This is a genomic window from Burkholderia sp. Bp9143, assembly GCF_003853645.1.
In the GTDB taxonomy this organism is placed as follows: domain Bacteria; phylum Pseudomonadota; class Gammaproteobacteria; order Burkholderiales; family Burkholderiaceae; genus Burkholderia.
Genome location: NZ_QTPO01000060.1, coordinates 1 through 47,343, shown reverse-complemented (window position 1 = coordinate 47,343; position 47,343 = coordinate 1). Strand labels below are relative to the sequence as shown.

The 47,343-nt window shown below is 65.7% G+C and carries 45 protein-coding genes and 1 pseudogene; 22 read left to right on the top strand and 24 right to left on the bottom strand.

Going from position 1 to position 47,343, the window contains the following annotated elements; genetic code table 11:
• Positions 1 to 79: 79 nt before the first annotated feature.
• Positions 80 to 1,036: a LysR family transcriptional regulator gene (locus DIE23_RS33350; protein WP_175796441.1), complete on the bottom strand. Its 957-nt coding sequence runs from the start codon at positions 1,034 to 1,036 to the stop codon at positions 80 to 82.
• A gap of 175 nt (positions 1,037 to 1,211) precedes the next feature.
• Between DIE23_RS33350 and DIE23_RS33345 the strand changes: the two genes are divergently transcribed.
• The 8 genes from DIE23_RS33345 (at position 1,212) to DIE23_RS33315 (ending at position 7,503) form a co-directional block, all read left to right on the top strand.
• Entirely contained in the window at positions 1,212 to 1,766 is a 555-nt protein-coding gene (locus DIE23_RS33345; protein ID WP_124616399.1) for a flavodoxin family protein, read from the top strand.
• A gap of 175 nt (positions 1,767 to 1,941) precedes the next feature.
• Entirely contained in the window at positions 1,942 to 2,925 is a 984-nt protein-coding gene (locus DIE23_RS33340; protein WP_175796442.1) for a quinone oxidoreductase, read from the top strand.
• A 108-nt stretch (positions 2,926 to 3,033) separates the two neighbouring features.
• Positions 3,034 to 3,780, top strand: a complete 747-nt coding sequence (locus tag DIE23_RS33335) for an SDR family NAD(P)-dependent oxidoreductase (RefSeq protein WP_124616395.1) — start codon at positions 3,034 to 3,036, stop codon at positions 3,778 to 3,780.
• Between the two features lie 57 nt (positions 3,781 to 3,837).
• A complete protein-coding gene (locus DIE23_RS33330; protein WP_124616393.1) occupies positions 3,838 to 4,539 on the top strand; it encodes a carboxymuconolactone decarboxylase family protein in 702 nt (233 codons plus the stop codon).
• Positions 4,540 to 4,667: 128 nt separating this feature from the next.
• Positions 4,668 to 4,838, top strand: coding sequence for a hypothetical protein (locus DIE23_RS39785; RefSeq protein WP_175796444.1), 171 nt, complete (start codon positions 4,668 to 4,670; stop codon positions 4,836 to 4,838).
• Entirely contained in the window at positions 4,835 to 5,737 is a 903-nt protein-coding gene (locus tag DIE23_RS33325; protein ID WP_124616391.1) for an aldo/keto reductase, read from the top strand. The genes DIE23_RS39785 and DIE23_RS33325 overlap by 4 nt, the downstream gene beginning before the upstream one ends.
• A 24-nt stretch (positions 5,738 to 5,761) precedes the next feature.
• Entirely contained in the window at positions 5,762 to 6,676 is a 915-nt protein-coding gene (locus tag DIE23_RS33320) for an aldo/keto reductase (RefSeq protein ID WP_124616388.1), read from the top strand.
• A gap of 167 nt (positions 6,677 to 6,843) precedes the next feature.
• On the top strand, positions 6,844 to 7,503 hold the full coding sequence (locus tag DIE23_RS33315) for an SDR family NAD(P)-dependent oxidoreductase (RefSeq protein ID WP_124616386.1): 660 nt from the start codon (positions 6,844 to 6,846) through the stop codon (positions 7,501 to 7,503).
• A 43-nt stretch (positions 7,504 to 7,546) separates the two neighbouring features.
• On the opposite strand, the gene istB is transcribed toward DIE23_RS33315, so the two are convergent.
• The 3 genes from istB to DIE23_RS33290 all read right to left on the bottom strand — a co-directional run bounded on the left by istB (position 7,547) and on the right by DIE23_RS33290 (position 10,075).
• A complete protein-coding gene (istB, locus tag DIE23_RS33310; protein WP_124616384.1) occupies positions 7,547 to 8,320 on the bottom strand; it encodes an IS21-like element ISBcen13 family helper ATPase IstB in 774 nt (257 codons plus the stop codon).
• On the bottom strand, positions 8,317 to 9,345 hold the full coding sequence (istA, locus tag DIE23_RS33305; protein WP_124616382.1) for an IS21 family transposase: 1,029 nt from the start codon (positions 9,343 to 9,345) through the stop codon (positions 8,317 to 8,319). The genes istB and istA overlap by 4 nt, the downstream gene beginning before the upstream one ends.
• 469 nt (positions 9,346 to 9,814) lie before the next feature.
• Complete coding sequence (locus DIE23_RS33290; protein ID WP_260436289.1) at positions 9,815 to 10,075, bottom strand: PaaI family thioesterase; 261 nt, start codon at positions 10,073 to 10,075, stop codon at positions 9,815 to 9,817.
• 187 nt (positions 10,076 to 10,262) lie between these two features.
• On the opposite strand from DIE23_RS33290, the pseudogene DIE23_RS33285 reads away from it, so the two are divergent.
• Positions 10,263 to 10,436, top strand: a pseudogene (locus tag DIE23_RS33285) (transposase); the annotation flags it as partial.
• A gap of 118 nt (positions 10,437 to 10,554) precedes the next feature.
• Here the strand turns inward: DIE23_RS33285 and DIE23_RS39780 are convergent.
• The 4 genes from DIE23_RS39780 to DIE23_RS33270 all read right to left on the bottom strand — a co-directional run bounded on the left by DIE23_RS39780 (position 10,555) and on the right by DIE23_RS33270 (position 15,913).
• Complete coding sequence (locus DIE23_RS39780; protein WP_185646590.1) at positions 10,555 to 11,718, bottom strand: hypothetical protein; 1,164 nt, start codon at positions 11,716 to 11,718, stop codon at positions 10,555 to 10,557.
• Positions 11,719 to 12,188: 470 nt separating this feature from the next.
• Entirely contained in the window at positions 12,189 to 13,214 is a 1,026-nt protein-coding gene (locus DIE23_RS33280; RefSeq protein WP_124616380.1) for an AAA family ATPase, read from the bottom strand.
• A gap of 9 nt (positions 13,215 to 13,223) precedes the next feature.
• Entirely contained in the window at positions 13,224 to 15,203 is a 1,980-nt protein-coding gene (locus DIE23_RS33275; RefSeq protein WP_124616378.1) for a hypothetical protein, read from the bottom strand.
• A 38-nt stretch (positions 15,204 to 15,241) separates the two neighbouring features.
• Positions 15,242 to 15,913, bottom strand: coding sequence for a hypothetical protein (locus tag DIE23_RS33270; protein ID WP_124616376.1), 672 nt, complete (start codon positions 15,911 to 15,913; stop codon positions 15,242 to 15,244).
• Between the two features lie 335 nt (positions 15,914 to 16,248).
• On the opposite strand from DIE23_RS33270, the gene DIE23_RS33265 reads away from it, so the two are divergent.
• The 3 genes from DIE23_RS33265 (at position 16,249) to DIE23_RS33255 (ending at position 17,979) form a co-directional block, all read left to right on the top strand.
• The gene (locus DIE23_RS33265; protein WP_014898701.1) at positions 16,249 to 16,476 is read left to right on the top strand and encodes a DUF2945 domain-containing protein; all 228 of its coding nucleotides are present in this window, start codon (positions 16,249 to 16,251) and stop codon (positions 16,474 to 16,476) included.
• Entirely contained in the window at positions 16,473 to 17,051 is a 579-nt protein-coding gene (locus tag DIE23_RS33260; RefSeq protein ID WP_124616374.1) for a DUF488 family protein, read from the top strand. Before DIE23_RS33265 ends, DIE23_RS33260 begins: the two co-directional genes overlap by 4 nt.
• A 190-nt stretch (positions 17,052 to 17,241) precedes the next feature.
• Positions 17,242 to 17,979 carry a sulfite exporter TauE/SafE family protein gene (locus DIE23_RS33255; protein WP_124616372.1) on the top strand — a complete coding sequence of 246 codons (738 nt, stop codon included), beginning with the start codon at positions 17,242 to 17,244 and terminating at the stop codon, positions 17,977 to 17,979.
• A 19-nt stretch (positions 17,980 to 17,998) separates the two neighbouring features.
• Here DIE23_RS33255 and DIE23_RS33250 read toward each other — a convergent pair whose 3' ends face one another.
• From DIE23_RS33250 to DIE23_RS33230, 5 genes are all read right to left on the bottom strand, one after another.
• Positions 17,999 to 18,577 (bottom strand): NnrU family protein, encoded by a 579-nt coding sequence (locus tag DIE23_RS33250; RefSeq protein WP_124616370.1) that lies wholly within the window; start codon positions 18,575 to 18,577, stop codon positions 17,999 to 18,001.
• Positions 18,578 to 18,821: 244 nt separating this feature from the next.
• On the bottom strand, positions 18,822 to 19,229 hold the full coding sequence (locus DIE23_RS33245) for a TfoX/Sxy family protein (protein ID WP_124616368.1): 408 nt from the start codon (positions 19,227 to 19,229) through the stop codon (positions 18,822 to 18,824).
• Positions 19,226 to 20,335, bottom strand: a complete 1,110-nt coding sequence (locus DIE23_RS33240) for a malate/lactate/ureidoglycolate dehydrogenase (RefSeq protein ID WP_124616366.1) — start codon at positions 20,333 to 20,335, stop codon at positions 19,226 to 19,228. The genes DIE23_RS33245 and DIE23_RS33240 overlap by 4 nt, the downstream gene beginning before the upstream one ends.
• A gap of 70 nt (positions 20,336 to 20,405) precedes the next feature.
• Positions 20,406 to 21,860, bottom strand: a complete 1,455-nt coding sequence (locus DIE23_RS33235; protein ID WP_124616364.1) for a M20 family metallopeptidase — start codon at positions 21,858 to 21,860, stop codon at positions 20,406 to 20,408.
• 128 nt (positions 21,861 to 21,988) lie between these two features.
• Positions 21,989 to 23,059: a nitronate monooxygenase family protein gene (locus DIE23_RS33230; protein ID WP_124616362.1), complete on the bottom strand. Its 1,071-nt coding sequence runs from the start codon at positions 23,057 to 23,059 to the stop codon at positions 21,989 to 21,991.
• A 435-nt stretch (positions 23,060 to 23,494) separates the two neighbouring features.
• On the opposite strand from DIE23_RS33230, the gene adiC reads away from it, so the two are divergent.
• Entirely contained in the window at positions 23,495 to 25,024 is a 1,530-nt protein-coding gene (adiC, locus tag DIE23_RS33225) for an arginine/agmatine antiporter (RefSeq protein ID WP_124616360.1), read from the top strand.
• Positions 25,025 to 25,027: 3 nt separating this feature from the next.
• A complete protein-coding gene (locus tag DIE23_RS33220) occupies positions 25,028 to 27,367 on the top strand; it encodes an Orn/Lys/Arg decarboxylase N-terminal domain-containing protein (RefSeq protein WP_124616358.1) in 2,340 nt (779 codons plus the stop codon).
• 66 nt (positions 27,368 to 27,433) lie between these two features.
• On the opposite strand, the gene DIE23_RS33215 is transcribed toward DIE23_RS33220, so the two are convergent.
• On the bottom strand, positions 27,434 to 28,159 hold the full coding sequence (locus DIE23_RS33215; RefSeq protein ID WP_124616356.1) for a hypothetical protein: 726 nt from the start codon (positions 28,157 to 28,159) through the stop codon (positions 27,434 to 27,436).
• A gap of 172 nt (positions 28,160 to 28,331) precedes the next feature.
• Entirely contained in the window at positions 28,332 to 29,306 is a 975-nt protein-coding gene (gene ftrA, locus DIE23_RS33210; RefSeq protein WP_124616354.1) for a transcriptional regulator FtrA, read from the bottom strand.
• A gap of 111 nt (positions 29,307 to 29,417) precedes the next feature.
• Between ftrA and DIE23_RS33205 the strand changes: the two genes are divergently transcribed.
• Positions 29,418 to 29,837, top strand: coding sequence for a rhodanese-like domain-containing protein (locus DIE23_RS33205; RefSeq protein WP_124616352.1), 420 nt, complete (start codon positions 29,418 to 29,420; stop codon positions 29,835 to 29,837).
• 90 nt (positions 29,838 to 29,927) lie between these two features.
• The gene (locus DIE23_RS33200; protein ID WP_124616350.1) at positions 29,928 to 30,254 is read left to right on the top strand and encodes a superinfection immunity protein; all 327 of its coding nucleotides are present in this window, start codon (positions 29,928 to 29,930) and stop codon (positions 30,252 to 30,254) included.
• 18 nt (positions 30,255 to 30,272) lie between these two features.
• On the opposite strand, the gene DIE23_RS33195 is transcribed toward DIE23_RS33200, so the two are convergent.
• From DIE23_RS33195 to DIE23_RS33175, 5 genes are all read right to left on the bottom strand, one after another.
• Positions 30,273 to 31,442 (bottom strand): cytochrome P450, encoded by a 1,170-nt coding sequence (locus DIE23_RS33195; RefSeq protein WP_124616348.1) that lies wholly within the window; start codon positions 31,440 to 31,442, stop codon positions 30,273 to 30,275.
• A 145-nt stretch (positions 31,443 to 31,587) separates the two neighbouring features.
• Positions 31,588 to 31,854 (bottom strand): YodC family protein, encoded by a 267-nt coding sequence (locus tag DIE23_RS33190; RefSeq protein WP_124616346.1) that lies wholly within the window; start codon positions 31,852 to 31,854, stop codon positions 31,588 to 31,590.
• Positions 31,855 to 32,188: 334 nt separating this feature from the next.
• Positions 32,189 to 33,049 carry an oxaloacetate decarboxylase gene (locus DIE23_RS33185; RefSeq protein WP_124616344.1) on the bottom strand — a complete coding sequence of 287 codons (861 nt, stop codon included), beginning with the start codon at positions 33,047 to 33,049 and terminating at the stop codon, positions 32,189 to 32,191.
• Between the two features lie 118 nt (positions 33,050 to 33,167).
• Positions 33,168 to 34,028, bottom strand: coding sequence for a MurR/RpiR family transcriptional regulator (locus DIE23_RS33180; protein ID WP_124616342.1), 861 nt, complete (start codon positions 34,026 to 34,028; stop codon positions 33,168 to 33,170).
• Positions 34,029 to 34,083: 55 nt separating this feature from the next.
• Complete coding sequence (locus tag DIE23_RS33175; RefSeq protein ID WP_124616340.1) at positions 34,084 to 34,437, bottom strand: YgiW/YdeI family stress tolerance OB fold protein; 354 nt, start codon at positions 34,435 to 34,437, stop codon at positions 34,084 to 34,086.
• A 227-nt stretch (positions 34,438 to 34,664) separates the two neighbouring features.
• On the opposite strand from DIE23_RS33175, the gene DIE23_RS33170 reads away from it, so the two are divergent.
• The 5 genes from DIE23_RS33170 to DIE23_RS33150 all read left to right on the top strand — a co-directional run bounded on the left by DIE23_RS33170 (position 34,665) and on the right by DIE23_RS33150 (position 38,595).
• Positions 34,665 to 35,327, top strand: a complete 663-nt coding sequence (locus DIE23_RS33170; RefSeq protein ID WP_124616338.1) for a response regulator — start codon at positions 34,665 to 34,667, stop codon at positions 35,325 to 35,327.
• Positions 35,324 to 36,700 (top strand): ATP-binding protein, encoded by a 1,377-nt coding sequence (locus DIE23_RS33165; protein WP_124616336.1) that lies wholly within the window; start codon positions 35,324 to 35,326, stop codon positions 36,698 to 36,700. Before DIE23_RS33170 ends, DIE23_RS33165 begins: the two co-directional genes overlap by 4 nt.
• A 281-nt stretch (positions 36,701 to 36,981) precedes the next feature.
• Positions 36,982 to 37,428, top strand: a complete 447-nt coding sequence (locus tag DIE23_RS33160) for a MarR family winged helix-turn-helix transcriptional regulator (protein WP_124616334.1) — start codon at positions 36,982 to 36,984, stop codon at positions 37,426 to 37,428.
• A 35-nt stretch (positions 37,429 to 37,463) separates the two neighbouring features.
• Positions 37,464 to 37,832: an antibiotic biosynthesis monooxygenase gene (locus DIE23_RS33155; RefSeq protein ID WP_124616332.1), complete on the top strand. Its 369-nt coding sequence runs from the start codon at positions 37,464 to 37,466 to the stop codon at positions 37,830 to 37,832.
• Between the two features lie 562 nt (positions 37,833 to 38,394).
• Positions 38,395 to 38,595 (top strand): hypothetical protein, encoded by a 201-nt coding sequence (locus DIE23_RS33150; RefSeq protein ID WP_124616330.1) that lies wholly within the window; start codon positions 38,395 to 38,397, stop codon positions 38,593 to 38,595.
• Positions 38,596 to 39,110: 515 nt separating this feature from the next.
• Here the strand turns inward: DIE23_RS33150 and blaPEN-bcc are convergent.
• Positions 39,111 to 40,004, bottom strand: coding sequence for a PEN family class A beta-lactamase, Bcc-type (blaPEN-bcc, locus tag DIE23_RS33145; protein WP_124616328.1), 894 nt, complete (start codon positions 40,002 to 40,004; stop codon positions 39,111 to 39,113).
• Between the two features lie 117 nt (positions 40,005 to 40,121).
• On the opposite strand from blaPEN-bcc, the gene penR reads away from it, so the two are divergent.
• Entirely contained in the window at positions 40,122 to 41,012 is an 891-nt protein-coding gene (gene penR / locus DIE23_RS33140; RefSeq protein WP_124616326.1) for a beta-lactamase transcriptional regulator PenR, read from the top strand.
• 497 nt (positions 41,013 to 41,509) lie between these two features.
• Here the strand turns inward: penR and DIE23_RS33135 are convergent, their stop codons facing one another.
• The 3 genes from DIE23_RS33135 to DIE23_RS33125 form a co-directional block, all read right to left on the bottom strand.
• On the bottom strand, positions 41,510 to 41,761 hold the full coding sequence (locus tag DIE23_RS33135; RefSeq protein WP_059447090.1) for a hypothetical protein: 252 nt from the start codon (positions 41,759 to 41,761) through the stop codon (positions 41,510 to 41,512).
• Positions 41,762 to 41,861: 100 nt separating this feature from the next.
• On the bottom strand, positions 41,862 to 44,087 hold the full coding sequence (locus tag DIE23_RS33130) for an amylo-alpha-1,6-glucosidase (RefSeq protein WP_124616324.1): 2,226 nt from the start codon (positions 44,085 to 44,087) through the stop codon (positions 41,862 to 41,864).
• A 156-nt stretch (positions 44,088 to 44,243) separates the two neighbouring features.
• Positions 44,244 to 47,343 (bottom strand): autotransporter domain-containing protein (locus DIE23_RS33125; RefSeq protein WP_124616322.1); only part of this gene is annotated, 3,100 nt, incomplete at its 5' end.

The window sequence follows — 47,343 nt, the reverse complement described above, 5'->3', positions numbered from 1 at the left end:
TGATACCCAACGACAACTACCCCGTTGACCGGCCAAAATAGTTGTCGCTGACCGGCCGTGCTGCTTGACGCTCTCTAACCTACGCAACGTATGGAGCCAATGCCCTCACCGGGACATGCAACCGCCGGTCACGCTTGAATGCTTCTTGCAAATGATCCAGAGCGACTCGCACCCGCGGCGCGACCAAGGCTCGGTGCGGGTACTGCATGACCATTTCATACGCACCTAGTAAGTGCGTGTCATGCAGCACCACTTTTAGCGCACCAGAAACCAGATGGTCCCATGCCAAGTGAACGCCCACCTGCGCAATTCCGAGTCCATCGCAAGCAGACTGAACCAACGCTTCAGGCGCAGACAAGGTCAGAGCGGCCGAGTCCATCGGGTCGAGCGTGGTGATGCTGTCATCAGCGGCCTTGAAATTCCATGGGGTCACCTGCCCCCCAAGAAACCTTCGCGCGATGAGCCTGTGCGCACGCAACTCCTGATGCGACTGTGGCACCCCGTATTTCGCTAAGTACCTGGGTGACGCAACCAGTATGGCGTTCAAGTTGAAGATTGGGCGAGTGACCAAGGCAGAGTCAGGGATGCTACCCCCACGGATCGCGATGTCGTAGCCGTCACGCACGAGATCAATGACTCGATCATCAAAGTCCACTTCAACGGACAAATGCGGGTACTGCGAGAGGAGATCCGGCAGGGCCGGCAGGAGATGATCGCGACCAAAGGCCGAACTTGTCGATATGCGCACGCGACCGCTGACAGTGGCGCGCTGAGCTGCGATGCTGTCAACCGCAGCATCCAAGGCATCAAGGGCAATTCTGGCCTGACGCAGGAACGCTTCGCCTTCCTCGGTGAGCTTCAGGCTCCGTGTCGTGCGATTCAGGAGTCGCACCCCCAAGGCCTTCTCTAGGCCCGCGACATTCTTGCTAACAGCGGCTGATGTCACCCCGAGCAGACGCCCAGCAGCCGCCAAGCTGCCCGCATCCACGGCATGGACGAACGAAATGATTGCACGAACACGTTGCGAAGAATCCAAGTTCCCTCCCATTACCCGACGAGCAGACAGTGCACCGGTCAGCGACCTCAAGCTTAAATCAATTCAAAACTACCAGTTAACAATTATTCAACCAAATATCAACTTCCGGTAGGGATCCAATCCGAGCAGACTGATATGCCCAGAGAACCAACTCAACGGAAAGGTAGGAAATCACATGCTCATTTCCATTATTTATGACAGCGGCCACGGCCACACCGCCAAGCAGGCCCAGGCCGTCGCGCAAGGCGTTGAACGCGTCGCAGGCGCCAAGGCCAGCCTGATCGCTGTGGCGGACGCCACCATCGACTGGGCTGCGCTGGAAGCCAGCGATGCCATCATCTTCGGCTCGCCGACCTACAACGGCTCGCTGTCCTCGAAGCTCAAGAAGTTCATGGAGGACTCGACCCGCCCGGCCTGGATTCCGATGAAGTGGCGCAACAAGATCGCGGCCGGCTTCACCAACTCCGGCGCGATGCACGGCGACAAGCTCAACTCGCTGATCGGCATGGCGCTGTTTGCCGCCCAGCACGGCATGATCTGGGTCGGCCTTGACCTCTTCGCCAGCACGAAGAAGGAAGACAAGAACCGCATCGGTGGCTGGTTGGGCGCCATGGCGCAGTCGGACGACGCATCGCCCGACATCACACCGATTCAGAGCGACCTTGACACGGCCGCCCATCTGGGCCAGCGCGTCGCAGAGATCACGGCCCAGTTCACCCGGAAGGGGTGAGTTTCAGAGCCGGCGGCCGCGCGAACGAGGCTTTGCTGGCAAGTGTCACGCTCTCAGTGCCTGCTGGGGCGCCCGATCCACACGCGCCCCATCCGCCCGCCATCGCCAGATGGCGGGCATCGACAGTCGCAGATCGGCTGCCACAGAACGGGCCGTGAGGCCGAAGGAGTATGCAATGCAAAAGTTGGTGGTCAAACAATTCGGCGGACCGGATCAGCTCGGTCTAGAGACGGCAGATGATTTGCAGCCGGGAGCCGGCCAGATCCTCGTCAAGGTGGAAGCGGCCGGCGTCAACTACCTCGATGTGACCCAGCGCAGCGGAGCCTCGCAGGTTCACCTGATCGAATTGCCGGTGGTACTCGGCCTCGAAGGGGTCGGCCGCATCCGGGCGTTGGGAGAGGGTGTTGCCGCAGGCACGGCCGGCCTGTCTGTGGGCGCGCGGGTGGCCTGGGTGGATGCGCGTGGTTCGTACGCCAGCCAGGTGCTAGTCCCCGCCGACCGAGCAATCCCGATCCCGGACAGCTTCTCGCTCAACGAAGGCCTGCTGCTCCAGGCGCTCACGGCCCACTATCTGGTCCACGAGTACCGCAAGGTCTGTCACGGCGATCGTGTGCTGGTGCACGCCGCGGCCGGCGGTCTGGGGCAGTTGCTGGTGCAATGGTTCAAGCACCTCGGTGCCTGGGTCGTGGGCACGGCCTCCAGCGAGCAGAAGGCAGAGACGGTCCGCGCGGCCGGTGCCGATGCGGCCGTGGTCTATGGCAAGGACTACACCTTTGTCGACGAAGTCGAAGCACTGACCGATGGCAAGGGCGTGGATCTCGCCATCGATGGGCTGGGTGAGAAAACGCTGCTAAACACCATCGCGACACTCGGTCGCGGCGGCACCGTCGTTGCCATCGGCGCGGCTTCGGGCCCGATCCCCACGATCAACCCGCCCATCCTCACGCCGCGCGGCCTGCGCCTGGCCGGGGGCTCCGTCTTCAGCTACATCGCCGATTCCGCCGAGCTGCAGAAGCGCGCGGCCGATGTGGTGGCGGCCGTACAGGCCGGCTGGCTCAAGTTGGAGGGCGCGACCGGCTACCCGCTCGCACGGGGCGCCGATGCGCACCGCGACATCGAGAGCCGCCGAGCCAAGGGCAAGCTCTACCTGACGCCCTGAAGCCGGGCACCGGACGGACGTCCTCGTCGGCACCCAAGGTTGCCGTCGGTGACCTCCCCCTTCATTTCAGAAGGCTCGCCTCACCGCCGAGCATTTCAGGAGAAACTCATGAATGGTCTAGAAGGCAAAACAGCGCTGGTGACGGGTGGCGGCACAGGCATCGGCCGCAGCATCGCCAAGCGTTTGGCCGATGAAGGCGTGAACGTCGTGATCGTCGGTCGCACGGAAAGTGCGCTCAAGGAATCCGCGAGCCAGCACGAGCGCATCTCATACATCGTCGCGGACATCGGTCAGTCCGCGGACATCGCTCGGACGCTCTCGGAGATCCGTGCCCGTCACGGCAAGCTCGATGTGCTGGTCAACAACGCCGGCGTGGCCCCGGTCACGCCCTTTGCGGACCTGAGCCTCAGCGAGTACGACAACGTGTTCCAGGTCAACGTGCGCGCGCTGCTCGACCTCACGCAGCAGGCCTTGCCCCTTCTCAAGGAGACCAAGGGCAACGTCGTCAACATCTCCACCGCGATCGTGGGCCGCCCGATGCCCAACATGTCCACCTATGCCGCGAGCAAGGCGTCCGTGAACATGCTGACGCGGGTCTGGGCGAAGGAACTTGCACCGGAAGGCGTCCGCGTGAACTCGGTGGGCGTGGGCCCCATCCTTACGCCGATCTACGAGAAGACAGAATTGTCGGCGGAGGCCGCCCAAGAGCACCTGGACCGCGTCAAGAAGATCGTGCCCATGGGCCGCTTCGGCACGCCCGAGGAAGTCGCCGCTGTGGTGGCCTTCCTGGCTTCGGACGAGGCGAGTTTCGTGACCGGCTCTGACTATGGCGTCGACGGCGGGTCGGCCGTCTGAATCAGCACGTGGCGTGGGAATCACGCTGAATCATCGATACGAACCAGGAGGCCGCCCATGAGCGACACGAAGAAGGAACCCAATCCGCTGTTCGCCGTCATCGGCGCCGTCGCACCGGTTCTGGGAAACTACACCCAAGAAAGAATCGTCCAGGAACTCTGGGGCCGCCCCGGACTTCCCGTGCGAGACCGCGCCATCGTGACGGTCACCGCACTGGTCTCCCGCAACGCGACGTCCGCGTTCCCCAACTATTTCAACAAGGCGCTGGACAGCGGCCTGCGCCCCGCAGAGTTTTCCGAACTGCTGACCCATCTGGCGTTCTATGCCAGCTGGCCCTACGCCTTTGACGCCGTGGTTGCACTGCACGGCATCTATGCGCAACGCGGCATCCACGCGGACGACCTGCCTGCTGTCGCGCCAGTCCTGCTGGCCGACGACGCCGTAGGCATTCGACCCGGTGAGGGGATTGCTGCCTCTCTAGCGTCTGCCTCCCCAGCACTGCAGCACTTCACCGAGGACCTGCTGATCAAAGACGTGTGGCACCGGCCGGCACTCTCTGCACGTGATCGCAGTCTGGCCACCGTGGTGGCTTTGGCCGCGCAGGGCCAAGCCCCACTGCTCGCGCCATACCTGCAGCATGCGACGGCGCATGGTGTGACGAAGGAGGAGCTGGGTGAAGCGTTGGCCCACATCGCGTTCTACGCCGGCTGGGGGTACGCGCTGCAGGCCGCCCAGGTCATCCAACAAGAGTTTGCTTGAGGGGCGCTCCTCAAGCCACACTGGGAAGGTATCGATGCCTACCGCCACCTGGAGTCGGCCTCGCATTTCGGCAAGGTGGTGATCCAACTGGACGGCCAGTAAGGCCACCCCATCGGGAGCACACAGCAATGCGCAATCGACTGGCCAACAAGACAGCCTTGGCGCTGGGCAGCACAGCCTTCGGTCGCAACGAAGACAGCTCCCAGCAAGCGGCAGCACAAGCCCATGGGATCATCTTCCTGCTGACCGCCATCGGGCATTCCGACCCTCAAAACACACGACAACGGGTCTCGCCATGACGACCAGCCCCCTCACCACGCTCAGCAACGGTATCCAGATCCCTCTGTTGGGGCTGGGCGTCTTCCGCAGTACCGGGGATGACACGGTCCGCGTCGTGAAGACAGCGATCGACAAGGGCTACCGCCTGATCGACACGGCCGCGGCCTACCAGAACGAGGCGCAGGTCGGCGAAGGCATTCGCCAGAGCGGCATCGACCGCTCCGAGCTGTTCGTCACCACCAAGCTGTTCCTCACCGACTACGGCTATGAAGCGGCCTTGCGGGCTTTCGACACCAGCCTGGGCAAGCTCGGCCTGGACTACCTCGACCTGTACCTGCTGCATTGGCCGGTGCCGCGTGAGTTCGACAACACGCTGGCGTCCTGGCGTGCGCTGGAGAAACTGCGGGGCGAGGGCCGCGTCCGGGCCATTGGCGTGTGCAATTTCAACCCAGCGCATCTGGATGCCCTCATCGAGCGCTCGGCGATCGCGCCCATGCTCAACCAGGTCGAACTGCATCCCTACCTGGTGCAGGCCCCGGTCCGAGACGCCAATGCCAAGCACCATGTCCTGACCCAGGCATGGTCGCCGATCGGCGGAGTGAAGCGCTATTGGGCGCAAGACCCCGCTGCCGTGCATGATCCACTGCACGACCCGGTGATCGCTGGACTGGCGGCCAAGTACGGCAAAACGCCTGCCCAGGTGATTCTGCGCTGGCACATCGAACACGGCGTGTCGGCCATCCCCAAGTCCAGCCGTGACGAGCGACTGGCCGAGAACATCGCGATCTTCGACTTCCAGCTCACGCCGTCGGAGGTGGCCGCCATCGATGCGCTGAACTGCGACGAGCGTGGCGGCCCCGACCCGGAAGTCAACGATCTGGAAACCGTCCGCAAGCGCGTCGCCAGCCAGGCGAAGTGACTGCCATCGCTACCGGAGCACCCCATGAGCATCACTCAGAAGACGTTTCGCCTGAACGACGACACCGCCATTCCGGCCGTCGGCTTCGGCACCTACCTGGTCACGCCGGCCGATGCGCCGCAAGCCGTGAGCACGGCCATCGGCCTGGGCTATCGGCACGTGGACACGGCGGCGGTCTACCAAAATGAGGAGGCTGTCGGCGCGGGCATCCACGCCGGCCTCCAAGCCAGCGGCTTGAACCGTCGCGATCTCTTCGTGACCACCAAGCTCTGGCCGGGCTTTTCGGCTTGGAGCGAGGAGCCGAAGTCGCAATCACAGACGATGGCCGCGTTCGAGGAGAGCCTGGCCAAACTGGGCTTGGACTACCTTGACCTCTACCTGATCCACTCTCCGCAGGGTGGGCAGGCACGCCTGGACCAGTGGCGTGCGCTGGTCGAACTCAAGCGCGCCGGCAAGGTGCGCAGCATTGGTGTCAGCAACTACAGCCGCAAGCATCTGGAAGAAATCCGGGCCGCAGGTCTGCCGACACCCGAGGCCAACCAGATCGAACTGCACCCTTGGTCGCAGAAGCCGGAATTGGTTGCCTACCTGCGTGAGCAAGGGATCGCCCCCATCGCGTACAGCAGCCTGGCGCCGCTGTCGACCTGGCGCACCCAGCCCGGCCAGGACAGCCGCAAAGCCGCGGCCGGCAAGGACGATGGCCCCGTCTTCGCCGACATGGCCGCCAAGTACGGTGTGACCGAGGCCCAGTTGCTGCTGCACTGGGGTGTTCAGAACGGCTATGCGGTGCTGCCCAAGAGCCTCAACCCGCAGCGCATGTGCCAGAACATTGACCTGGATGGCTTCGTGATCGACGACCCGGACATGGCCTTGATCCGTACCCTGGACCGCGGCGACGGCATTGCCTGGTCCATGGGTGATCCGAGCCTGGCCGACTGATCAGGAGTATCTGAGAACGGCCTTGTCGGGCGTTTGGAGATCCTTGGGCGCTGGTCTACTGGTTCGCCCATCCCTCTCACAGGTCTGGAGGGGCTTGGGCCCATGTGACCGACAGTGCTTCAGGCGTAGCCGAAGCACTCAATCTTGACGCTATGAGGAATAGATCAATGAGAATCGCACTTGTCACCGGCGCGGGGCGTCGACAGGGCCTAGGATTCGAGACCGCTAGGCAACTCGCGCACTTGGGCTTCCATGTCTTTGTTACCGCAAGGATCGGGAAGAAGGCCGAGGAATATGCTCAGGAACTCCAGGATAGCGGGCTCAAGGTCTCGGCGCTGCAATTGGACACCACCGACGGTGACAGTGTAGCTCGTGCGGTCGCCGCCGTGACCGAGAAGTTCGGAAAGTTAGACGTGCTGGTCAACAATGCCGCCATCATGGCGGTGACGCCTGTGCAAGATTTCCGCACAGACCTGGATGCGGTTCGCCAACAGTTCGAGACCAATCTGCTCGGCACCTGGCGGATGTCGCAGGAGTTTTTCCCTCTGTTGTGCGCTTCGGGTGACGCGCGAATCGTGAATGTCTCCAGCGGAGCCGGCGCGTTCTGGGACCCCGACTTCGGCCTCGTCAACAATCCCGGCTTTGAAATGAGTCAATTTGGTGATGTGCCGATTGGCTCATACGCACTGACTAAATTAGCCATCAACGGCCTGACGCTCAAGCTCGCCCAAGACTTCAAGGCACATCAGATCCTCGTCAACTCGGTCTGTCCGGGTCTGGTCGCCACCTACCCCGGCTCGCCGGTGTCAAACGCATTTGAAATCTGAGCCACTTCGCGCCTGATCGCGCAAAGTAAAACTGAGCCAGTCGTTACCTCTTCGATGACGAAACGTGGCCGGCTTGGCGTTGCTGTTTCAGTCTGTAGCTGTCTCCTTTGATCTGGATGATGTGGGCGTGGTGCAGGATGCGGTCAAGCATCGCTGCAGTCAGTGTGGTGTTGCCGCCAAAGGTTTCATCCCACTGCGCAAACGGAAGGTTGCTGGTCAGGATCATCGACCCGCGCTCGTAGCGCTTGGCGACGATCTGGAAGAAGTGGCTAGCCTGATCCCCCGAGAGCGGCAGATAGCCGATCTCGTCAACGATGAGCAACCTCGGGCCGAGAATGTTGTGCCGAAGAACCGCGTCGTATCGCTCCTGTCGGCGCGCGGCCTCGAGCTGCAACATCAGATCCGCTGCCGTGATGAACTTCGTCTTGATGCCCGCCTGTGTCGCGGCATACCCGATGGCGATCGCGAGGTGGGTCTTGCCCACGCCTGACGGACCTAGCAACACGGCGTTCTCGCCTCGCTCAATGAAGCGCAGGGTGGCAAGCTCATCGATCGTCTTGCGTGGCGCCCCGACGGCGAAACTGTAGTCGTAGTCATCGAGCGTCTTGATGGCGGGGAACCCGGCCATGCGCACCAGTGTTTGCCGCGAACGAACTTGCCTCGTCTCTCGTTCGTGAGCGAGCGCGTTCTCAAGGAAGTCGAGGAAGCTCCATTGCTTGGCCGCGGCATCGCTCGCCAGAGCGACGTATCGTTGCATGAGCCCCTCGAGCTTCAGGCTCTGGCAGTGCCCGTCGATGCGTTCCTGCTGCAGGTTCATGCGCGCACCTCGGTCAGCAATTGCTGGTAGACAGACAACGGGTGCTGGATCGACATCGCGGGGTCAACGCGCGGCCGAGCGACGGCGCGAGCCGGCAATCGGGGCACCGCGTAGCCAGGCATATCGCGCAAGCAAGCCCGTTCTCGTTGCTCCAACAGAATCGCGGGTGCCAGCCCTGTAACCGGATGCACGCGCTGGTTGGCCACGTCGCGCAGCCATTTACTCACCTCGACGTTCGCAGTCACGGCGTCGAGCATCAAGCCGGACTGCTTGAGCTGGCTGGCCAGCGGCACATAGAAATTGCCGCGCAGATAGCGGTGGAATCGCTCGACCTTGCCCTTGGTCTGCGCACGGTACGGTTGGCACAGTCTGGGCAGGAAGCCGTACCGCTTGGCCAGATCGAGCAACCCGGCGTGCCAGCGGTGTTGACCGTCGCCATACGCATCGCGCTCGACAACGATGGTCTTGGCGTTGTCGTAAAGGATCTCACGAGGAACGCCGCCCAGGGCTTCGAACAGCGCATGATGACAGGCGACCAGCGTCTCGGCGCGTTCATCGGTGGTGAAGCGCGCCCAGCGCCAACGACTGAAGCCGAGCGTGGCGGTGAAGGCGTAAAGCGGGTCGGTGCCTCGACGGAAGACAACGAAATCGCACTGCATCTGCCGACCGGGCTCGGTCTCGAACCTCACGACCGGGTCTGGCTTCGGCACGGACTTATGCGTGTTCATGAAAGCCTGCAGGCTTCGCAACTGGCCATCGTAGCCACGCGCACGCAACTCGCGCAGCAGCGCCGGCGCAGCGATGATCTCGGGTGCTGCGGCGCTCATGCGCTCGAGGACGTACGCCTCGAACGCTCCGAGCTTGGTTGGTCGCGGTTCACGCGGCTTGTAGCGCGGCACTTCCTCTGCCGCCAGGTACCGCGCCACCGTGTTGCGAGAAATGCCCAGGCGCCGCGCGATCTCGCGCTCCGATACGCCTTGGGCTTTGAGCACATGGATTTGCATCCACTGTTCCTTCTGGAGCATCGCCAGCCTTTGCGCGCAAAAGGCTGACTGTACTGAAAGGTGGCTCAGATTTACTTCGCGCGAAGTGGCTCATTATTACTTTGCGCCCAACACCGGGACGTCCTGTAGAGGAAGGTGCACACAGTATCGTGTGGGGTGCCACCTTGCCGGCCAATGGCCCCACCGGCCTTTTCTTCAGAGATGGGAAGCAACTTCCCTGGTAACTCACACCTAGGGTGACCGTTGATACAGATTGGGTCTCAACAGGCGATGGCGCATCAGATACACAACGAGGAAGCCATCTCCGCACACTGCACGACCGATAACCGGCCGATCTCACTCAGGGACACGCTAATTGATTCGGATAGACCTCGATGGCGCCAACTGGAAAGAACGGACACGTTAGCGGCATGAGTCGACGCAGCAGTGACGCCGCTCTTGTCTTTCCCATGATCGCACCTGCTGCGCTACACACTGCCAGCACAACCATTCACGGCGAACTGGCAGACGTTCCTCCCACCAGGGCGAGGACGGCATCGCCAGTTGCGCAGAGTTGCGGTTCCGAGGACTCGGGACCTTGGCAGTGAAGGTCCGCGGACGCGAACACCTGGCGCCTGCCCGCTTTCACCACCCGCCCGCGCACGATGAAGGCCTGCCCCTTCGCAGGCGCCAAACACCGAACGGCGAACTGGGCGGCCAGGACCGGGTCGCACACCGTGCTGGCCGCGAAGCCGCACGCGGCGTCGATCAATGCGTAGGCCGGAATAAATCTGTCACCACCCTTTCCTACTCACCACGATGCAAAGCGCGAGCGCATTGACACACATATTTCCACTTTAAACGCAATAAGATTAGAGGTGGCCGCGCAAATTCGGACAGTCGGATAAGTGGAACTTCCGGGGCCTGAGCCAGCGATAATGCTGGCAAAAGAACGAGAACTGACGAAGAGAACCCGACGGACGCACTCAGCGGCGTTCAAAGCGAAGGTGGCGCTGGCCGCAGTCAAGGGCGAGCGGACGCTGGCCGAATTGGCGCAGCAATACGACGTCCATCCGAATCAGATCACGGAATGGAAGCGGCAGTTGCAGGAGCGTGCGGCCGATGTGTTCGGTACTATTGCTCCCTTCTTTCCACTCAAGGCATCACACAGGATCGGTCTACGCCATCTGTCGCGGGCGGCGCAAATATTCGGTCAAACCAATTCACGGACAGGCCGACAATTCGCTCACGTTAGGGGACATCAGACGGAAACGGAACAATATAGTCAAAGATACGTGAATCGTGGTTACAACGGAGCTTAATCGTGGGACTTGGAAATTCAGGCGCTTTCCACTGGAAGATGTCAGCATTCCGCTGAGCCTGCACATCAAACATCGAATGTCCAACCGATCGACGATATGCGCAACGTGCGTTTGCGTGGTCCAGCAGCGACCTCGCGTCAGGCAGCAAGACAACAAAGCCGCACCTCGGTTCGCTCGGGAACCGATCTGGGCACGTTCGTCGGGTAACAAGCGGCAATTGAAGTTCGCCACGGGTCAATGGATTAATGCTGACCTTGAGGTTCGCACCGACATGATCGACTTCCAGTTCCATCCATAGGCGGAGGAATTCGGCATACAGCAGGCGAGGATAGAAGTCTGCAGATGGGTCAAGGCCGCGGAGTGAGAGCAGTCGCGGTGTCCACTGCACGCTTGACCGGCTTCCTTGCCGACCGCCCGAAGAAGGCCAGTGGTCGGAGCACGAGCGTGGCGGATCGAGCAAGCGAGCCTCGCTCTTCGCGTCATGAGCATAGTCGGCTTCTATGAGTCGAGACAGTCTGAACTCTCGCATGACAGATTCAGCATCTTGCTCGAATGCGCGCCTCCAGACAATGTACGCAATACATACTGTACAAACGTGTTGTCGATCAAGACACTCGAAATCGGATCGCTGCGCGGAAGCGAGAATCGACAAGCACCGTCGGTGCTGGCGTACAAAGCGCCTGAATACTTGGCGTCGCACGCAGCGATAGTGTCCGATGACGATTTTCTCCCATGCGTCGGGGTCAAGCGCATTCGCCTCGTCCGGTTCCGGCCATTTAACAATCATTGCCGGTGTCGAGGCGGCGGGCTCTTGCCAACATTCCGGCGGCAATTCCAGTGCAGTCACGCCACCCCATTTCAGCTTCATGTGGTGCCCACGAACAGCTCCGCCCAACGCGTCGCCGAGCAGATCATTCGCGTATGGCTCCTTTTCACATACCGCGCTCCACCAAACGACAATCTGTCCGCACGTTTCTTCCATTGCCTGCCAAAGCTCCAAGTCCGCGCGAGCCGTCATGAAGCGAACCGCATCGATGATGCAAGTGCCGCATTCCGAACAAATGACACCGTCCGATGCGGTAAGCGGATCCATAGTTCGAACCGTCATCGCGCATCGCACACACCCCCTGGTCAGCGGAACACGATGCCACGGACAGTGCGTCAATGCACCGATCGCGAACAATGTACAGTGATAGCCGGATCGTATGCACTCTGGGCAGTGCCGAATGCCCCTCGTATTCGACACGCTGCGCGGAAACCCCAACATGTCTGGAAAGCCCCTCTCGAGGACAATTCTCCGCTCGCGGAGCAGTGAGGAATAGGCGGAAAACGAAACCCAATGCCCGGAGAGAAAATCGTTTTCGGACCTTGTCGTCCCAGATACCGACAATGAAAGTAGGCGTCGAAGTTCTTCCCAGGTGAGGCAGTTGAGTGCCATCACCCGCGCGAACACCATCCAGGCGGACTCATACGGCGCAATGCTACCCGCCATCCATGTCAACCGCGCATCGGGGAAATCGCGATCGCTCGCGTTCAGAATCCGTCGCATACAACTTTTCGCCGCTAGCTTCCCCAGCCCAGGTCCGAGGCATCGATGGCACTTTTGATATCCTTTGCCTCCAGCCGAAACTGGTCATCGTCAAACCGGTGAAGCGACAGGAAGAGCCATTCGATGGTCATCGCGATCGCTTCCATGCTCAATCCGCTCTCCACGTCTGACGTCGCGGCGGACATTTCACTCCAGATCAGTTCCGCGTAGTGATGGAACCGAAATCCTTGTCGATACGCCTGCGGAAAGAAGAACTCCGTGTATGTCCAGCCGGATCCCTCCGGCCATTCACTCTTTGTGTCGAGATAAGTGAGCACCCCAGTTAGCATCTCAACACCGGTGCAACCATCAAAAGATTTTGGGCGACGAAAGAACCGCGCGATCAACTGCAGCTTGTTCTGTTCCTGAAGGCTAGTGATCAGGTGTTCGACGTTGGGTTGGCCAAATGAGATGACCGTCATCGTGATGCCGCGAAGATCGAGCAGGTTGCCGAGTTCCAACAGGCTGCCGATATCGTGCTGATTGAACAGGTTGACTTCATCCAGTATCAAGACAAAATGATTGCCGCCCTTGGCAGCAAGGGTCGTCTCGATGTCCGACGCGACGTTGCGCAGTAACAGGGTCGCATCCGTTCGGACTGCACACACGTGCCCTACACTCTCAAGTATCACGCGATAGGCATGTCCGCTGACCGGACGCAACGTCTCCCGAGCTACCACGACGATCACGTGCGCGCTGGGAAACTCCTCGAGCAAATACTGGCGCACAGCCCGTGCACAGGTCGTCTTGCCGCATCGGGTCCTTCCAATAAAGACCAGGCCAGTGCGACGGGCGTAGACACGCTCCCGAATGGCTCGATATGCCTGCTGGATCATGAACGTGGGAATTGTGTAACGTCGCGTCATAAGAGGATGACGATCGATCAGATTGGGACGATGCTCAGGCAACCAGCCACCGGCGGGCATGTCCGGCTGCGCGGCATCGGCGTCGATACTGATCCGCTTAGGCGCATCATTAGCCTGATGATCAGCGGCGCTCACGAGAACCTCCTATTTGTTGTTGAGTCGCTTCTTTGATGTAAAAAAATCATCCGGAAGCGGAGACATCACAGTCTGGTTTGGAGATACCACAATCGGTTCAATACGCAGGGCCGGCTGCCGCTTCGGGGGATCGTCCCGAACACGCGGACTGACGCCTGCGTCGTGCGCTACCCGCGCTGCCTCCGTTGCTTCTTTCGGTGATGGCCCTTGCCGCTTGCTGTTCGGTTTGACTTTGCCCGCAAGCCAGTCGAGATAAGCTATAACGGGATCATCAGTTTGGCTCAATGTCAAGATACGCTTGTATATCAGACTGAATATCGCTTTGCGAGTCGTGAGGTTGTGCTTCGTCATCCCCCACTTTTGTTGGGCCACAAGTACGCCATACTCCTTTCCATTGGCGAGAAATGCATGAACCTGCCTCATATCCTCATCATCGATATAAATCACAATTTTTTTTCCGAGCAGCCACGCAGAATCAGCAAGGAGCGGATTGGTATATCGCACATGCTCGAGCTGAATGTACGGCCTGCGTCCCGAACGGATCGCGCCTCGAACCGTCACCAGCTCCGCCCGAAGCGCAAGTCGAGACATGCCGACTGCGTTTGGCGGCAGTGTTCTAAGCATGCATCTAGGGGACTCCCCGCAAAGGAACTGACGCATCGTCTCAAGTGGCGAGTTGTAGTAATTGCGCTCGCCGGGCAGCGCGTTGTGCTCGGCAAAGTGGATATCAATCTGTTGCTCAGCCTCATCTGCACGAATCTTGAATCGAACCGCTGCAGCCTCCGCATCCGGCGCGCGCCCCTTCCCTCGACCGGTTCCGCTAGTCGAAGGAAAGCGCTGAAATACATTCCGCGTAATTTTTTCGAAGGTTCTCTCCACATTTGGACGACGTTCGAAATGGCCCGGTGGTCCCCAGTTAACGATGAATCCGATACTTTTACGAACGACGTCGTGAATCTGACTCGCGAGATTGGCGAGCGCGCCGTCGAGCATCGTGATGCTCCAGACTGCATGAGCTGCCTCGGGTATCACGCCACTCGGCAACCCGCTACCCGGTGGATATGAAAGCACCGGCGCCATCAGAGTCTTAGGCTGCCACACTTCGACGATTGCCTTACGAATCAGCGCCGCCACATCGGTAGCGCGGACTTCGCTGGCATATACAACGCTGTAGGCCAACACGGCGGTCGTCATTCGGTCTACCGCGGCAAGCAGCCACAATCGCCGAAGCGTGACCTCCGTTGTCGTGCCCTCCGGGGTTTCGAAAGCGATCGAGAAAAATGCGTCGATCTTGTGGGCGTCAATTTCGACGGCATCGTACGGTTCGGAGCATGGAATGATCGGCCGTACGCCCGTCCCAGTCGCCGCGTGAGCCTTCGCCTCGTCTCCCCCTTCATGGGCGACCGCGCGACTAAACGTTTGGCGGAACAACGATCGCATGTATGGCTCTATTGTCTGCCGCCCCTGGTGCTTTGTTCGAAATGGCCACTCCGCGTCGGTAACCTTCTCGCGTCGGAGGGCTTCATGGAAAATGCGCACGAGATGCGCCCCCGTCGGACGATAGTGATCGGGCTTATTGCGCCGGTCTTTTTTGAGTCGTTTGACAAGGTTACCCTCCAGCTTTGGCAACCGTATCAATATGTCGGCAAGCGCACACGACATGCCGCCTTGCTGCTCCGGCCGCTTCTCTCCCACCGCGCTATGCCGAACATTCGGTCTGGTATGCACGTACGGCAAAAGAGCTCGATACCCCTGAATACGGCCATCGTCGGCAAGCTCAAGACATCGCTTGAAAAGATTGCGCACCATCGTCCCATCCAGGCCGGTCACGGTCCGGATTTCGCGATAAGTCCTTCCTTCAGCAAACATCGCGATTGCCTTGACCCGGCTTGCGAGCATCTGCACACGTGATCCCGTTTCATCATCAAGCGATGATGCGAGATCGAAGTCGACCGATGGCCATGTGTCGAGTGATTCGGCGTTCGCCAATGCTTCTGCGCGTGACCAGCGTTCAGGCCTTGTGGGTATCATGCTTCACCCTCCCATCGCCACGGGGTATCGAGCGTATATCCTGCCCGAGAGAGATCCAGGCGCAGCCATGCAACAATCGACAAACGCGCAATCAAGCCTTTCACGATCGCCGCGTCGACGTCGGGCGTGGCTTCGATAATTTGTCGCACGGTTCCGCTCTCGATCCTACGGGCGATGCTCGACACAAGCGCCACCTCAGATGCGAGCCCTTGGTCCCTGAGCCCGGCAGCAAAGCAGATGACCTTAGCCCATCGCATCGCAACAGTGGCTTTCGAGCGCAGATCGGATTCTCGGATCAGTCTTACCTCGTTGACTGTATCGGAGCAGTTTGCCGGCACCGCCCCTTGGTCACCGCCCTCGTTGTCGGAAACTATTCGATGTCCGACAATTCGGTTGTCACGTGTGGTCACGAGCGCATGAACACCCGGCCATCTGTCAAACGGTTCCGGCTCATCGACATCATCACGCAACTCAAAGGAAACGACGCTGGGATCCGTCTCTAAATAAGCGATCCAGTGCAGGAAGCGACGGTCGGAGGGAACAATCCAGTCTCGGCTCGTCTTGACGCTGTAGACAAGATAGAGCTGCCGATTGCGGCGACCACGATAGCGGTAGGCGCGCATGACGTTTGCGCGCTGTTGCGACGAGAGCGTTGAGTGGGGTGCCATGACACCTCCAGTCGCCAGCGAAATACAACCGACAGGCAAGATTGAGTAAACTTTAGTTCAAACGGCAACTTTGCGTATCATTTAGTTCCAAAATTCTGGAAGAAAATGTCACCCATTACAATTTCCCAACGCCCTCTATCGCCCGCCGGACATGGATGCCCTCGGAAATTCAGTGGGTGAGATTTAGTTCCAGAGACTCGCCGCGTGCCGGCATGACGCTTGCGCCCGCAGCACGGCACGCTCCCGTCGTCTGTATCTTTTTCCATGCGCGGCCAGCGCCGATAATGAGTCCGGCAGCGACCGACGCCATCGCATCGATGCAAGGAGGCCCCCGCATGACGACCCCGTTCAAGCTGGGCGACCACGTCCGCTGGAATTCCGAAGCCGGTTATGTCACCGGCACGATCATCGCGATCCACACGCAGGATTTCGACTACAAGGGCCATCGCCACCGCGCGTCGCCGGACGATCCGCAGTACGAGATCAAGAGCGACCGCACCGACCACATCGCCGCGCATCGCGGCCGCGTGCTCGAACGCCTTGCCGGCAAGGACGACGCGTGACGCTCCCGTTCCTCACGATCGGCCATTCGAACCGCACGCTCGACGCGTTCGTCGAGATGCTCGACGCGGCCGACATCGCGCTGCTCGTAGATATCCGGAAGATGACGCGCTCGCGCACGAATCCTCAGTTTAACGAAGCGACGCTGCCGGGCGCACTGTCCGCCGTCGACATCGCGTACGAGCACATCGCGGCACTCGGCGGCCTGCGCGGCAAGTCGCGCGGCGTGCCCGACGAGGTCAACGACTTCTGGACGAACCGCAGCTTCCATCGCTACGCCGACTATGCCCTGTCGCCCGAGTTTCGAACGGGCCTCGACCGGTTGATCACGCAAGGGCACCGGCAGCGCTGCGCGATCATGTGTTCGGAAGCCGTGTGGTGGCGCTGTCACCGGCGCATCGTGTCCGACTACCTGATCGCGCGCGGCGAAACGGTGCTGCACATCATGGGCCTGAACCGCGTGGAGCCCGCGCGTCTCACGGCCGGTGCCGTGATCCGGGCCGACGGCACGATCGTCTATCCGGACGTCAAAGGCGATGCGGCAACAGAACAAGCCGGCGCGCAGCCAAACGGGTGACGCGACACCGGTCGCGTACGTGATGCCGTGACGGCGTGAAGGCGCCATGCCCGACGCAACGCCCCACGTCGTCCGGCCGCGCGCCCTGCGCACCCGAAACGCTGCGCGCTTTGCGCCGCCGCGATCCTGCATTACCATCGGGCGACCATCGCGCGTCACCGCGCCCCACCACCTCTCTGCTCCCGCACCGATGCTCGCCCTCATCATCATCGCCGGCCTGTGGGCCGGCCTGCAGAATGCCCTGGCGGGCGGCGGCTCGTTCGTCACGCTGCCCGCGCTGATCGTGTCGGGGATGTCACCGCTCGCGGCGAACATCACGTCGACGGTCGCGCTGTTTCCAGGCCAGGTCACGACGGGCTGGGCAAGCCGGAACATGGTGCGCGGCGCGGGCAAGCTGCCGTTTCGCGCGCTGTTCGCGATCAGCGTGGTCGGCGGCGCGCTCGGCGGCCTGCTGCTGCTGAAAACCCCGTCGTCGATCTTCTCGCACCTCGTGCCGTGGCTCGTGCTGTTCGCGACGGTCCTGTTCGCCTGGGGCAGCTTCTTCCGCAAGCCCGGCGCCGGCACGCAGCATCTCGGCCCCGTCACGGCCGCGATCTCGCAATTCCTGATCGCGATCTACGGCGGCTACTTCGGCGGTGGCATCGGGTTCCTGATGATGGCCGCGCTGACGATGGCCGGCCTGTCGCCGCGTCACGCGATGTCGACCAAGAACGCGCTCGCGGGGGTGATGAACGCGTCGGCGGTCGTGCTGTTCCTGACCTCGCCGCACCTGCACTGGCCAGCGGCGATCGCGCTCGGCGGCGGCGCAATCGTCGGCGGCCTGCTCGGCGCGTGGGCGCTGCACCGCGTGAACGAGCGCGTGCTGCGGATCGCGATCGTCTGCATCGGCGCCGCGCTGACCGTCGGGCTGTTCGTCAAGCCGATCTGACGCGCGCGCCGATCGCCGCTCAACCGAACGGCCGCACGCCGATCAGCGGGCCATGCAGGAGCAGCGCGAAGACGGCCCATACGACGAGCCCGGCCACGATCGTCACGGCATCGCCCGACAGCCTGCCGGCCGGATAGCGGACGCCGTTGCGGCGGTCGCGTGCGCGCCACACGACGAAATCGACCAGCGACCACACGAAAAATGCACCGAACAGCACGACCGCATGCAGCGTGCCGTTCGCGAGCAGGTGCGCGACCGCCCACACCATCACGCCGGCCACCATCGGATGGCCGACGAGCGTCTTGATGCGGTTGCCGGGCACATGGGACGCGGCGATCAGCACGAATGCGATCGCGGTCAACATGCCGGTGAGGTGCCGCACGCCGACGGGCGACACCCACAGCAGCGTCCCGCCCTGGCGCGCGATCCCGTACCCCCAGACGATCAGCACGAAGCCGACGATCGACGCGATCGCATAGGGGCCCTTCCAGCGTTTCTCGCCGATCCGCTCGATGGTCGCGGACCGCCAGCCATCCGCGACGATCCGGATCGAATGCACGCTGAGGAAGATCGCTAAACCGAGAATCAGGACGAGCATCGGCTATCTCCGTCTGGAACGATGAGTGGGGGAAGCATTCGCGCGGCTTTCGATGCGCCGTTCGCGGGGCCGGCGGCGACACCGGCTCGGATTGCGCCGGGCACGGACGCAATCGCGCCGATCATAAACGCCGGGGCCGCCGTTGTGAAGCAGGCGGAACATGCGGTGCGTCAAGCCCGGCGCTTGCGCGCACCCGGCATGGATCGAAGGAAAGGAAAGGGAAAGCGCCGTCGTACGGCCGACGCTACGTGCGCTTGCGCGTCGCCGCCGGTTTCGGCGCCGGCTTCGACTTCGGCTGTGCCTTGCGCTTCGGCGCCCCCGCCAGCAGCGCCACGCGATACGCGCCGCGACACCAGTCGAACAGCGCGCCCGCGTCCTCGAGCACGTCGGCCGGCGTTTCGTAATAGCCCTCGAGCGCAACGGTGCGCGTGGGACGCTCGTACGAGAACGGCCCCATCCCCGCCGCAACGAACGCCGGACGGTTCACGTCGTCGACGCGCAGGAACAGCGACCCGCGCGACATGAAGCCGAACATCACGCCGTCGAGCCGCATCGCGGCGCCGCTGAAGAACCGCGCGACCTCTACCTTGCCGAGCGGCGCGAGCTGGTACGCGATCTCCTCGCCGTGCGCCTTCTCGGATTGCCAGCTCATGCCGGCTCCGTGCAACGCTGCGTCCACGTATCGAGTTCCGCGTCGTCGAAGCCGACGGCCGCCGCGCTCTCGCGGATCTGCCGCCACGTCGCGCGATCGACCGGAATACCGTCCGCGCCGCGCTCGGCGCGGCTTGCCTCTTCAGGCTCGCCGGGCATCCGCACCGGCGCATCGCCCGCCTGCGGCGATGCCTTCGCCCACGCGACGAACGCATCGGCTTCGCACTGCGCATCGGCCGCATCGAACGCGTTCGGGTCGATCAGCACCGACAGCATCCCGTTGACGATCGCACTCGTCTTCTGCAGCGTGCCGCCGTAGGTCGTATGCCCGCCGACCAGTGCGCCGCCGAAGATCTCGCACATCGCGGCCAGTGCATAACCCTTGTGCAGCCCGAACGGCAGCAGCGAGCCGAACGGCTGCTCGTGCATGACGGCCGGATCGTCGGTCGGCTGGCCGCGATGATCAATCAGCGACCCGGCCGGCACGCGCTTGCCCTGGTTGTACGCGACCCGCGTCTTGCCGTATGCGATCGCGCTCGTCGCGAAATCGAGCAGCAGCGGCGGCCGGCCGGCGCGCGGATACGCGGCGCAGAACGGATTCGTGCCGAAGCGCGGATCGGCGCCGTTGAGCGGTGCGACGAGCAAGTCGCCCGGCACGTTGACGAAATGGAACGACACGAGCCCCGAGCGCGCGCACTGCTCGGCCCAGTGCCCGATGCGGCCGAGGTGATGGACGTCGCGCAGCCCGATCGCGCAGATGCCCATGCGGCGCGCGCGCTCGATCCCTTCGACCATCGCCTCGAACGCGATCACTTGGCCGAAGCCGCGCCCGCCGTCGATCGTCAGCACCGCGCCGCCGTCGCGGACGATCGATGCGTGACCGTTCAACTGCAACTGTCCTTCCCGCCACGATGCGACGTAGTTCGGGATCATCCCGATCCCGTGCGAATCGTGACCGGCCAGATTCGCGCCGACCAGGTGATCGGCGACGAGCCGCGCCTCGCGCTCGCTGCTGCCGGCCCGCTCCCAGAGCGCCGCGACGAATGCGTGCAGCGGTTCGGCGCGCATGCGCAGCGGGTCGGTATCGGGGGTCGGCAGCGCGGTCATCGGCAAGGCTCCGTCAGGTCGGGTGGGATCCGGTCGAGTCGGGAAAAGACAGGACAGGCAGCGCGAACGCTCAGCGCGCGGACGCGATCACGTCCGCCACCGCCGCGGTCAGCTTCTTCGCGTACGGCACGTGCAGGAACTCGTTCGGGCCGTGCGCATTCGACTTCGGCCCGAGCACGCCGCACACCATGAACTGCGCGGCCGGGAAGCCGGCCTGCAGCACGTTCATCAGCGGGATCGTGCCGCCGAGGCCCATGTATGCACAATCCGCGCCGAAGTGGCGGCGCGACGCGGCGTCGAGCGACGACGCGAGCCACGGCGCGAGATCCGGCGCGCTCCAGCCGGTCGCGGCGCCCGCGTCCGGCTTGAACGTGACCTTCGCGTTGTACGGCGGATCGAGTTCGAGCAGTTCCTTGAGTTGCTGCACGGCCTGTGCGGCGTCGACCACCGGCGGCAGGCGCAGCGACAGCTTGAACGCGGTGCGCGGACGCAACACGTTGCCCGCGTCGGCGAGCGCCGGCAGGCCGGACGCGCCCGTCACCGACAGCGACGGACGCCACGTCGAATTCAGCAGCGCCTCGCGCGGATCGGTCGTGGTCGGCAGCACCGGCTTGCCGTCCGCACCGCATGCCCACGGCAGTCCCTTCCATACGGTGTCGCCGAGGATCGCGGCGGCCGCGTCGGCTTCGCGCACGCGGCTGTCGGGAATCTCGCAATGGAACACGCCCGGCAGCAGGTTGCCGTTCTTCGCGTCTTCCAGGCGTTCGAACAGCTGGCGCATCACGCGGAAGCTCGACGGCGCGATGCCGCCGAACACGCCCGAGTGAACGCCTTCCTCGAGCACCTCGACCTGCAGGTCGCCGGACACCAGCCCGCGCAGCGACGTCGTGAGCCACATCTGGTCGTAGTTGCCGGCGCCCGAATCGAGGCACACGACGAGCGACACCTGGCCGAGCCGGTCGCGCAGCGCGTCGACGTACGGCAGCAGGTCGTAGCTACCCGACTCCTCGCAGGTCTCGATCAGGCCGACGCAACGCGGCCGTTCGACGCCCTGCTCGTCGAGCGCGCCGAGCGCCGCGAGGCTCGCGTAGATCGCGTAGCCGTCGTCCGCGCCGCCGCGGCCGTACAGCTTGCCGTTCTCGAACTTCGGCGTCCACGGGCCGAGGTCCGCGCGCCAGCCGTCGAATTCGGGCTGCTTGTCGAGGTGGCCGTACAGCAGGATCGTGTCGGTGCTGCCCGAGCGGGTTGCGGGGGTTTCGAAGAAGATCACCGGCGTGCGGCCGGGCAAGCGCACGATCTCGAGCTTCAGGCCTTTCACCGGCTGGCGTTCGGCCCACTGCGCGGCATCGGTGACGACCCGTTCGAGATACCCGCGCTTCGCCCAGTCGGGATCGAATGCGGGACTCTTCGCGGGGATCGCGATGTAGTCGGTCAGTGCGTGGAGGATTTCATCGTTCCACTTGCGCTCGACGAAGGTCACGAGCTTGTCATGGTCGAGGACGCGGGTAGTGTCGACGGAGGTCATGGTGGGGGTGCCTGGATAGGGCTGACGAAAACCCGGATGATACGCCGATGGCCCCGGCCCGGGGCCCTTTGCGCGGCCGGTTTTTGGGGCCTTTTCGGCCCGTTTCCCGCACCGCTTCGAGCGCCCGCTCAGACGGCCTGCGGGAATGCGTCGCGCAGCCCCGCCGCGCACGCCAGCGCGTCGTCCCACAGGCGCCGGGTCAGCGCCCCGGCGTCCTCTTCGCGCGCGAGCGCCGCCGCCTCGCCCGACCACAGCAGCGAGAAATCGTCGCGTCCCTGCCGTTCGAATGCGCCGCGCAGCGGATCGACCGCGGCCGTCGCGAGCGGGAACGCGGGCGCGAGCGCGCTCATCGGTCCCTGCTCGCGCATGAAACGCGTCAGCAGGCCGCGCGCCGGCCGGCCCGTGTACAGGTTGGTCATGCGGGTGCCGTCGTCGCGCGCCGCCCGCACCGCCGCGCGGTGCTGCGCCGAGCGGCCGGCCTGCGGCGTCAGCAGGTAGCCGGTGCCGATCTGCACCGCGCGTGCGCCGAGCGCGAACGCGGCCGCGATGCCGCGGCCGTCGGCGATCGCGCCGGCGGCGATCACCGGCGCGCGCACCGCGTCGACGATCTGCGGCAGCAGCGCGAACAGGCCCGGCTGCGCGTGGATGTCGTCGGTCAGGAACATCCCGCGATGCCCGCCTGCCTCGGCGCCCTGCGCGACGATCGCATCGACACCGCGCGCATCGAGCCAGCGCGCTTCCTCGACGGTCGTCGCGGACGACACGACCTGCGCCCCGGTGCGCCGCACGCGCGCCAGCAGTGCGTCGTCCGGCAACCCGAAATGAAAGCTCACGACGGCCGGCCGCAATTCCTCGACCGCCGCGCACATCGCGTCGTCGAACGGTGCACGGCCCGCCCCGCCCCGCACCTCGGCCGGATCGAGCCCGGCTTCCGCGTAGTAGCCGGCAAGCGCCGCGCGCCAGCGCGCGTCGACCTCGGCGTCGGGCGCGGGTGGCGCATGACAGAAGAAGTTGACGTTGAACGGCGCCGGCGTGCGCGCACGAATCGCCGCGATCTCGTCGCGCAATTGCTGCGGGCCGAGCGCCGCGCAGGCGAGCGAGCCGAGCCCGCCTGCTTCGCAGACGGCAATTGCAAGCGCGCTCAGCGAACCGACCATCGGAGCCTGGACCAACGGCAAGCGGGAAGGCAGCATCAACATCACCCCTCGGAACGAAAGAATCGTCATGCGCGCCGGCGACGCACTTTGACAATTAATGCAGCAAATAATAACCGACACATTCGAACACGAACGACCGGATTATTTACATCACGAAATGAGTTAACCAATTCGTCAAAAAATCGATTACCCGCTCGCGGCCGATCCAGCCGATTTTCGATTGACCGGCACAACTACCGCCAACCACGCCAACCTTGCCACACCGCCCGATCGATCCCGCACCACCACACCAAATGCCTCTCATTTCAATGACATCCATCAAAATTTAACTGATTAAATTTCAGCGTTTACCATTACCCAAACCAATTAACGATATAACATGACGTCGTTTAATAAAACGGCGATCCATTCCGGAATCGTCGACCGGCGCCGGGCCGCGCCACCTCAACCGCATCACGTCAATTCAAGGAGCCTCGCATGTCCGATGCCAGCTCGTCCTCCTCTCGTTCCGCCGCCGCGCCAGCAGCGACTTCCGCGCCGAAAATCGGCGTCGTCCCCGCCACGCTGATGGTCGCGGGCAACATGATGGGCTCCGGCGTCTTCATGCTGCCCGCGAACCTCGCCGCCACCGGCGGCATCGCGATCTTCGGCTGGCTGATCACCGTCGTCGGCGCCGTGTCGCTCGCGCTGGTGTTCGCGAAGCTCGCGGCGATCGACCCGGCCGCCGGCGGCCCGTATGCGTATGCGCGCAAGTCGTTCGGCCCGTACATGGGCTATCAGACCAACCTGATCTACTGGCTCGCGAACGTGCTCGGCAACGTCGGCCTCGCGGTCGCCGGCCTCGGCTATCTCACGCACTTCTTCCCGATGCTGCGCGACCCGCTCGTGTTCGCGCTCGCGCAGATCTTCGTGATCTGGCTGTTCACCTACGCGAACATCCTCGGGCCGAACGTGGTCGGCCGCGTGCAGTCGGTCACGACGATCTTCGCGCTCGTACCGATCCTAGGGATGGCCGTGTTCGGCTGGTTCTGGTTCAGCAAGGACGTGTACTTCGCCGGCTGGAACGTGTCGGGCGCGAGCAGCTTCAGCGCGATCGGCGCGACGCTGAACTTCACGCTGTGGGCGTTCATCGGCGTCGAGAGCGCATCGGTGTCGGCCGGCGTCGTCGAGAACCCGTCGCGCAACGTGCCGATCGCCACCGTCGGCGGCGTCGTGCTCGCGGCCGTCTGCTACGTGCTCAGTTCGACCGTGATCATGGGGATGATCCCGAACAAGGCGCTGCTCGCGTCGAGCGCGCCGTTCGCGGATGCCGCGCGCCTCGCGCTCGGCGACACCGCCGCGAACGCGGTCGCGATCTGCGCGGCGCTCGGCTGCCTCGGCTCGCTCGCGGGCTGGACGCTGCTGGTCGGCCAAACCGCGAAGGCCGCGGCCGACGACGGCCTGTTCGCCGGCGTGTTCGCACGCGTCAACTCGAAGAACGTGCCGTCGGCCGGCCTCGCGATCGTCGCGGTCATCATGTCGGTGCAGGTGCTCGCGACGATGTCGCCGAGCGCGAGCGAGCAGTTCGGCAAGATCGCCTCGATCGCCGTGATCATGACGCTCCTGCCGTACATCTACTCGTGCATCGCGATCAAGGTGCTCGGCTACGGCAAGATGCCGTCGCACCAGTTCACCTTCTACACGATCGTCGGCCTGATCGGCGCCGTCTACGCGCTGTGGGCGATGGTCGGCTCCGACGGCCAGCAGACACGCTGGTCGCTGATCTTCGTGATCGCGACGATCGTGTTCTACGAGCTGTCGATCAACCGCCAGCGCGAAATCGAGGAAACCCACGTCCATCCGGGCGGCCGCTCGCCGCGCTGGGTGCGCTACCTCGCGCTCGGCGTGACCATCGTCGCGCTCGTCGCGACCTTCTGGATCTCCGTCGGCCAACACAAGGCCGACCGCCTTCTTGCACGCTCGCCGGCCGCCGCAGGCATCCCGGCAACTCAACCAACGGGGGAATAACAGATGACCGCTTCCTTGACCCAACCGGCGTTCCGCCGCCTCGGCATGAAGGCGCTGCTCGTGCAGCACGACATCGACGAGCGCACGGCCACCGGACGCGCGGCCACCGCGCTCGTCGAAGAATTGCGCACGCGGCTCGTCGACGTCGTGATCGCGACGTCCGCCGATGACGCACGCGCGGTGGTCGACGCCGATCCCGCGATCCAGTGCCTGCTGCTCAACTGGGAGCTCGGCAACGATCCCGGCCATGCGCCCGCGCAAGCCGTGCTCGACGCGATGCGCGCGCGCAATGCGACGGTGCCGGTGTTCCTGCTCGCGAGCCGCGCGAGCGCGGCCGCGATCCCCGTCGACGCGATGCGCAAGGCCGACGACTTCATCTGGATGCTGGAGGACACCACCGCGTTCATCGGCGGGCGGATCGTCGCCGCGATCGAACGCTACCGCGAGACCGTGCTGCCGCCGATGTTCCGCGCGCTCGCGCAGTTCTCGCGCGTATACGAATACTCGTGGCACACGCCGGGCCACACGGGCGGCACCGCGTTCCTGAAATCGCCGGTCGGCCGCGCGTACTTCGAATTCTTCGGCGAGGCGCTGTTCCGCTCGGACCTGTCGATCTCGGTCGGCGAACTCGGCTCGCTGCTCGACCACTCCGGCCCGATCGGCGAAAGCGAGCGCTATGCGGCGCGCGTGTTCGGCGCGCACCGCACGTATCACGTGACGAACGGCTCGTCGATGTCGAACCGCGTGATCCTGATGGCGAGCGTCACGCGCAACCAGGTCGCGCTGTGCGACCGCAACTGCCACAAGTCGGCCGAGCATGCGATGACGATGTCCGGCGCGATTCCGACCTACCTGATCCCGTCGCGCAACCATTACGGGATCATCGGTCCGATCATGCCGGAACGGCTCACGGCCGCCGCCGTGCGCCTCGCGATCGACGCGAACCCGCTGGTGCGCGGCCGCGACGGCATCGATCCGACACCCGTGCATGCGCTGATCACGAACTCGACGTACGACGGCCTCTGCTACAACGTCGCGCGCGTCGAGGAACTGCTCGGCCAGAGCGTCGATCGATTGCATTTCGACGAAGCGTGGTACGGCTATGCGCGGTTCAACCCGATCTACCGCGACCGTCACGCGATGCACGGCGATCCGTCGCGGCACGACGCGAGCAAGCCGACCGTGTTCGCGACGCAGTCGACGCACAAGCTGCTCGCCGCGCTGTCGCAGGCGTCGTTCATCCATGTCCGCGACGGCCGCAACCCGATCGAGCATGCGCGTTTCAACGAAGCGTACATGATGCATGCGTCGACGTCGCCGAACTACGCGATCATCGCGTCGAACGACGTGAGCGCCGCGATGATGGACGGCCCCGGCGGCGAGGCGCTCACGACCGACGCGATCCGCGAGGCCGTCTCGTTCCGCCGGATGCTCGCGCGGCTGCATGCGGAATGCGAGGAAAACAACGACTGGTTCTTCAACGGCTGGCAGCCTGACACCGTCGTCGATCGCAAGACCGGCCGGCGCATGCGCTTCCATGAGGCGGACGAAACGCTGCTCGCCACCGATCCGTCATGCTGGGTGCTGCATCCGGGCGAGACCTGGCACGGCTTCGGCGAGATCGAGGACGACTACTGCATGCTCGATCCGATCAAGGTGTCGATCGTGACGCCGGGCGTCGCGCCGCACGGCGGGCTGATGCCGGTCGGCATTCCTGCATCGGTCGTCACCGCGTACCTGGACCGGCACGGGATCGTCGTCGAGAAGACGACCGACTTCACGATCCTGTTCCTGTTCTCGCTCGGCGTGACCAAGGGCAAGTGGGGCACGCTCGTCAACACGCTGCTCGACTTCAAGCGCGACTACGACGCGAACGCGCCGCTCGAGCAGGCGCTGCCAGAGCTCGTCGCGCGCTATCCGGACCGCTACGGCAAGCTCGGCCTGCGTGACCTGTGCGACCTGATGTTCAGCGCGATGAGCGACCTGAAGACGACCGAGATGATGTCGCGCGGCTTCTCGACGCTGCCGCAGCCCGACTTCAGCCCGGCCGAGGCGTACGAGCATCTCGTGCACAACGACATCGAGATGCTGGCGCTGTCGGAGATGGAGGGCCGCACCGTCGCGACGGGCGTCGTGCCCTATCCGCCGGGCATTCCGCTGCTGATGCCCGGCGAGAACGCGGGGCCGGCCGACGGCCCGCTGCTCGGCTACCTGAAGGCGCTCGAGCAATACGACCTGCGCTTCCCCGGCTTCACGCACGACACGCATGGCGTCGAAGTCGAGGACGGCGTGTACCGGATCGCGTGCATCAAGGAAACCGCGCGCGATACCAACACGCGCTGAGCATGCGCATTGCGGCGCCGCGCCGGCAGGATGCGGCCGGCGTCGCGACGCGTAACGCCCCGCCGGTCATGCCGGCAACCGGCCGACCCACGCGGCAAGCTGCGCTTCGCCTTCTTCGTCGAGCTTGCCCTTCAGTTCGCCGTACCACGGCGCGATCGCGTCGGCCGTCTGCGTAACCTTCAGGATCTCGAAACTGTTCTCGAGGAATGAAGAAAAGAACGGAATGCCGCGCATGTAGAGGAAGGTCGAGTCGGTGATGCGCACCTGGCCGTACACGTCGCGCACCCACGCGAGATGCGGCAACGCCTCGCGCAGGTGGCCGCTTTGCATCAGCGCGGAAATGAAGTTCACGCGTGCGGCGACGTCGGACTGCTCGTGCGTGTCGTGATTGACCTCGGCGGCCTTCTGCATCCACGCCTCGCCGCGCTCCACTTCGTTGCACATCACGGATGTCGTCGCGAGCTGCACCGCGTTGTGCGCGCTCGGCTCATGGTCGAACAGCGCGAGCCAGTACGGAAAGGCTTCCTGATAACGCTTCATCGCCGAGTACGACAGCGCGCACAGTCGCGCCGCATCGGCCAGCCGCTCCGCATGCGGCGCGGCGGCCGCGATCGCGGCCGCGTGCCGGCCGGCCTGGAATGCCTTCAGGGCGGGCGCGAGTTCGGGCGCGATGTCGGGGCCGTTCTGCTCGTTCGCGCCTTCGGATGCGCCGGGTGCGTCGTTCGCGGAAGGTTCGGGCGATGCCGCTTCGTCGCGCGGTTTCTTTCCGAACAGCTTGCCGAAGAAGCCCATGTTGATTGTCCTTGTCGTTTTGATGGATGAATGGCGGCGTCCTGCAGCGGCGTGGGAGGCGCGGCATGCGTGAACAGGATCGCCGCACGGCGACCGCCATCTTACGCGCGCTTGAAGCCGGGCAGAAGCGAACGACGACCGGGCAACGCTGCGGCAGGAGAAGACGCGCCGCTCACGCGTCCGACGACCGGACGCCGCGATCCATCCCGCGCCGGTACGCGGCGGGGCTCGTCGCCGCGACGCGCCGGAAATGCCGGCGCAGCGACTCCTCGGAACCAAACCCCGCGCGCGCGGCAATCTGCGCGAGCGACAGCCCGGGATGCGCTTCGAGCATGTCCTTCGCGACGTTCACGCGCTCGCGGATCAGCCACGCGAGCGGCGACATCCCCGTCGCATCCGCGAACTGCCGCTGCAGCGTGCGCGTGCTCATCGCGGCCTGCGCGGCCAGCGACGCGAGCGTGTGCGGCTCGGCCGCATGCGCGCGCATCCAGTCGATCAGCTTCGCGAGCCGGTCGCTGCCGCCCGGCGCCACCGGGCGCGGCACGAACTGCGCCTGGCCGCCGTCGCGATGCGGCGGCAGCACGAGGCGCTGCGCGACGCGGTTCGCGATCGCGCCGCCATGATCGCGGCGCACGAGATGCAGCAGCATGTCGAGCCCCGCTGCCGAGCCGGCCGACGTGACGATCTGTCCTTCGTCGACGTAGAGCGCGTCGGGATTCACGCGCAGCGCCGGATAGCGTGCCTGCAGGCGCTCGGCGTAGCGCCAGTGCGTCGTCACGGTGAGCCCGTCGAGCACGCCGGCCGCCGCGAGCACGAACACGCCCGAGCAGATCGAACAGAGCCGCGCGCCGCGCCGATGCGCGGCACGCAGCTTCTTCAGCAACGGCTCCGGCGGCGGCTCGTCCGGATCGCGCCAGCCGGGAATCACGATGGTGTCCGCGCGATCGAGCATCGCGAGCCGGTACGGCGCGGCGACCGTGATGCCGCCCGCCGCGCGCACCAGCCCCGGCTCGCTCGCGCAGACCGCGAAGCGATACCAGTCGACGCCGAGTTCCGGGCGTTCGAGCGCGAACAGTTCGACCACGCAGCCGAATTCGAAGGTGCAGAGGCGATCGTAGGCGAGCGCGACGACGAGATGATTGTGCATGGCGCGATGTTACCGGAACTTGTCGATCGCGCCACTGCCGCGATGGCCGCCGAACCGCGATACTGCCCTTCATTCCGGCGCATTCCGCGCCGTCCTCCAGGAGCGCCTTTCATGTCATACGTCACCGACGTCCCCGCCGCCGACAGCGCCACCGCCCTCGCGCACTTCGAAGCATCGCTGCGCTTCGAGACCGATTGCTGGGACGTACACGACGCGCTTGCGTCCGGCGCGCCCGATTTCGTGCTGCTCGACGTCCGGAGTCCGGCGCAATTTTCCGCCGGCCACGTGCCCGGCGCGCGCAACCTGCCGCACCGCAAGATCGTCGCCGGCAAGCTCGCCGACCATCCGGCCGACACGCTGTTCGTCGTCTACTGCGCGGGCCCGCACTGCAACGGCGCCGCGCGCGCGGCGATCCGGTTCGCGCGCCTCGGCCGCCCGGTGAAGCTGATGATCGGCGGCGTCACCGGCTGGCTCGACGAAGGTTTCACGTTGAGCAACGAAGTGCAGCCGGATGACGTCGCCGTGCGCTGATCGTCATTAAAAGCGCAACAATCAATTGCCGGCACACAAACGGAAAAAGCGCGACAATCGGCCTCATTGCAGTTCGGATGGAGCAGCAACATGCAACACGCAGTCCTGATTCAGATGGCCGGTTCGGTCGCAGCGATCGCGCTCTATTTTCTTCCGGCCGTCGTCGCCGACCGGCGCGGCCGGCACGACAAGCTGACGATCGCGATGTTCAACGCCCTGTTCGCGTGGACGGGCATCGGCTGGCTGATGACGCTGTACTGGGCATGCCAGCCGAACCCGCAAACCGACGTCGCGCAAACCATCCTCGCGAAGCGCCGCGGCATCAGCATGCGGACCTTCTCGGCCGGTCTCGTCGAGCGCGTGCAGCGCCGCGTCGCCGCCCAGGAACAATGGGCCGAGAAGCAAGGTTGCCGCTAAGCAGTCCCGCTGTTCCGCTTACCTCGCCACGCCGAACTTCGGCATCCTGACGTTGGTCGAGGCCCGGTAGTCCCACACCAGCCTGTCGCGCGGCGCGTCGCCGCCGCCCGCGCGCAACCACGCCCCGAACGCCCCCGCCGTCACCGCCCGCGCGATCCGCTCGCCCGGGCAGCCGTGCGGCCCCGTGCCGAATCCGAAGTTCGGCCGCGGCGCGCGGCCCGGCAGCAAGCGATGCGGCTCTCGATGCACGGCCGGATCGCGGTTCGCCGCCGCGAGCACGACCAGGATGGCCGCACCGGCATCGACGGTCACGCCTTCGATCGTCGTGCGCGACGCGACGAAGCGGCGCGTGTTCTGCACGGGCGAATCGAATCGGCCGACCTCGGCGACGAATGCATCGAGGGCGGCGGTATCCGCCATCGCGCGTTCGTCGTCCGTGCCGTCCCACGCGACCAGCACGTTGCCGAGCCACGCGGCCGTCGCCTCGCACGTCTGCGACAGCAACCCGACGAGATTCGCGACCAGCGTGCCGCTCGCCTGCCAGCCCGCCGCACCGGCCGCCTGCTGAATCGTCGCGACCAGCGAACCGTCCTGCGCACGTGCGAGCGCGACGCGTTCCGTCATCCGGTCGAGCAGTTGCCGCGCGGCTTCGCTCGCGCGGGCCAGCGCCGCGTCGTCCGACAGCGGCGACAGCGCGGCGACGAAGTCGACGACCAGCGCGGCGATATCGTCCAGCTGCGCGTCGTCGAAGCCGAGCAGATCGGCGACCGCGCAAACGGGCACCGTCAGGCACCACGCGTTCAATGCATCGGCGTCATGCGGCGCGCTCAGCCGGCTGCCGGCAAGTCGGGCGGCCCGCTCGCGCAACGCATCCGCGTCGAGCGGCGCGAACGCCGCGCGCAGCGCCTGCTTCGGCACGTCGTGCCGCAATGCGCCATCGTTCATGCGTACCAGTTCGCCGAACAGCGCGCCCGCCGTCGTGCCGCGCAACGCGGGCGGTACCGGCGCATCGAGCGGCCTGACGCGGCACGCCGGGTGGCCCATCACGGCCGCCACGCTCGCCGCCCGGCTCGCGACCCACAGGCCGAGCGAGGCGTCGAACGCGAGCGGCGGCCCGTCGACGAGCGTTGCGTAATACGGGTAGGGATCGCGGTGCGTGACCGCGGCAATCGGATTGGTCGGGTTCATGAGCGCAGTATCGGCGCGCCGGGCCGCCGCATGTTTCGGGTTGACGTGAAATGTCGCGGATGTCACAGCGGTGCCGCCATTGCAGGCTGCGGCAGCGCAGCAACGCACGGGCGGCGAGCGGCGCCGCGCCGTAACGGATGCGGTGTCAGGCTGCCGACCGGTAGCGGTGCCCCTGCATGCGCACGCGGACGCGCCCGGCGGAAATCGCACGCGGCTCGGGCACCACAGTATCGTGATGGAACATTTCCTGCCGGAAGTGGCCGCCGTCGTCGAACCATTGGCAGATCAGCCAGTTGGCATCGTCGAACACGACCGGCCCGGCGTAGGTGACGGTCATGCGCGGCCCGCCGGTTTTCAGCGTCACGACATCGCCGACGCGAAAGTCGCTGCTGGGATTTTCTCGGATCGTCATCGCTCTCTCGATTTTTTATATATTCATTTTCCGACGGCCCGCTGGCCGGGCATGCGGATCTGCCGCAGATTACCAATCCAATAAATAACCGGCAACTCCCGAATACCCTAAAAACATCCGTCGGAAAATTGCAACAATACGCGGCATCGGTCCGCGCGTCGGGCGGCTCTCGCCAGAACCGGCGTGGCTTGCGCGCCGGTTCCGGCCGAACAGCCGGAATGCGGAGAATAAACGATGTATTTTTCGCCGTCATCGAACTTTAAATCGGCAGCGGCTTCGATTGATTACTGTCAATCCGTGTTCGGCTGGAAACGTTCCCAGGTTTTATCGGCGCTCATTGTTCAAACCGGACGGGCGAATTGTCCGGCGCCGAAAACCAGCGATTGAGGTCGCGCCCCGGTACCGCCGCTTGCGTGAACGTGAACGTGCCGTCGCGCGCCATTTCCGTCGCGGCGCGCAGGAACGCGCCGAGTGCGGCCCGCGCCAGCGCGCCGCCGACGCTGACGCGCTTCACGCCGAGCGCCGCGAGCGCCTCGAGGCTCAGCAACCCGCCCTGCAGCCCCATCACGACGTTGACCGGCGCGCCGACCGCGCGCGTGATCGCCGCGATCTCGTCGGGATCCGTCACGCCCGGTGCGTACAGCACGTCGGCGCCCGCATCGCGGTACGCGACCAGCCGCGCGATCGTATCGGCGAGGTCGTGGCGGCCGTGCAGGTAATTTTCGCAGCGCGCGGTCAGCGTGAACGGAAACGGCAGCGCGCGCGCCGCGTCGACCGCCGCCGCGATGCGCTCGACCGCCGCGTCGTGCGGATAGATCGGCGCGTCGGCGCGGCCGGTCGCATCCTCGATCGAGCCGCCCACCGCGCCGGCGCCGGCCGCCAGGCGGATCGTCTCGGCGACCGTGTCGGGCGCGTCGCCGAAGCCGTTCTCGAGATCGGCGCTGACCGGCAGGCCGCCCGCGGCGACGATCTCGGCGATGTGGCCGAGCATGTCGTCACGGCCGATCGCGTTGTCGGGCCGCCCTCTCGAAAAGGCGAAACCGGCGCTCGTGGTGGCGAGCGCGTCGAAGCCGGCCATCGCGAGCAGCCGGGCGGAACCGGCATCCCACGGGTTCGGGATGATGAAGGCGCCGGGGCGCGTGTGCAGCGCGCGAAAAGCCTCGGCTTGGCGGAACTGCAGGTTGGAATCGGACATCGGTGTCTCCTCGGAACGGGAGACGTCAGCATACGCGCGCGCGGTACCGCGACGGTTCAGGGCGCGGTGAAATGTCGATGTGGATGCCAGGGCCTCGCGCGCTCAGCGCGGTGTGCCGCTACACGACATACGCGCCCTTCGCATGCAGTTCCGCTTCCGTGCGCTCGAGCGCCGCGATCGCATCGCTGCCTTCGAGCGCCAGCAACTGCGCGACCAGCGTCTCGGCCATCGCATGCGCGGCGACCAGCGACGGAAAGAACGACGGGCTGTCGTGCGTGAAGATCAGCTGCGCGTCCGCATGCAGCGCGATCGGCGACACCGCGCTGTCGGTGATCGCGACGATCTTGCTGCCCTGCGCCTTCGCCGCCTGTGCGACGCGCGTCGCTTCCGCCGAATACGGTGCGAAACTGACGACCACGGTTACGCTCTGCTTCGCGATCGTGCGCAACTCCATCTCGAGCGAGCCGGCGACGCCGTTGAGCAACGACACGGTCGGCCGGAACAGCCGGTAGCCGTATACGAAACCGAACGCAACCGGATAGCACGACCGGAACCCCGCGACGTGCACGTGCGACGCCTTGCGGATCAGCTTTGCGGCGTCCGCGAGCGCGTGCTCGTTCTGCGCGGCGGTGGCGGCGAGATTGTGCTGCTGGGCGGCAAGCAGGTCATGCGCCAGCGACGCCTTCGCGTCGGGCCGCACGAGCGAACGCGCACGCTGCGTGAGCGGCTCGGGACGCGTGCGCACGCGCGCGACGCACAGGTCGCGCAGCTCGTTCCAGCCGGGGAAACCGAATTGCTGCGCGAGCCGCACGAGCGACGCGGGTTGAACCTGCGCGCGCTGCGCGACCTTGCGCATCGACGAAGTGGCAACCTCGTCGGGATGATCGAGCAGAAATGCAGCGCCCGCCTGGAATTGCGGGCTCAGTTCGGAAAATTGCGCCCGGATCCGGGACGCGAGTTCGTCGAAATTGGCAGCCATCTTGGTGAGAGCGGGAACCGGTCGTCCATGGTATCACCGGCCCCGCACGCACCGGTCAGTGCAGCACTTCGACCCGGTCGATGTCGACCTTCGTCTTGCCCGACCACTTGCGCTCGAACTCGCCGGTCAGCTTCACCTCGCTCTGCTCGCTGACGGGCTGGCCCGCGGCCCACAGCTTCTTGTCGATCTCGACGCGGATCGTGCCCGTCGCATCGGCGAACTCGTAATCCTCGTCGCCGACGTGCTTGACGATGCGCCCCTGCAACTGCACGTGCTGGTCGTCCTTGCCGTTCGCGAGCAATTCCTTCACGGTCGTCGTGGTGAGCGTGGACGGCCCCGTGTATTCCGCGTGAGCGGCGACAGACAGCGTGGCAAGTGCGATAGTCAGGATGCTGGCCAGTTTTTTCATGATCTCGTTTCCTCTTCTTCGGTGGTGCGCCGTGCTCCGGTTGAGCGCGACGATCCAAGATTACGGGCCGTAAGATTAAGCAAACCTGAAGGCACGCCAAAGCGACACGACGCCGCATTGGACAAGTACGAAAGCGCGGCCAGCCGCCGGTCTTTAAGCTCGGCCTAAGACACCTGCGCTTATCATGGGAACCCCGGGCGCTTGCGCCCGCCAACAGACACGAATCCATGCGCGTACTGCTCGTCGAGGACGATCCGCTGATCGGCAGCGGGCTCGAACAGGGCCTCAAACAGGAAGGCTTCGCGGTCGACTGGGTGAAGGACGGCGACGCCGCGTCGCTCGCGCTGCGCTCGACCGGCTACGGCCTGCTGCTGCTCGACCTCGGGCTGCCGAACCGCGACGGCCTGTCGGTGCTCGCGTCGCTGCGCCGCCGCGACGAAACCCTGCCCGCGATCATCATCACCGCGCGCGACGGCGTGCCGGACCGCATCGCCGGCCTCGACAGCGGCGCCGACGACTACCTCGTCAAGCCGTTCGTGCTCGAGGAACTGCTCGCCCGCATTCGGGCCGTCAACCGCCGCCACGCGGGGCGCGCGCAAACGACGCTCGCGATCGGCCCGCTGCGGCTCGATCCGGTCAAGCACCTGGTCTGGCTCAACGACGAGGAAGTCACGCTGTCGCCGAAGGAGTTCGTGCTGCTGCACGAGCTGATGCGCGACCCCGGCGCGGTGATCTCGCGCGAACAGTTCGAGGAACGGCTGTACAGCTGGGGCGAGGAAATCGAAAGCAACGCGGTGCAGGTGCATATCCACAACCTGCGCAAGAAGCTCGGCCACGACTTGATCCGCACGGTGCGCGGCGTCGGCTACCGGATCGGTGACGGCGCATGACGAGTCTGCAACACGCGATCGCGCGCTGGCGCAGCGCATCGCTGCGGCGGCGCCTCCTGATGTGGCTGCTGCCCGCCGCCTGCGTGATCGGGCTGGTCGCGAGCGCGGGCACTTACTGGGGCGCGCTGCGCGAGCTCGACGATCTCCTCGACGACCAGATGCGCAGCATGTCGAAGCAGATCGTCGTCGGCCCGAACGGCGAGCTGTCGTTCCGCAACCATGACGACGGCAAGCACGACTTCGAGGCCAGCGATCCCGACGCCGTGCTGCTGCAGGTCTGGCGCAACGGCACGCTGGTGTATTCGACCGATCGCGAATCGTCGCTGCCGCCGCCGACCCGGACCGGCATCGCGAGCGTCGACGTCGGCGGCCAGCCGTGGCGCACCTATGTGACCGAACGCGGCGGCACGACGATCCGGCTCGCCCAGGCGCGCCATGCGCGCTGGGAAGCGATCGCGGGCATCGCGGTGCACCTGCTGTGGCCGGTGTTCTCGATGCTGCCGGTGCTCGCGATCGGGCTGTGGTTCGGCATCGGCGCAGGGCTGCGGCCGCTGCGCACGATCGCATCCGGCCTGAAACGCAGGAATGCGAACAATCTCGAGCCGGTCGACGTCGCGTCGATGCCGAACGAGGTCCGCCCGCTCGCCGAGGCGATCAACGACCTGCTCGCGCGGCTCGACCGTTCGTTCACGCTGCAGCGGCACTTCATCGCCGATGCCGCGCACGAGCTGCGCACGCCGATCATGGGGCTGTCGATCCAGTCGCAATTGCTGCGGCGCGCGTCGACGTCCGACGAGCGCGAGCAGATTCTCGCGCAGATCCATGCCGGCACGACACGCCTCGGCCATCTCGCCGAACAGTTGCTGACGCTCGCGCGCCTCGAACCCGACGCGCAGGCGTCCGCCTCGGCCTCCAAGCCCGTCGATCTCGCCGCACTGTGCCGCTCGGTGGTCGCCGACCGCACGCGCGTCGCGGATGCGCACCGCATCGACCTCGGCGCGATCGTGTCGTCGCCGGTGATGGCCGCCGGCAACATGGACACGTTGCGCGTGCTGCTGAACAACCTCGTCGACAATGCGATCCGCTACGCGGGCGATGGCGCGCGGGTCGACGTGTCCGCGCGCCTCGACGGCGCGACGCCCGTGCTCGAAGTCGCCGACGACGGCCCCGGCATTCCGGAAGCCGAGCGCACGGACGTATGGGAGCGCTTCTATCGCGGCGAAGGTGCGCAGGCCGTCACGTCGTCGGGCAGCGGGCTCGGGCTGTCGATCGTCAAGCGGATCGCCGAACAGCACCGTGCGACGGTCGCGCTCGGCACGACGCAAGGCGGGCGCGGGCTGACCGTGACGGTGCGCTTTCCGGTGCCGGCCTGACACACGGCCGATGGGTGGCTTTTCCACAGATTGTGTTGGCAAGCTTGTGGACAACCAGCCGCTAACGGCAGCAAGCCATTGATCTGAAAGGGGTTGGCGATCGTGCGCAGCGAATGCGCCAACCCGCGCCGAACCGGCGCACGTCTCGACGCGACATCGCGTACCGATCCTCCCCCCTTCCCGAGCCGACGCTGGCTTCCAGCCTCGGCGAGATACAATCCACATTGACAACTAGTTGTCTATTACGTAAAGTAGTTGTCAATTCATCACGCATCTCGACCATGACGAAACCCGCCAAGTTGACCGCCGTCGCGCTGTCCGTCTTCCGGCTGAACGGCCTGCTGATCGAATGGGGCAATACCTTTGCCGCGCCGCACGGCCTGACCAGCGCGCGCTGGCAAGTGCTGGGCGCCATCTCGATGGCGCCGGAAGCCCCGAACGTCCCGCAGATCGCCGACGCCATGGGCATCACGCGGCAGGCCGTCCTGAAACAGATCAACGTGCTCGTGGAAGAAGGCCTGGTGCAACCGCTGCCGAACCCGACGCACAAGCGCTCTCCGCTGTATGCGCTGACCCCGCGTGGTGCCGCGGCCTACCAGGCGGTGGTCGGGCAATGGCAACAGCATGTCCGCGACATCTCCGGCCAATTCAGTTCGGCCGATCTCGATGCGGCGATTCGCGTGCTGTCGACGATGTCCGGCGCTCATGCGCCGAACGGGCAAGCGTGATCGCACCTTCAACCCATGACTTGCAGGAGTACCCCATGCCCCATTTCAAACCGATGGACCCGACCTTTCCGATCCAGCAACAGCTCGGCATCGACGCGCAGCCCGTCGTCCTCGTCAACGTCTTCACGCTGGATCCGGCCGATGAAGCGGATTTCCTGGCCGTGTGGAAGGACGACGCCGAGTTCATGAAACGGCAACCGGGATTCATTTCGACGCAGCTCCATCGCGCGCTCGGCGACAGTCCGACTTACTTCAACTATGCGATCTGGGAGTCGACCGACGCGTTTCGCGCGGCCTTCACGCATCCGGCGTTCGTCGCCAAGCTCTCGGCCTATCCGTCGTCCGCCGTCGCGAGCCCGCACTTGTTCCAGAAAGTCGCCGTGACGGGCATTTGTACCGCGTGAGTCGATGCACGTACCGGCGCAGCGCACGGTTTGCACGATGTGCCGCGCAGCGCGATCGCCACGCGGACTTCTCCACAGAAAATGTTGGCAAGCTTGTGGATATCCTGCGCACCGCAACGCTAAGCCCTTGATCAAAAGGACTTTGGCACGCGTGATGCAGACGCGGCGCGCGCCGTGGTGTCACACGCGCCGGTTCGCCGCACTTCGCATCACGATGCCACGTCGATGCCCCACTGCGGTGCGATGCGCGTCGTCGCACCACTTACCCACAGATTTTGTTGGCAAGCTTGTGGATATCCTGCGCACGCATCGGCTAACCCGTTGATCGGCCAGTGATTCATGCGCCACGTCACCGTTGCGGCAGCACGCGGTCCGCCCTCGCGCGCAGACGGACGATCCGACGCAACAGCAGCACCCTGCCCGCAGCTTGACGCCCGCACACGCCACGCGTCACGATCACACGAGCCGCACGCGTCGCACATCACGAGACTTCACGCAGCGGCACCGCGGGCCGGCCATTCCGCCCGCATCGGACAACGACACATCAATTCCGAGGAAGACCATGGAACACTTCACCGCAGGGCAGTTGATCGTCTCGCTCGTGCTCGTCGCGATCGTCGTCTATCCGTATGTCCGCATCGTTCGGCGTACCGGACATTCAGGCTGGTGGATCCTGACGATGTTCGTCCCGGTCCTGAACTTCATCATGTTGTGGGTATTCGCGTTCGCACGCTGGCCCGCGGTCGACGATCGGCATGGCTGATCATCGGGCAGGCAAACTCGCAGGCTTGTCCACAGATTGTGTTGGCAAGCATGTGGATAGCCTGCGCATACCGCGACCAAGCGCTTGATCCGAAAGACTTTGTCCGCGCCGCTTCGAATGCGGCACGCGACGGGCAAAGCGCCGTTCGCGCATCGTCATGCGACCCGACAGACCACATGTCACGCGCGCCACGCCGCTTGTCCACAGATTGTGTTGGCAAGCGTGTGGATAGCCTGCGCATACCATGCTCAAACGCTTGATCCGAAAGACTTTGTCCGCGCCGCCTCGAACCGTGCACGCAGGCCTGCAGCACGCCGGCACCGCGCCCGCTTCGCGATGAACGCCACCGCTCGCGGGCTTGTCCACAATTTTTGTTGGCAAGCATGTGGATATCCTGAGCATGCGTGACCTAAGTCGTTGATCGCACAACGTTTCGACATGCCGGTCACGACTGCGGCACGGCATGCATCCATCCATCCATCCATCCATCGATGAACGCCCGCCGCGCCGCCCGCTCAGGCGAACGCCGCGACCGCGATGCGCGCGGCGGCCGCGATCACGTCGTCCTTCGCCTTCGCATCGGCACGCGCCTGCGTGTAGTACACGACCAGCACGATCGGCGCGCGCGACCGCGGCCAGATCACGCCAGCGTCGTTCGTCGTCCCGTAGTCGCCGGTGCCGGTCTTGTCGGCCACCTGCCACCCGGCCGGCACGCCCGCGCGAATCCGCTTGTCGCCGACCTTGTTGCCGCGCAGCCAGGCGACGAGCTGCGCACGCTGCGCGGGCGGCAGCGCATCGCCGAGCGTGAGCACGCGCATGCTCGCGGCCATCGCGGCCGGCGTCGTCGTGTCGCGCAAATCGCCAGGCAACGCCGTGTTCAGTTCAGTCTCCCAGCGATCGAGGCGGAACGCGTCGTCGCCGATCGAGCGTGCATACGCGGTCACAGCCGCCGGCCCGCCGATCAGCTTCATCGCCAGGTTCGCGGCCGAGTTGTCGCTGTACTGGATCGCCGCCTCGCACAACTCGGCGACGGTCATCCCGGTGCCGACATGCTTGCCCGACACCGGCGAGTAGTTCACGAGATCGGACTGCGCAACCGTCACACGCTGCTGCAGCAACCCCGGACGCTCGACGCTCTGCGCGAGCACCGCCGCACTCAGCATCGCCTTGAACGTGCTGCAGAACGGGAAGCGCTCGTCCGCGCGATGCTGCGCACGCCGGCCGCTCGCGGTGTCGATCGCGCACACGCCGAGACGGCCGCCCGCCGCGCGCTCGAGCGCGGCAAACGACGTCGCGGACGAAACGTCCTGCCCGACGGCCGGCTGCGACGCGCATGCGGTGACGGTCAGGACGAGCGGCGCCGTCGCGGCGGCCAGCAACAGGGTTCGACGTTGCGATGAGTAGGTCATTGTCGTGTCTCTCGTGGTGGAATGGATACGGAACGGCCGGCCGGCGAGACAGCACTATCGTGACTTTACGGTTGCCTGACAAGCAACGATAATTGAGCGCTGACACAAGAAATTCTTATGACTAAGCTCCGCCCTCATCTTCCGCTGAATGCCTTGCGCGCGTTCGAATCGTCGGCGCGCCACCTGAACTTCACGCGCGCCGGCCTCGAGCTGAGCGTGACGCAGGCTGCCGTGAGCCAGCAGGTGCGCTCGCTCGAGGAGCGGCTCGGCTGTGCCCTGTTCACCCGACTGCCGCGCGGCCTCGGGCTCACCGACGAAGGACGCGCGCTGCTGCCGGTGCTCAGCGACGCGTTCAGCCGGATCGAAACCGTGCTCAAGCAGTTCGAGGGCGGGCGCTTCCACGAGGTGCTGACGCTCGGTGCGGTCGGCACCTTTGCCATAGGCTGGCTAATGCCACGGCTGAAGCACTTCGGCGATACCCACCCGTTCGTCGAGCTGCGGCTGCGGACCAACAACAACGTCGTCGACCTCGCGGCCGAGGGCCTCGATTTCGCGATCCGCTTCGGGGAAGGCAACTGGCCGGCGACGCGCAACGAGCGGCTGCTCGACGCACCGCTCACCGCGCTGTGCGCGCCGGAGATCGCGCGGCGCCTCGCGCGGCCGGCCGATCTCGCGAACGAAACGCTGCTGCGCTCGTACCGCACCGACGAATGGCTCGGCTGGTTCGACGCCGCGCAGCTCGAACCGTGGGCGGTGAACGGGCCCGTGTTCGATTCGTCGCGGCTGATGGTCGAGGCCGCGATGCAGGGCGCAGGCGTCGCGCTCGCGCCGGCCTGCATGTTCGCGCGCGAACTGCAGCTCGGCCTGCTCGCGCGGCCGTTCGACATCGACGTGCGCACGGGCGGCTACTGGCTCACGTCGCTGAAGTCGAAGCCGCTCACGCCGGCGATGACGCTGTTTCGCGACTGGATCGTTGCGGAAGCGGCCGACGCGGCGCCGGTCGATTGATGAGGCCCTGCTTGTCCACAGATTGTGTTGGCAAGGATGTGGATATCCTGGGTACGCGGGACCTAACTCGTTGATCGTGCACGATTTACGGTGACGACTCACGCATCGGGCAGCCGGTGCGCACGGGATTCGACGCACCGGCCGCCGCACGCGGGATCCTCAACCCTGAAGAAGCAATCACGTCAGACTTATCCACAGATTTTGTTGGCAAGCCTGTGGATATTCCGCCAATGTGACACGTAACATCCTGATACAAAAGAAGATTCAGTAGATCGGGCCCGGCAGGTCAACGGCGCGGCATCGTTTGCGACCTCGCAGGGGCGCACTCTGCGTCCGGTTCGGGGCAGGCCGGTTCTCCACAGATTGTGTTGGCAAGCTTGTGGATATCCTGCGTACCGGCCGGCTAACTCGTTGAGCACACGGGGTTTTGTGCGCGCCGCGCAGGATTGGGCAGCACCGGCGCGGGCCGTGCGGCCGACGCCGGTGCTGCCGGCTCATCAATGCCGGTCGAGCCCGCCGCGCAATTCGCGCGCCTTGTCGCGCAGTGCCTCGTAGCCCGAGCGCGCATGTTCGGGCAGGTCGGGATCGCCGATCAGCGCGCCGAGTGTTTCGATCAGGCTGAACAGGATGCCCTTCGCCGCACCCGCCGCGATGCTCTGCGACTCGATCGACTTGTGCAGGTGGTCGACCGCCGCTTCCAGATTCTCGAGCTTCTGCTCGCCGTCGTCGGGCCGATTGTCGGTCGTCATCGTAGGTGCCTCCGCCATCGTTCAAGGGTCATGTCACGATTCTATGCCGCTGCGCGCGGACGTGGCGCGACATTGCGCAATGTCCGCGCAGCCGCATGCGCTACAGCACCGCGACCACCTTCACCCGCCCCGGCTGCGCCGCCGACGCGATCACCTGGCCGTCGACGCGCCGGAACGTCAGCGATACGGTTTCGTCGCCGACCCGCAGCTCGTCGATGCGCAGCCAGTCGACGCCTTCGGGCAGCGCCGGGCGCTCGACGCGCACCTCGTGGCGCGCCGCATCGACGCTCACGCCGAGACACGCCTGCAGCATCATGAACGGCGCACCGGCCGCCCACGCCTGCGGCAGGCACGCGACCGGATAGGCCGTCGGCGGTTCGCCGCGCCGGCGCGGGAACCCGCAGAACAGCTCCGGCAGCCGCATCTCGAAGCTGACCGCGGCTTCGAACAGCGCACGCAGCAGGTTCACCGCGGCGGTCTTGTCGCCGTAGCGCGCGAGCCCGCGCGCGATCAGCGCATTGTCGTGCGGCCATACCGAACCGTTGTGATAGGCCATCGGGTTGAAGCGCGGCTGGCCGGCGGCGAGCGTGCGGACGCCCCAGCCCGTCTGGAACAGCGTCGAGCCGAGCACGCCGGCGACCGCCGCGCCGCGCTCGGCGTCGGGCAGCCCGAACGCGAGCAGATGGCCCGCGTTCGACGCCAGCACGTGGCACAGATCGCCGTGACCGTCGAGCGCGATCCCGTAGAACTGGCCTTCCGGCATCCAGAACAGCGCTTCGACCTGGTCGCGCAGCGTCTTCGCGCGCAGCGCATAGCGCGTCGCGTCGGCCGCGTGGCCGCGCCGGTGCGAGCACATCGACATCGCATCGAGCGCCGCGCACGCATACGCCTGCACTTCGACGAGTGCGATCGGGCCGTCGGGAAAACGGCCGTCCGCGTGAAACACCGAATCGTGGCTGTCTTTCCAGCCCTGGTTCGCGAGACCGCGCTCCGACGTGCGCTGGTAATCGAGCAGTCCGTACGGATTGCGGTCGCACTTGTCGGTCACCCACCGCGCGGCGCGCTCGAGCGCGGGCCATAGCTCGTCGATCAGCGCATCGTCGCCGGTGTGTTCGACGTACGCGCCCGCGAGCACGATGAACAGCGGGGTCGTGTCGACGCCGCCGTAATACAGCGCGAACGGCACCTCGCCCGTCGCGGCCATCTCGCTGCGGCGGAACTCGTGCATGATCTTGCCGGGCTCCGCATCGCGGAACGCGGACGTCTCGCGCGCCTGGTGCTCCGCGAGAAAGCGCAGCACGCCGCGCGCGAGCGACGGCTGCAGCCACAGCATCTGCAGCGACGTGATCACCGCGTCGCGGCCAAACGGCGTCGAGAACCACGGAATGCCCGCATACGGATACGGCCCGGTGTCGAGCTGCGTCGTGAGCAGCCCGAGATCCGCGAGCGACCGGTCGAGCCACGCATCGAACAGCGGATTGCCGGTGTTCACGCGCGCCATCGACTCGCGTCGCGAACGCATCTCGCGATGCACGCCGACGAGCGCGGTGCGCAGCGCGACGCGCCCGCAACCCGGGCCCTCGCCGTGGTGTGCCGGGCCGAGGGTCGCGTCGACGGTCAGATAGATCGACACGCACGCCTGCGCGGCGATCGTCAGCGTGTAATCGGCGCGATCGACCGACAGCGCGTCGGGCGCCGGCGAGAAATGCACGGTCACGTTGCGCTCGACCTTGTCGAGGCCGTCGTAGCGCAGCCGCACCGCACCGGCGTCGACGCGCGGCACGACCACCGTGCCGCGCGTCGGGCGCTGCGTGCCGCGCACTTCGAACATGTCCTTGAAGTCCGCCGCGAACGACAGCGACAGCGGCACCTCGGCCTCGCTCGCGCCATAGTTCGTCAGCGTCAGCGCTTCGTACAGCACGTCGCCCGCGAGCACGCGCATCCGTTCGATGTGGATCACGCCCTCGGGCGTCTCGTGGCCGCCCAGCGGCGGCAGCGGGCGGTTCGTCAGGTGCGCGGTGAACGACGCGTTGTCCGCGCTCGTCGCGCCCGACAGCAGCGACGGCGCGCGGCCGCCGAAGGTCAGACGCCAGGTCGACAGCACGCGCATGTCGTCGACGAACAGGCCGTCGTCACGGCCGCCGATGTCGCCGAGCGCGTCGCTGACGACGAACGCGTCGCCGGATTTCAATACGTACTGGTTGTTGCGCGCGAGCGCCTGCGGGTCGGCTTCGGGTGCGATGAATGCGGGGCCCGACACCCGGGTCGGGGGGACCGGCGCGACTTGCGGCGCCTGCGTCGTGGTGGCTTCGGCGTGATTCGGCATCGGTGCTCCTGTGTCGAGACGCAACGCGCGGCGCGCGTCGCGTGTTTCGCACAGGATAGGCCAGAACGAGGGAGGCGCGCAGCGCCGAAAAAGACGCGACACCCTGCGACGTTGCCGTCGCCGCGTGGTGTCGCGCACAGGCACATCGGGCGCCGCTCAGAACTTCCACAGGATATTGCCGAGCACCGCGTTGTCGCGCACGCCGCTGCCGTACTGGCCGCTGAACGTGAGGCCGAGCGTCAGGCGCTTCGTGATGGCCGCATCGATGCCCGCCTCGAGCACCGCGCTGTCGCGAGCAATCGGCACGCCCGACACCTGGAACGACGTGCCGCCGTTCGCGAACGTGAACGCCGACGACGGCCGCACGTTGCCGAACGCATGCCGCCAGCCGACCGTCCCGCGCGCGGTGAACGTGCCGCTCGCGATCGTGCCGAGCTGCGACGCGGCGCGCAGGCCGAGCGTCGAGAAGCCGACGTGGGTCGTCTGGCCGCCGGCCCGCAGCGCGGCGGCGCCGCCGCTCTCCGTATAGCCGTCGGTGTGCAGGTTCACGTAGGCCAGACCCGCGAACGGTTCGAGCGCGACCGGCCCGACCGGCAGCGCGTAGCCGACTTCGCCGAACACCTGCGCCGAATTCGCGTTGTAGCCGGCCGAATCGTGATCGGAAAAGCCCGCGAAGCCCGGATAGCGGTCGCTGTTGATCCGGTACCACGTATACGACGCCCCGCCGCGCACGCCGAGCGCGCCGTACTGCGCACCGCCGTACAGCGACAGGTAGTAGCTGTTGACCGACGCGGACGAGCTCTGGCCGTTGTCGAGCGAGCTGTGCGTGACGCCCGCGGCCAGGCCGGCACGCCACTTGTCGTTGAGCACCATGTCGGCACCGGCGATAAAGCCCGTCATGCTGCGGTTGATCGTCGACGCGTTGTCGTCGCCCGCGAGCCGGCTGCGGCCGCCGAACGCCTGCCCCCAGACCACCGGCTGATACGGCGTGCCGCCGTAGCAGCCCTCGCGCGAGCCGATCCGGCGTTCCGGCGACAGCGTCGGATCGGTCGCACCGGCCGTGTTGTCGCCGCACAATGCGGCGCCGCCCGACGACAGCGCGGCGAGCGGCCCCGATCCGGGCGCGAGGCCCTGGCGCACGCGATCGGTCACGGCCTCGCGCACGTAGCGGCTGTCGAGCAGCAGCATGCTCTTCAGGCTCGCCTGCAGTTCGCCGTCGAGCATCCCGTAGGCCCGGCGCGCGGTGGCCGCATCGGTCGTCAGCACCGTGTCGTACAGCGTGTTGCCCGCGCCGAGCGCACCGATCGCGGTCGCGACCGCGCGCTGGTTCGGCGTCGTCGCGACATCGGGCAGCGACGTGCCGTTCGCGACGAGCTGCAGGTACACGTGGTCCGGATCGTAGCTGAGCGTCGGCATCAGGAACGCGTAGTTCGAAATCACCTGGCTGAACGTGCCCTGCACCCCCGACGACGCGCTGAGGATCGTGTACTTCGTGGTCGGCTGGTAGCCGGCCTGGCTAAACGTGCCACGCCCCCCCGACGACGCGCTAAGGATCGTGTACTTCGTGGTCTGCTGGAAGCTGGCCTGGTTCGCGAGCACCTGCACGGTGCCGCCGTTCAGCGTGGCCGTTCCGCCCGCCGCGATGCTGCCGCCCTGCTGCGGCGTCACCGCGACCTGCAGCGTCGAGCCCGGCTGGAACGTGACGTTGCCGGCGACGTTCAGCGCCGCACCCGGCTGCGACGCGGCCGCGAACGCACCGCTCTGCACGACGAGGCCGCCGATCGTGCCGGTGCCCGTCAGCGTCGCGCCGTTCTGCACGGTCACGGTCGACTGGCCGAGCGAGCCGGCGACGGCGAGCGTGCCCGCGGCGACGGTGGTCGGACCGCTCAGCGTATTGGTGCCCGTCAGCGTCAGTTGTCCGCTGCCGGCCTGGGTCAGCGAACCGGTGCCTGACAGCACGCTCGCGAGCGTCACGTTGGCGGACTGGTTGAAAATCAGTGCACCGTTGTCGACGACATTGCCGGCCACGCTGCCCGACGTGCCGCCGTTGCCGAGCTGCAGCGTGCCGCCGGCGGCGATCGTCGTGCCGCCCGTGTACGTGTTGCTGCCGGTCAGCGTCTGAATGCCGGTGCCTGCGACCGTCAGGCCGCCGGTGCCGCCGATGACCCCGCCGAACGTACCGTTGCCGCTGCCGTTCAGCGCCAGCGCGTTCGCGCCGAGATTCACGGTGCTGCCTGCCGCCCCCGACAGCGCGCCGATCGTCTGCGCGCCCGCTGCGCCGCTCACGTCGAACGTCGCGCCCGTGCCCGCGAGGTTGACCGCACCCGTCGACGCGAGGCTGCCGCCCGAACCGAGCGCGAGCGTGCTGCCGCCGTTGATCGTCGTGCCGCCGGTGTACGTGTTCGCGCCCGTCAGCGTCTGCGTGCCGGTGCCCGCGAGCGTCAGGCCGCCGGTGCCGCCGATGACCCCACCGAACGTACTGGTGCCGCTGCCGTTCAGTGCCAGCGCAGTCGCGCCGAGGTTCACGTTCGTGCCGGCCGTGCCGGTCAGCGCCCCAATCGTCTGCGTGCCCGACGCGCCGCTCAGGTCGAACGTCGCGCCCGTGCCGGCGAGATTCACGGCGCCCGTCGACGCGAGGCTGCCGCCCGCACCCAGCGCCAGCGTGCTGCCGCCGTTGATCGTCGTGCCGCCCGTATACGTGTTCGCGCCCGTCAGCGTCTGCGTGCCGGTGCCCGCGAGCGTCAGGCCGCCGGTGCCGCCGATCGCGCCGCCGAACGTGCCGTTGCCGCTGCCGTTCAGCGTCAGCGCATTCGCGCCGAGGCTCACGTTCGTGCCGGCCGTGCCGGTCAGCGTGCCGAGCGTCTGCGCGCCCGATGCGCCGCTCAGATCGAACGTCGCCCCCGTGCCCGCGAGGTTCACCGTGCTGCCCGACGCGAGGCTGCCGCCCGCGCCGAGCGCGAGCGTGCTGCCGCCGTTGATCGTCGTGCCGCCGGTGTAGGTGTTCGCGCCCGTCAGCGTCTGCGTGCCGGTGCCCGCGACCGTCACGGCGCCGGTGCCGCCGATCGTACCGCCGAACATTCCGTTGCCGCTGCCGTTCAGCGTCAGCGCGGTCGCGCCGAGGTTCACGTTCGCACCGGCCGCGCCCGACAATGCGCCGATCGTCTGCGCGCCCGACGCGCCGCTCACGTCGAACGTCGCGCCCGTGCCCGCGAGGTTGACCGCACCCGTCGACGCGAGGCTGCCGCCCGAACCGAGC

What these genes read in the sequence shown, in the direction of transcription:
- DIE23_RS33185 (WP_124616344.1), bottom strand. Translation starts at nt 33,049, where the DNA reads ATGTCCGATTCCAACCTGCAGTTCCGCCAAGCCGAGGCTTTTCGCGCG.
- DIE23_RS33130 (WP_124616324.1), bottom strand. Translation starts at nt 44,087, where the DNA reads ATGCCGAATCACGCCGAAGCCACCACGACGCAGGCGCCGCAAGTCGCG.
- DIE23_RS33230 (WP_124616362.1), bottom strand. Translation starts at nt 23,059, where the DNA reads ATGTTGATGCTGCCTTCCCGCTTGCCGTTGGTCCAGGCTCCGATGGTC.
- DIE23_RS33245 (WP_124616368.1), bottom strand. Translation starts at nt 19,229, where the DNA reads ATGAGCTGGCAATCCGAGAAGGCGCACGGCGAGGAGATCGCGTACCAG.
- DIE23_RS33270 (WP_124616376.1), bottom strand. Translation starts at nt 15,913, where the DNA reads ATGGCACCCCACTCAACGCTCTCGTCGCAACAGCGCGCAAACGTCATG.
- DIE23_RS33315 (WP_124616386.1), top strand. Translation starts at nt 6,844, where the DNA reads ATGAGAATCGCACTTGTCACCGGCGCGGGGCGTCGACAGGGCCTAGGA.
- DIE23_RS33240 (WP_124616366.1), bottom strand. Translation starts at nt 20,335, where the DNA reads ATGACCGCGCTGCCGACCCCCGATACCGACCCGCTGCGCATGCGCGCC.
- DIE23_RS33250 (WP_124616370.1), bottom strand. Translation starts at nt 18,577, where the DNA reads ATGCTCGTCCTGATTCTCGGTTTAGCGATCTTCCTCAGCGTGCATTCG.
- DIE23_RS33150 (WP_124616330.1), top strand. Translation starts at nt 38,395, where the DNA reads ATGGAACACTTCACCGCAGGGCAGTTGATCGTCTCGCTCGTGCTCGTC.
- DIE23_RS33190 (WP_124616346.1), bottom strand. Translation starts at nt 31,854, where the DNA reads ATGACGATCCGAGAAAATCCCAGCAGCGACTTTCGCGTCGGCGATGTC.
- DIE23_RS33345 (WP_124616399.1), top strand. Translation starts at nt 1,212, where the DNA reads ATGCTCATTTCCATTATTTATGACAGCGGCCACGGCCACACCGCCAAG.
- DIE23_RS33175 (WP_124616340.1), bottom strand. Translation starts at nt 34,437, where the DNA reads ATGAAAAAACTGGCCAGCATCCTGACTATCGCACTTGCCACGCTGTCT.
- DIE23_RS33340 (WP_175796442.1), top strand. Translation starts at nt 1,942, where the DNA reads ATGCAAAAGTTGGTGGTCAAACAATTCGGCGGACCGGATCAGCTCGGT.
- DIE23_RS39785 (WP_175796444.1), top strand. Translation starts at nt 4,668, where the DNA reads ATGCGCAATCGACTGGCCAACAAGACAGCCTTGGCGCTGGGCAGCACA.
- DIE23_RS33255 (WP_124616372.1), top strand. Translation starts at nt 17,242, where the DNA reads ATGCTCGCCCTCATCATCATCGCCGGCCTGTGGGCCGGCCTGCAGAAT.
- DIE23_RS33330 (WP_124616393.1), top strand. Translation starts at nt 3,838, where the DNA reads ATGAGCGACACGAAGAAGGAACCCAATCCGCTGTTCGCCGTCATCGGC.
- DIE23_RS33180 (WP_124616342.1), bottom strand. Translation starts at nt 34,028, where the DNA reads ATGGCTGCCAATTTCGACGAACTCGCGTCCCGGATCCGGGCGCAATTT.
- DIE23_RS33155 (WP_124616332.1), top strand. Translation starts at nt 37,464, where the DNA reads ATGCCCCATTTCAAACCGATGGACCCGACCTTTCCGATCCAGCAACAG.
- DIE23_RS33135 (WP_059447090.1), bottom strand. Translation starts at nt 41,761, where the DNA reads ATGACGACCGACAATCGGCCCGACGACGGCGAGCAGAAGCTCGAGAAT.
- DIE23_RS33200 (WP_124616350.1), top strand. Translation starts at nt 29,928, where the DNA reads ATGCAACACGCAGTCCTGATTCAGATGGCCGGTTCGGTCGCAGCGATC.
- penR (WP_124616326.1), top strand. Translation starts at nt 40,122, where the DNA reads ATGACTAAGCTCCGCCCTCATCTTCCGCTGAATGCCTTGCGCGCGTTC.
- DIE23_RS33320 (WP_124616388.1), top strand. Translation starts at nt 5,762, where the DNA reads ATGAGCATCACTCAGAAGACGTTTCGCCTGAACGACGACACCGCCATT.
- DIE23_RS33165 (WP_124616336.1), top strand. Translation starts at nt 35,324, where the DNA reads ATGACGAGTCTGCAACACGCGATCGCGCGCTGGCGCAGCGCATCGCTG.
- DIE23_RS33265 (WP_014898701.1), top strand. Translation starts at nt 16,249, where the DNA reads ATGACGACCCCGTTCAAGCTGGGCGACCACGTCCGCTGGAATTCCGAA.
- DIE23_RS33170 (WP_124616338.1), top strand. Translation starts at nt 34,665, where the DNA reads ATGCGCGTACTGCTCGTCGAGGACGATCCGCTGATCGGCAGCGGGCTC.
- DIE23_RS33205 (WP_124616352.1), top strand. Translation starts at nt 29,418, where the DNA reads ATGTCATACGTCACCGACGTCCCCGCCGCCGACAGCGCCACCGCCCTC.
- DIE23_RS33195 (WP_124616348.1), bottom strand. Translation starts at nt 31,442, where the DNA reads ATGAACCCGACCAATCCGATTGCCGCGGTCACGCACCGCGATCCCTAC.
- DIE23_RS33235 (WP_124616364.1), bottom strand. Translation starts at nt 21,860, where the DNA reads ATGACCTCCGTCGACACTACCCGCGTCCTCGACCATGACAAGCTCGTG.
- istB (WP_124616384.1), bottom strand. Translation starts at nt 8,320, where the DNA reads ATGAACCTGCAGCAGGAACGCATCGACGGGCACTGCCAGAGCCTGAAG.
- adiC (WP_124616360.1), top strand. Translation starts at nt 23,495, where the DNA reads ATGTCCGATGCCAGCTCGTCCTCCTCTCGTTCCGCCGCCGCGCCAGCA.
- istA (WP_124616382.1), bottom strand. Translation starts at nt 9,345, where the DNA reads ATGCTCCAGAAGGAACAGTGGATGCAAATCCATGTGCTCAAAGCCCAA.
- DIE23_RS39780 (WP_185646590.1), bottom strand. Translation starts at nt 11,718, where the DNA reads ATGGATCCGCTTACCGCATCGGACGGTGTCATTTGTTCGGAATGCGGC.
- DIE23_RS33325 (WP_124616391.1), top strand. Translation starts at nt 4,835, where the DNA reads ATGACGACCAGCCCCCTCACCACGCTCAGCAACGGTATCCAGATCCCT.
- DIE23_RS33215 (WP_124616356.1), bottom strand. Translation starts at nt 28,159, where the DNA reads ATGGGCTTCTTCGGCAAGCTGTTCGGAAAGAAACCGCGCGACGAAGCG.
- DIE23_RS33160 (WP_124616334.1), top strand. Translation starts at nt 36,982, where the DNA reads ATGACGAAACCCGCCAAGTTGACCGCCGTCGCGCTGTCCGTCTTCCGG.
- DIE23_RS33335 (WP_124616395.1), top strand. Translation starts at nt 3,034, where the DNA reads ATGAATGGTCTAGAAGGCAAAACAGCGCTGGTGACGGGTGGCGGCACA.
- ftrA (WP_124616354.1), bottom strand. Translation starts at nt 29,306, where the DNA reads ATGCACAATCATCTCGTCGTCGCGCTCGCCTACGATCGCCTCTGCACC.
- DIE23_RS33220 (WP_124616358.1), top strand. Translation starts at nt 25,028, where the DNA reads ATGACCGCTTCCTTGACCCAACCGGCGTTCCGCCGCCTCGGCATGAAG.
- blaPEN-bcc (WP_124616328.1), bottom strand. Translation starts at nt 40,004, where the DNA reads ATGACCTACTCATCGCAACGTCGAACCCTGTTGCTGGCCGCCGCGACG.